The organism is Paraburkholderia sp. C35 (genome assembly GCF_003121405.1).
Lineage (GTDB): Bacteria > Pseudomonadota > Gammaproteobacteria > Burkholderiales > Burkholderiaceae > Paraburkholderia.
Genome location: NZ_QBUY01000007.1, coordinates 57,672 through 115,342, shown reverse-complemented (window position 1 = coordinate 115,342; position 57,671 = coordinate 57,672). Strand labels below are relative to the sequence as shown.

Annotated in this window: 48 protein-coding genes and 2 pseudogenes (2 of these 50 cut by a window edge); 36 read left to right on the top strand and 14 right to left on the bottom strand. The window is 58.2% G+C overall.

Features of this window, described 5'->3' with window-relative positions:
- A protein-coding gene (locus tag DK391_RS07020) for an ATP-binding sensor histidine kinase (RefSeq protein ID WP_109477274.1) crosses the window boundary here: on the top strand, positions 1 to 3,272 show its 3' portion. 2,221 nt of this gene lie to the left of the window's left edge; 3,272 of the gene's 5,493 nt are visible here — the last part of the coding sequence; the start codon falls outside the window, past its left edge; it ends in the stop codon at positions 3,270 to 3,272.
- A gap of 85 nt (positions 3,273 to 3,357) precedes the next feature.
- Here DK391_RS07020 and DK391_RS45225 read toward each other — a convergent pair.
- The 5 genes and pseudogenes from DK391_RS45225 to DK391_RS06995 all read right to left on the bottom strand — a co-directional run.
- Positions 3,358 to 3,541 (bottom strand): annotated as a pseudogene (locus tag DK391_RS45225) (short-chain dehydrogenase/reductase); the annotation flags it as partial.
- 1 nt (position 3,542) lies between these two features.
- Complete coding sequence (locus DK391_RS07010; protein ID WP_239482733.1) at positions 3,543 to 4,385, bottom strand: haloacid dehalogenase type II; 843 nt, start codon at positions 4,383 to 4,385, stop codon at positions 3,543 to 3,545.
- 23 nt (positions 4,386 to 4,408) lie between these two features.
- A complete protein-coding gene (locus tag DK391_RS07005; RefSeq protein WP_109477273.1) occupies positions 4,409 to 5,212 on the bottom strand; it encodes an SDR family oxidoreductase in 804 nt (267 codons plus the stop codon).
- Between the two features lie 42 nt (positions 5,213 to 5,254).
- Positions 5,255 to 6,256 carry an AEC family transporter gene (locus DK391_RS07000; protein WP_162600719.1) on the bottom strand — a complete coding sequence of 334 codons (1,002 nt, stop codon included), beginning with the start codon at positions 6,254 to 6,256 and terminating at the stop codon, positions 5,255 to 5,257.
- A gap of 35 nt (positions 6,257 to 6,291) precedes the next feature.
- Complete coding sequence (locus DK391_RS06995; protein ID WP_162600718.1) at positions 6,292 to 7,185, bottom strand: alpha/beta hydrolase; 894 nt, start codon at positions 7,183 to 7,185, stop codon at positions 6,292 to 6,294.
- A gap of 337 nt (positions 7,186 to 7,522) precedes the next feature.
- Between DK391_RS06995 and DK391_RS06990 the strand changes: the two genes are divergently transcribed.
- The 7 genes from DK391_RS06990 (at position 7,523) to DK391_RS06960 (ending at position 14,467) form a co-directional block, all read left to right on the top strand.
- The gene (locus tag DK391_RS06990; RefSeq protein WP_109477270.1) at positions 7,523 to 8,668 is read left to right on the top strand and encodes a porin; all 1,146 of its coding nucleotides are present in this window, start codon (positions 7,523 to 7,525) and stop codon (positions 8,666 to 8,668) included.
- A gap of 128 nt (positions 8,669 to 8,796) precedes the next feature.
- Positions 8,797 to 10,005 carry an MFS transporter gene (locus tag DK391_RS06985; RefSeq protein WP_162600717.1) on the top strand — a complete coding sequence of 403 codons (1,209 nt, stop codon included), beginning with the start codon at positions 8,797 to 8,799 and terminating at the stop codon, positions 10,003 to 10,005.
- 152 nt (positions 10,006 to 10,157) lie between these two features.
- Positions 10,158 to 11,084 (top strand): alpha/beta hydrolase, encoded by a 927-nt coding sequence (locus DK391_RS06980; RefSeq protein ID WP_204117304.1) that lies wholly within the window; start codon positions 10,158 to 10,160, stop codon positions 11,082 to 11,084.
- A 151-nt stretch (positions 11,085 to 11,235) separates the two neighbouring features.
- The gene (locus DK391_RS06975; RefSeq protein WP_109477268.1) at positions 11,236 to 11,526 is read left to right on the top strand and encodes a putative quinol monooxygenase; all 291 of its coding nucleotides are present in this window, start codon (positions 11,236 to 11,238) and stop codon (positions 11,524 to 11,526) included.
- Between the two features lie 93 nt (positions 11,527 to 11,619).
- A complete protein-coding gene (locus DK391_RS06970) occupies positions 11,620 to 12,648 on the top strand; it encodes a hypothetical protein (RefSeq protein ID WP_162600716.1) in 1,029 nt (342 codons plus the stop codon).
- Positions 12,649 to 12,671: 23 nt separating this feature from the next.
- A complete protein-coding gene (locus tag DK391_RS06965; RefSeq protein ID WP_109477266.1) occupies positions 12,672 to 13,121 on the top strand; it encodes a DUF2231 domain-containing protein in 450 nt (149 codons plus the stop codon).
- A gap of 59 nt (positions 13,122 to 13,180) precedes the next feature.
- Complete coding sequence (locus DK391_RS06960; protein ID WP_239482740.1) at positions 13,181 to 14,467, top strand: sorbosone dehydrogenase family protein; 1,287 nt, start codon at positions 13,181 to 13,183, stop codon at positions 14,465 to 14,467.
- 16 nt (positions 14,468 to 14,483) lie between these two features.
- On the opposite strand, the gene DK391_RS06955 is transcribed toward DK391_RS06960, so the two are convergent.
- Positions 14,484 to 15,395 (bottom strand): LysR family transcriptional regulator, encoded by a 912-nt coding sequence (locus DK391_RS06955; protein ID WP_109477264.1) that lies wholly within the window; start codon positions 15,393 to 15,395, stop codon positions 14,484 to 14,486.
- A 112-nt stretch (positions 15,396 to 15,507) separates the two neighbouring features.
- Between DK391_RS06955 and DK391_RS06950 the strand changes: the two genes are divergently transcribed.
- From DK391_RS06950 to DK391_RS06925, 6 genes are all read left to right on the top strand, one after another.
- Entirely contained in the window at positions 15,508 to 16,239 is a 732-nt protein-coding gene (locus DK391_RS06950) for an SDR family oxidoreductase (protein ID WP_109477263.1), read from the top strand.
- Positions 16,240 to 16,322: 83 nt separating this feature from the next.
- A complete protein-coding gene (locus tag DK391_RS06945; protein ID WP_109477262.1) occupies positions 16,323 to 17,180 on the top strand; it encodes an oxidoreductase in 858 nt (285 codons plus the stop codon).
- Between the two features lie 177 nt (positions 17,181 to 17,357).
- Complete coding sequence (locus DK391_RS06940; protein ID WP_109477261.1) at positions 17,358 to 18,380, top strand: LLM class flavin-dependent oxidoreductase; 1,023 nt, start codon at positions 17,358 to 17,360, stop codon at positions 18,378 to 18,380.
- 641 nt (positions 18,381 to 19,021) lie between these two features.
- A complete protein-coding gene (locus tag DK391_RS06935) occupies positions 19,022 to 19,924 on the top strand; it encodes a LysR family transcriptional regulator (RefSeq protein WP_109477260.1) in 903 nt (300 codons plus the stop codon).
- Positions 19,925 to 19,945: 21 nt separating this feature from the next.
- Positions 19,946 to 20,230 (top strand): hypothetical protein, encoded by a 285-nt coding sequence (locus DK391_RS06930; protein WP_109477259.1) that lies wholly within the window; start codon positions 19,946 to 19,948, stop codon positions 20,228 to 20,230.
- Between the two features lie 18 nt (positions 20,231 to 20,248).
- A complete protein-coding gene (locus DK391_RS06925; RefSeq protein ID WP_109477258.1) occupies positions 20,249 to 21,574 on the top strand; it encodes an epoxide hydrolase in 1,326 nt (441 codons plus the stop codon).
- Between the two features lie 52 nt (positions 21,575 to 21,626).
- Here DK391_RS06925 and DK391_RS06920 read toward each other — a convergent pair whose 3' ends face one another.
- The 3 genes from DK391_RS06920 to DK391_RS06910 all read right to left on the bottom strand — a co-directional run bounded on the left by DK391_RS06920 (position 21,627) and on the right by DK391_RS06910 (position 23,852).
- Entirely contained in the window at positions 21,627 to 21,935 is a 309-nt protein-coding gene (locus tag DK391_RS06920; protein ID WP_109477257.1) for a winged helix-turn-helix domain-containing protein, read from the bottom strand.
- A gap of 78 nt (positions 21,936 to 22,013) precedes the next feature.
- Complete coding sequence (locus DK391_RS06915; protein ID WP_109477256.1) at positions 22,014 to 22,973, bottom strand: catalase family peroxidase; 960 nt, start codon at positions 22,971 to 22,973, stop codon at positions 22,014 to 22,016.
- A 201-nt stretch (positions 22,974 to 23,174) separates the two neighbouring features.
- Positions 23,175 to 23,852 (bottom strand): type 1 glutamine amidotransferase domain-containing protein, encoded by a 678-nt coding sequence (locus DK391_RS06910; protein WP_109477255.1) that lies wholly within the window; start codon positions 23,850 to 23,852, stop codon positions 23,175 to 23,177.
- A 483-nt stretch (positions 23,853 to 24,335) separates the two neighbouring features.
- Here DK391_RS06910 and DK391_RS06905 point away from each other — a divergent pair, with 483 nt between their 5' ends.
- Together DK391_RS06905 and DK391_RS06900 are read left to right on the top strand one after the other, a co-directional pair.
- Positions 24,336 to 24,902: a VOC family protein gene (locus tag DK391_RS06905; RefSeq protein WP_239482732.1), complete on the top strand. Its 567-nt coding sequence runs from the start codon at positions 24,336 to 24,338 to the stop codon at positions 24,900 to 24,902.
- A gap of 171 nt (positions 24,903 to 25,073) precedes the next feature.
- Positions 25,074 to 25,913: an enoyl-CoA hydratase/isomerase family protein gene (locus tag DK391_RS06900; RefSeq protein WP_109477254.1), complete on the top strand. Its 840-nt coding sequence runs from the start codon at positions 25,074 to 25,076 to the stop codon at positions 25,911 to 25,913.
- 350 nt (positions 25,914 to 26,263) lie between these two features.
- Here the strand turns inward: DK391_RS06900 and DK391_RS06895 are convergent, their stop codons facing one another.
- On the bottom strand, positions 26,264 to 26,995 hold the full coding sequence (locus DK391_RS06895; RefSeq protein WP_109477253.1) for a FadR/GntR family transcriptional regulator: 732 nt from the start codon (positions 26,993 to 26,995) through the stop codon (positions 26,264 to 26,266).
- Between the two features lie 233 nt (positions 26,996 to 27,228).
- Here DK391_RS06895 and DK391_RS06890 point away from each other — a divergent pair, with 233 nt between their 5' ends.
- The 15 genes and pseudogenes from DK391_RS06890 to DK391_RS06820 all read left to right on the top strand — a co-directional run bounded on the left by DK391_RS06890 (position 27,229) and on the right by DK391_RS06820 (position 46,287).
- A complete protein-coding gene (locus DK391_RS06890; RefSeq protein WP_109477252.1) occupies positions 27,229 to 28,332 on the top strand; it encodes a mandelate racemase/muconate lactonizing enzyme family protein in 1,104 nt (367 codons plus the stop codon).
- A 99-nt stretch (positions 28,333 to 28,431) separates the two neighbouring features.
- Complete coding sequence (locus DK391_RS06885) at positions 28,432 to 29,373, top strand: AEC family transporter (RefSeq protein WP_109477251.1); 942 nt, start codon at positions 28,432 to 28,434, stop codon at positions 29,371 to 29,373.
- Positions 29,374 to 29,510: 137 nt separating this feature from the next.
- Positions 29,511 to 29,987, top strand: coding sequence for a heme-binding protein (locus DK391_RS06880; protein ID WP_239482731.1), 477 nt, complete (start codon positions 29,511 to 29,513; stop codon positions 29,985 to 29,987).
- 855 nt (positions 29,988 to 30,842) lie between these two features.
- A complete protein-coding gene (locus tag DK391_RS06875; protein ID WP_239482730.1) occupies positions 30,843 to 36,416 on the top strand; it encodes a discoidin domain-containing protein in 5,574 nt (1,857 codons plus the stop codon).
- Between the two features lie 113 nt (positions 36,417 to 36,529).
- A complete protein-coding gene (gene gspG, locus DK391_RS06870; RefSeq protein WP_239482739.1) occupies positions 36,530 to 36,952 on the top strand; it encodes a type II secretion system major pseudopilin GspG in 423 nt (140 codons plus the stop codon).
- Positions 36,953 to 37,036: 84 nt separating this feature from the next.
- On the top strand, positions 37,037 to 38,224 hold the full coding sequence (locus DK391_RS06865) for a type II secretion system F family protein (protein WP_109477248.1): 1,188 nt from the start codon (positions 37,037 to 37,039) through the stop codon (positions 38,222 to 38,224).
- Positions 38,221 to 39,909, top strand: a pseudogene (locus DK391_RS06860) (GspE/PulE family protein). The gene DK391_RS06865 and the pseudogene DK391_RS06860 overlap by 4 nt, the downstream one beginning before the upstream one ends.
- Positions 39,902 to 40,702 (top strand): hypothetical protein, encoded by an 801-nt coding sequence (locus tag DK391_RS06855; RefSeq protein WP_109477247.1) that lies wholly within the window; start codon positions 39,902 to 39,904, stop codon positions 40,700 to 40,702. The pseudogene DK391_RS06860 and the gene DK391_RS06855 overlap by 8 nt, the downstream one beginning before the upstream one ends.
- Complete coding sequence (locus tag DK391_RS06850) at positions 40,699 to 41,250, top strand: PilN domain-containing protein (protein ID WP_109477246.1); 552 nt, start codon at positions 40,699 to 40,701, stop codon at positions 41,248 to 41,250. The genes DK391_RS06855 and DK391_RS06850 overlap by 4 nt, the downstream gene beginning before the upstream one ends.
- Positions 41,247 to 41,834, top strand: a complete 588-nt coding sequence (locus DK391_RS06845) for a GspMb/PilO family protein (RefSeq protein ID WP_109477333.1) — start codon at positions 41,247 to 41,249, stop codon at positions 41,832 to 41,834. Before DK391_RS06850 ends, DK391_RS06845 begins: the two co-directional genes overlap by 4 nt.
- On the top strand, positions 41,831 to 42,355 hold the full coding sequence (locus DK391_RS06840) for a hypothetical protein (protein ID WP_109477245.1): 525 nt from the start codon (positions 41,831 to 41,833) through the stop codon (positions 42,353 to 42,355). Before DK391_RS06845 ends, DK391_RS06840 begins: the two co-directional genes overlap by 4 nt.
- Positions 42,356 to 42,381: 26 nt before the next feature.
- The gene (locus DK391_RS06835) at positions 42,382 to 44,877 is read left to right on the top strand and encodes a secretin N-terminal domain-containing protein (RefSeq protein ID WP_239482729.1); all 2,496 of its coding nucleotides are present in this window, start codon (positions 42,382 to 42,384) and stop codon (positions 44,875 to 44,877) included.
- Positions 44,874 to 45,377 (top strand): type II secretion system protein, encoded by a 504-nt coding sequence (locus DK391_RS06830; RefSeq protein WP_109477243.1) that lies wholly within the window; start codon positions 44,874 to 44,876, stop codon positions 45,375 to 45,377. The genes DK391_RS06835 and DK391_RS06830 overlap by 4 nt, the downstream gene beginning before the upstream one ends.
- A gap of 5 nt (positions 45,378 to 45,382) precedes the next feature.
- A complete protein-coding gene (locus DK391_RS06825; RefSeq protein WP_204117303.1) occupies positions 45,383 to 45,769 on the top strand; it encodes a type II secretion system protein in 387 nt (128 codons plus the stop codon).
- 2 nt (positions 45,770 to 45,771) lie between these two features.
- Positions 45,772 to 46,287, top strand: coding sequence for a type II secretion system protein (locus DK391_RS06820; RefSeq protein ID WP_109477241.1), 516 nt, complete (start codon positions 45,772 to 45,774; stop codon positions 46,285 to 46,287).
- A 16-nt stretch (positions 46,288 to 46,303) separates the two neighbouring features.
- On the opposite strand, the gene DK391_RS44180 is transcribed toward DK391_RS06820, so the two are convergent.
- The 3 genes from DK391_RS44180 to DK391_RS06805 all read right to left on the bottom strand — a co-directional run bounded on the left by DK391_RS44180 (position 46,304) and on the right by DK391_RS06805 (position 50,093).
- Entirely contained in the window at positions 46,304 to 48,076 is a 1,773-nt protein-coding gene (locus tag DK391_RS44180; protein WP_162600715.1) for a hypothetical protein, read from the bottom strand.
- Between the two features lie 187 nt (positions 48,077 to 48,263).
- Complete coding sequence (gene flgE, locus DK391_RS06810) at positions 48,264 to 49,502, bottom strand: flagellar hook protein FlgE (protein ID WP_109477239.1); 1,239 nt, start codon at positions 49,500 to 49,502, stop codon at positions 48,264 to 48,266.
- A 66-nt stretch (positions 49,503 to 49,568) separates the two neighbouring features.
- Entirely contained in the window at positions 49,569 to 50,093 is a 525-nt protein-coding gene (locus DK391_RS06805) for a hypothetical protein (protein ID WP_109477238.1), read from the bottom strand.
- A 916-nt stretch (positions 50,094 to 51,009) separates the two neighbouring features.
- On the opposite strand from DK391_RS06805, the gene DK391_RS06800 reads away from it, so the two are divergent.
- Positions 51,010 to 51,669: a VOC family protein gene (locus tag DK391_RS06800; protein ID WP_109477237.1), complete on the top strand. Its 660-nt coding sequence runs from the start codon at positions 51,010 to 51,012 to the stop codon at positions 51,667 to 51,669.
- A gap of 270 nt (positions 51,670 to 51,939) precedes the next feature.
- Here DK391_RS06800 and DK391_RS44175 read toward each other — a convergent pair whose 3' ends face one another.
- Positions 51,940 to 52,113 (bottom strand): hypothetical protein, encoded by a 174-nt coding sequence (locus DK391_RS44175; protein WP_162600714.1) that lies wholly within the window; start codon positions 52,111 to 52,113, stop codon positions 51,940 to 51,942.
- 707 nt (positions 52,114 to 52,820) lie between these two features.
- Here DK391_RS44175 and DK391_RS06790 point away from each other — a divergent pair.
- The 4 genes from DK391_RS06790 to DK391_RS06770 all read left to right on the top strand — a co-directional run.
- Entirely contained in the window at positions 52,821 to 53,810 is a 990-nt protein-coding gene (locus DK391_RS06790; protein WP_109477235.1) for a hypothetical protein, read from the top strand.
- A 410-nt stretch (positions 53,811 to 54,220) separates the two neighbouring features.
- On the top strand, positions 54,221 to 55,198 hold the full coding sequence (locus DK391_RS06780; protein WP_162600713.1) for a GH25 family lysozyme: 978 nt from the start codon (positions 54,221 to 54,223) through the stop codon (positions 55,196 to 55,198).
- A gap of 5 nt (positions 55,199 to 55,203) precedes the next feature.
- Complete coding sequence (locus tag DK391_RS06775) at positions 55,204 to 57,030, top strand: GH25 family lysozyme (protein WP_162600712.1); 1,827 nt, start codon at positions 55,204 to 55,206, stop codon at positions 57,028 to 57,030.
- A 265-nt stretch (positions 57,031 to 57,295) separates the two neighbouring features.
- Positions 57,296 to 57,671 carry the beginning of a hypothetical protein gene (locus DK391_RS06770; RefSeq protein WP_109477231.1) on the top strand. The gene runs 749 nt beyond the window's last position, so the window shows 376 of its 1,125 coding nt (coding positions 1-376); its start codon is at positions 57,296 to 57,298; its stop codon lies off the right edge, out of view.

The window sequence follows — 57,671 nt, the reverse complement described above, 5'->3', positions numbered from 1 at the left end:
GTGCGAGGATGTCGACCACATATGGATCGGCGATCGGATACCTCAAAGCAGGGCGCGAACTATTGACGGACGAAACGTGGAGCCGAAACGACGGGGTTATCTTTGCAATCGAAAGTCTTCTTGCGGAGTGTGATGTACAGAAGGCCGATCTGGCATCAGCTGAAGCGCGGCTCTCGATGCTTGCAGGACGGGCAAGGAGTACACGCGACATAGCGCTAATCACGCGTTTGCGCCTGACGCTCTACAACCTCCTGGATCGCAGTCATAGCGGCGTCGACGTATTCATTGGCTATCTGCGACGTCGCGGTGAGCAATGGTCACCGCATCCATCTGGCGACGAGGTGTCAGCGGAGTTCAACCGGATCTGGGCGTTGGTGAATGCAAGGCGGATCGAAAACCTGGTCGACTTACCCCTGGTGGACAACGCGGATTTGCTCGACATTCTGGATGTGTTCACCGAAGCAGTCACAACGGCGCAGTTCACGGATGAGAACCTGCACGCCCTCATCCTTTGCCGGATGGTTGGAATGAGTCTGGACTACGGCAACAGTGACGCGTCGTCGTTCGCGTACGTCACGTTAGGTCATCTCGCTGGTCCCCGGTTTGGCAACTATGAGGCGGGGTTCCAGCTCGGGAAACTCAGTTATGAGCTGGTCGAAAAATACAACCTGCGCAGGTTTCGAGCGCGCGTTTACATGCGGCTCGGAAATCTGATCATGCCTTGGCGATGCCATATGAAGGCAGGACGGGAGCTGATTCGTCGCGCATTTGACGCCGCGATCGAATCGGGCGATCTGACGTTTGCAGCATATAGCTGCAATAACCTGTATACCAATATGCTTGCAGCGGGAGACGCCTTGTCCGAGGTTCAGCGGGAAGCGGAAACGGGCCTGGCATTCGCGGAAAAGCTGAAGTTTGGTCGTGTCGTCAGCATGATCACGACACAGATCATGTTTATCCGCACACTTCGCGGCCTTACCAGCAGGTTTGGAACCTTTAACACCGGTAGTTTTGATGAACTTCGATTCGAGCGTCATTTGTCTGGAAACGCGACGTTAGCGAGACCCGAGTGCTGGTATTGGATTCGCAAGTCGCAAGCGCGCTTCTTTGCCGGCGACTATGTAGGTGCAATCAATGCATCCGACAATGCGGCGCGACTCTTTGAAAAGTCTCATTCTTACTTTGAGGTGGTGGAATATCACTTTTATGGCGCGCTAGCGAGAGCCTGTGCCATCGACGACGCGACCGAAGATTTGCAACAGGAGCACGCGAAGGCACTCGCCCGACATCATCGTCAGCTCGAGATATGGGAAAGGAATTGCCCCGAGAATTTCGAGAACTGCACGGAACTGGTGAAGGCGGAAATTGCCCGTATCGAGGGGCGTTTTCTCGATGCCGAGCACGCTTATGAAAAAGCCATTCGCTCGGCCGGTGCGAATGGTTTTGTGCATAACGAGGCAACAGCGAACGAGCTTGCAGGGCGCTTCTATGCGGCACGGGGATTTGACAAGATTGCACGTACGTATCTACGCGATGCTCGCCGATGCTATCTGAGTTGGGGCGCGACTGGCAAGGTCGAGCAACTGGAAAAGTTATACCCGTGGATCAATGACGACGTGACGACTCCCGCCTTCAGTGGCAGGATCATGGCGCCTTACTCGCTTCTCGATCTGGCCACGGTCATCAAGGTTTCGCAAACACTGTCGAGCGAAATGGTTCTACCGAGCCTGATCGAAAAACTGGTCCGGCTCGCGGTGGAAAATGCGGGCGCAGCGCGCGGCTTGCTCATCTTGCTTCGTAGCGCCGGGCAGGGCAGTGAGCCGCGGATCGAGGCCGAAGCGACGAGTCAGGCGGGAGGTATTGATGTGGTGGTGCGTCAAGCCATCGTCACGTCGTCAGATCTGCCGCAATCAGCGCTGGACTATGTCATTCGCACTCAGCAGCGTGTTCTGCTCGATGATGCGTCAAGCGACATTTACTACTCAGAAAACGACTATGTGCGGCAGAGGCGCTCGCGATCCGTATTGTGCTTGCCGATTGTGAAGCAGGGGAAACTGATCGGCGCTCTCTACCTGGAAAACAGCCTGGCGGCGGGCGTTTTCACATCGGACCGTGTCGAACTATTGCAACTGCTTGCGTCTCAAGCGGCGATTTCATTGGAGAACGCGACACTTTATTCTGACCTGCAACGTAGTGAAGCCTTTCTGGCGCAAGGACAGAAGATCAGTCACACAGGAAGCTTTGGCTGGAATGTGACAGGTGGCGAGTATTACTGGTCCGAAGAGGGCTATAACATCATCGAGTACGATCGACACGTTCAACCTTCCGTCGAACTCGTATTGCAGCGCGTTCATCCTGAAGATCGGGATGCGGTTCGTCTTGCGCTCGAAGCTTCAAGGACGGAAAAGAAGAACTTCGACAGCGAACATCGCTTTCTGATGCCGGATGGACGAATCAAATATATCCCCGCATCGGGTCAGGCGGTGAGCATTGGCAACCTCGAGTTTGTCGGCGCAGTTCGTGATGTGACGGAACGCAAGCGGGCAGAAGAAAGCTTACGCCAGGCGATGGTGGATCTCGCGCGCATCAATCGCGCGACGACCATGGGAGAAATGGCTGCGTCGTTAGCCCATGATGTCAGTCAACCGATTTCGGGCGCGGTTGCCTACGCGAGCGCCTGTTTGCGTTGGCTTTCGCGAGACAGGCCGCATACGAAAGAGGCGCGTGCGGCAGCCGCCAATATGGTGGAAGACGCACGTAGGGCCGCGGATATTGTCATCAGGATCCGCAAACAGTTCGAAAAGGGGGCTTTGAATCGTGAAGTCTTCGAAGTCGGTGAGATCATTTACGACACCGTTGGCTTGTTACGCGGTGAGATTCAGCGCTACGACATCACGGTGCGAGTCGATCTGGAGTCGGGTCTCCCTCGCGTAGTCGGCGATCGCGTGCAGTTGCAGCAGGTTGCGATGAATCTGATCCTCAACGGCATAGAAGCGATGAAGGATATCGATGGCTCAAGAGAGATCGCTGTCACAGCCGAGCGTACCGGCGAAGACATCCTCGTATCAGTCAGGGACACCGGAACGGGCGTGCCGCCTCAACTGGCGGAACAGATTTTCGACCCATTTTTCACGACGAAGCCGCATGGCACGGGTATGGGCCTTCGGATCAGTCGTTCGATCGTCGAGTCACATGGCGGGCGGTTGTGGATTTCCACCGATGCCGGAGCAGGGGCGACGTTTCAATTCACTTTGCCCGTCCACGAGGATTGATAGCTCGACCTCAAAACAACAACAGCGCCGTTGCTCTTGCAGCGACGCTGTCGCATTCTTCGAAGATATCCAACGAAAGCTCTGTTCAGGCGGGAAAGTCGGTGGAAGCCGACAGCGTTTCCCACGTCTTCGTTTCGGTCACCACGCAGGTGTTCTTCTCCTCGATAGCTTTCAGCGTGTCTGTGCCGAGCGGTAACCGCAACGGCCGCGTCAGCGCATCAACGATGCTTCACGGCCGCTGTTGCCAGTCTTTCCGGGTCGCCCGACTGTCTAGCTTCCGAGCTTGTTGGCCAGATCGACGAGGTCGTCGGCGATGATGTCGATGAAGTTCTCCGGTTTTCGGTCCGCCGCATGGCCAGGTCCCAGTTCGAGTGGTCGTGGCACATACGCCGTGTGAAAGCCGGCCTGTTTCGATGCATGGAGATCCCACTTGTGCGCGGAAACCATCAACAGCTGATCGGGCTGGAAGCCGGTGTAGTCGACGGCCGATTGATAGACCTTGGGGTCAGGTTTGAAAGCGTGGCTCAGTTCTCCCGTCAGAACCTCATCAAAGGGGAGCTTGCTGTCTTTGACCAGCGCGGTCATTTGCGACATCGACGCGTTAGTCAGCGTGGACAGCGTGTATTTGCGGCGAAGCTGGGTAATACCCGCCACAGAGTCTGGCCACGGGACCATCTTTCCCCATTCGCCGAGTAGCTGATCCCGGTCTGTGTCCGATAGACGATCACCGACGCCGCGCTTCGCGAGCAGCGGCAGCAACGCTTCCCGGTAGACCTCGGTGTTCGAGGTCCAGGGACGCCGGCCGGCCGAGATGTCGACGATGATGTCGTGCGCGCCACCGCTCCAGTCGCCGGGCAACGTTGCCGCCCAGTCGTCGGGGAGTCCGTACTTGCGGCCAATTGCCTGCGCTCTTTGCACCACGGGATCATAGAAATCGAACACGGTCCCCTGCATGTCGAAGGTCAGTGCCTTGATCCCCGCCAGACTGGCATTGGAGGCTGCCCAGGTCCGCATTGGCGCCATCGCAAGCAGTGCAGTCCCTGCCAGCGCGCCGAACAATAGCGTGCGTCGGGTTGAGTTCACCTTGTCGGTGTGGATTGGATGTACGCTCATATCGCACCTCGTCTGCCTGGACCTCAGATCGTTCGTGTCAACATCGCCTGCTCTGCGGCGACGGCCCAGTCGGCCGTGTCTTTCGGGTAGATCGTCCGGAACGGGCCCGTGTCGGCGGGGATCAGTTCGACCATCTTGCCGATCATGTCGTCGGGGTCGAGGCGCATCTCCGGTTTGTCGAGCAGTGCGTCTGTTTGTGCCTTGTACGAAGCGCGACTCGTGAAGTTGATGTCGTCATCGAGCCAACGATAAGCCGCCTCCACGCCTCGCTCATTGAAGCCAGTAAAGAACGGACCAGGGTTGATGGTCTGCACCTGAATGCCGAATTCCTTCAGCTCGTCCTGCATCGATTCGGCGATCGACTGAACTGCGTGCTTGGTCGCGGAGTAGGTGCCGATCATGCCGGGGCTGACGAGCCCGACAATCGACGAGATGAACACGACTTTGCCCTTGACCTGAGATCGGACCCATCGACGCACCACACGCTGAGTCAGATCCAGTAGAGCAAACACGTTCACTTCGAAATTCTGTTTGACGAGCGGCATGGGAATTTCCGCAACCGGACCACCTTCAGCAATGCCGGCGTTGTTCACCAGGACATCGAATTCGAGCTTCGCCGCGTGCCCGATGTCATACGGATCGAGCATGTTGAGCTTGGTGACCGTCAGGTTCGGCAGGTCCATCGCGGCAGCCTTGTCGCGAAGCGCCGTGACTTGCGGCCAGGACTCTGCAGTCGCGATGACGGTATGCCCGTTTTTCGCGAGCCCAATGGCTGCGCCTTCGCCGAGACCCGAACCTGCGCCCGTGATAAGAATGGTTTTACTCACTTGAATCGCTCCTTTCTGGAAGACGGGAAAAAAGGTGGCCCGTCAGCCACCGTAGGTGTAGGACCATGCGATCGCTACCGCCAAAGTGAGCGCGGAAAACAGGGTACTGGCGATGATGGTCGAGTTCGCTTCGCCCGAGATACGGTCGTAGCTATTACCGAAAAGAATGCCGAAGAAGCCGGAAGGAAGGGCCGCCATAATGACCGCGAGGCGCGTGATGTCGGCAGATGCGTTGACGGCACGGCAGATCAGGAAGGCGAGCAGTGCCTGCGCGATGTTCGAAACGCCGACCCCGAAGGCTGTATTGAGCGTCAGCCTGAATCTGCTTTGCGACAGCACGACGCCTGTGACCAGCAGCCCCATGCCGCCCGCCGCAACACCGATCTCTCGCAACGATGCAGCCGCGACGTCGGGCAAGTGCCATCCGCTCAGCGATACGAGCATGCCGAACACAGGGGCGAGCACGATCGGCTTGGAAAGCGCGTGGCGGGCGGCTGTGACGATCTGTGTCAGCGCGGCCGCCCTGGGGCTGGCGCCGACAACGTACTTCTCAGCTGTCGCGTTGATGCCGTGCGGCTTTTCCGGAGGTCTGTCCAGTTCGAGCAGCGCCAGCGTCAAAGGTGACGGCAACAACGATCCGACAGCGATGCCGACTGCTACCGTAGAAAGATGCTCTGCGCCGAACAAGGCAGTAATGACGGGAAACGCCGCGGCGGCATAGTTTGGCTGTCCGACGGCCAATGCCTGAAGCGCTGCTTCGCTCGAGTTCTGTCGACGTGCCCAGCGCTGATAAACGTACCAGAGAAGATAGACCCCCATCATGGTGATGCTCAGCGACAGCAGGATCGGCCACTGCGAAATCAGGTCCGACCACTTCGACGTTGCAGTTGCGACGAACAAAGAGGCCGGGAGGCAATAGCTCATCACCACGGTGTTGAGTTCCTTCACGTGTGAGTTATTGATGTGACCGGTTTTACCGGCGCCATAACCCAATGCCATGACGAAGAACGTCGGTGCAAGGGCGAGGGCGAGGACTGAAAACATGGGGTTCACTGAAGCGCAGATCTTGTCGCGACAATTCATCGGCGCGCGGTGTCGGCGCGCCATTCGCCGGACAGATGCGCAAAGATTTCTGCTGCGAACAGTTGGGGTGCCTCTGTCGGCGAAAAATGCCCGACACCCGGCATGAACTTGAGCGAGAAATTGCTCATGAACCGGTCGATCTGATCAGACCATGCAACGGGGAAAAGCGGATCACATTCAGGCCACAGAATCGATACGGGTTTGTCGAAGCGATCGCCGATGTCCGGCACGATTTCGGCTGCGTAGCCCGAGACGGGATTGCTTTCCAGGTGACGGAACCAGGACACGCTCGCGGTGAAAGCGCCTGGCGCTGAGCAGCCTTTCACCATGTTGTCGAGCAGTTCGTCGGTGACCGTCGAACCGGGACCCGACCAGCCGTCGAGGTGAATCTTCAGCAGAGCGCGGATAGCGTCCGGGTTGCCATCGAAGACCTGTTCGACAAGCGTGGTCCGAAAGAACGTCGCGTGCCAGAATTCATTCACGGGCGATACTTCGAGGATGCGTCTTCCAACGCCCGGAATCGGCGGGGCGAGCACGAGCGCCGCAACCAGATCAGGCCGCTTATGTGCGACGCCCTGCACAGTGAAGCCGCCGATGTCATAGCCGACGAGGATAGCGTCGGTGAGTTCGAGTTCATCCATCAACGCGATGACGGCTTTGACCTGGCCGTCTCGCGAGAAGACATCGCTGCCGTTATCGAGTTGTTTGTCGGACAGTCCAAAGCCACGCAGATCGGGGACGATCGTCATCGCGCGGGCGGACACCAGCGCAGCGAGCCTGTCATATTCATGGCTGTCGCCCGGTGACCCGTGGATCATGACGACTGGCCTGCCTGAGCCATTCTTGTGATATGCGAGGCGATAGCCGTCGGTGGGGTTGGTGTAGAACATCGAAACCTCCGGGCGTGGGGATGTGTGCACAGAGCATCTACCCATGCGAAGTCGCGCTCAATGACGCGATGGGTTCGGTATCGCATACCTTGGTGTTACACCTGCCCGGCAGCGCCAACCTCAACTTCCCCGAACGGTTCACATCCGTCCTGCGATCACACCAACGTATGACAGCCAATACGAAGGCGTGATCGACCGCGCGCGGCAATTCGGCTGTCATGCGGATTGAAAAGAAGATGTCTCATTCGCCGCGACCTGGTGACGTACCTCATGGCCACGCTTCGCTGGACCTGACGCGCGATAGATAAAGCCATCACACCGCAACGTGAGGTTCCAAATGAAACGAATAGCTGTTCTCGCACTATCTGCGGTTGCAACGACTGTGGCCTATGGGCAAAGCGCTGTCACGCTTTACGGCCTGATAGACGCCGGTTTCATGTACACCAACAACGTGACGAAGGGCACATCGCACGGCTCCTTATTTCAGGCGACCAGCGGTGAGATTAGCGGAAGCCGCTTCGGGCTTCGCGGATCCGAAGACCTTGGTGGTGGCTTGCACGCCATCTTCGTGCTGGAAAACGGCTTCAACCTGCAGAATGGCAAGTTGTCACAGAACAGCAGGTTATTCGGCCGGCAAGCGTTTGTGGGTATCAAGAGCGACATGTTCGGCACCTTGACGGTAGGACGCCAGTACGACTTCATCACCGACTTTATCGAACCGCTGTCTGGCGTATCGGGTACCTTGGGTGACGTGGGTTTCGCGCATCCGTTTGATAACGACAACTTCGATCACTCGGTTCGCATCAACAACGCCGTGAAATACACCAGCGACGACTTTCGCGGCTTCCGGTTTGGCGGCATGTACGCCTTCTCTAACAACCAGAGCTTCGCCAACAACCGTGCTTACAGCCTGGGTGCTTTCTACAGCAAAGGGCCGGTGAACATCGCAGCCGCTTACCTGCAGATAAACGGAGCCAATTCGACCAGTGCCTCTGCGGGCGCAATAGACGTAGCGGAATCTGGCTCAAACGGAGTCGGCGGATTTCCACTCGGATCGGATGTGCAACGCACGGCGTCTGCAGCCGTCAACTACGCGTATGGGCCAGTCATTGCGGGCTTCACGTATTCGCACAGTCAGTTTCAGAACACGCTCTCGTTTGGCTCCAGGAACGGCATGGTTCGCTTCGACAACTATGAGATAAACGTCAAATACGCGCTCACGCATTCGGTCTCGCTGGGCGGGTCTTACACCTACACGGCCGGACACGTAACTCAAAGTACAACGTTCGACGCCGATCCGAAATGGAATCAGGTCAATGTGCAGGCAGATTATTCGTTCTCGAAGCGTACCGACGTTTACGTAGAAGCGATGTATCAGCATGTATCAGGGCATGGTTTCCTCGCGTATATCAACGGTTCTGGCGGCGCGTCGTCCAGCAGCAATCAGGTGGTGGGGACGGTCGGCATGCGTACGAGATTCTGATCGTTCTTTATCCCGTTGTCCGTTTCATTCCGTTCTGAATGTTCCCGTTCAAAATTTCCTGTGTGTCGTCTGATTGGATCATCCGGTTGCGTTTCCGGCCAGATCGGCACCGTGCACGAGGTTTGATCATGAAATTCGCCGTTCCTCTTCTGGCTGCCGCAGCCTTCGCGATGCTGACCAACGAGTTCAATATCATCGGCGTCCTTCCGCTTATTGCTCACGACCTCAACGTGCCCGTTTCGCAAGTCGGGTTGCTGGTCAGCGCATTCGCTTTCACGGTCGCGATCACGGGCCCCTTTCTCACGCTCGCATTACGGCACGTCGAACGGCGACTGCTGTTCACGAGCGTATTGGGGGTTACTGTGGTTGGCGCGGCTATCGCTGCTCTTGCGCCCAACTATGCTTTTCTTGCCGTTGGGCGAGTGCTCTCTGCATTGGCGCTGCCAGTGTACTGGAGCATGGCTACATCGACTGCGGCGAAAATTGCTGGTCCCGCCAAGGCGGGGAGCGCAATTGCGACGGTGTTTTCAGGCGTCGCCGTGGCGAGCGTAGTGGGCTCGCCAATCACCACGATACTGGCGGACGAGTTCGGATGGCGAATGGCATTCGCTGCAGGAGGCGCAGTCTGTGCATGCATAGCGTTGCTGATCTGGTTTTTCTTTCCCCGGATAACCGTCGATCCTGACGAGACGCGAGTCTCCGCACTCAAGATCCTGACCTGTCCGCTTATTTTGACCAATCTTGCGATGTCCCTGCTCGCATTGACGGCGATGTTCACGTCTTACACCTATCTCGCCGATATGCTGACCAGGCTTGGACACTTCACAGTCACATCGACCGGCTGGATTCTGATGGGGTTCGGCGTCGCAGGTATCGTCGGGAACGCGATTGCAGGGCGGTTTGTCGATTCCAACCCTTTGCGTTCGGCGGTCGTTGCTATCGTCGTCGCGGCTGTTTCCATGGCCGCCTTTCCAGGCCTGCTCACTCACCGCGTCGTAGCGATGGTGACGCTTGCCATCTGGGGCGCAGCGCACGCGGCTGGCTTTGTGACGAATCACGTTCGAACGATTCGCTCAGCCCCCACGGCATTGCAGGACCTGACGGCATCACTCAATGTCTCGATCTTCAACGCCGGTATTGGTTTGGGGGCTGTCGTCGGCGGCAAGGTGATCGATGGGGCAGGGTTGCGCGAGGTTGGCGTTGCGGGAGCATTGAGCGGAGTGCTGGCGCTTGTTGTCGCGGGATTTATTGTGTTGTCGGCTAAACGCTTTGAGGCTGCTTATCCGGCACAAGGTGATCAACGGAATCGCCCGACCCCTAAGGGGTGCGGTCTCTGAGTACGCCACGCTGCCGATGATAAGCATTGGCGTCCGTTGGCTTTGATGTAGAAGCGTTGAGAGTCGCGGTACGTAGTACCTTCGTATGCCGCATCGAGTCCATGGCGTTATTGAGTATGTGATCCGATGGGCGGACTATGAAGACTCAGGTTATGGATTCCGTCGAGGAGCATGGAATGCAAAGAGTCCACCACAGCATGTTCGAGCGCGAAGATGTTCGAATCCACTATGTCACCGCAGGCTTACCTCCGGGCAACAGCGACAGCCATCGCACGATGGTGTTGCTTCACGGATGGCCTCAGACATGGTGGGAATGGCGTCACGTCATGGAGCCTTTGTGTAACGATGGCTGGTTCGTCGTTGCTCCGGACTATCGCGGAGCGGGAGGGTCTTCGAAACCCGCAAGCGGTTATGACAAGCAGACGATGGCGGCAGACATCCGTGCGTTGCTCCTTCATCTCGGCGTAACGAATCCGATCACCCTCGTCAGTCACGATCTGGGAATGCTGGTCGGATACGCGTTCGCAACCCTCTATCCAGAGGATGTCGAGCGCCTTGTACTGATGGAAGCGCCGATCCCCGGCACCAAAGCATTTCAGAGCGTCGCAACGACCCGTTTCAGCGAGGCAAAGCTCTGGCATTTTCATCTTCACGGCGCTGCAGACAACGTCGCTGAATTGCTGATCTCAGGCAGCGAGTTTCCCTATCTTCGCTCGTTCTATGTTCGGCTGAGTTCAAATCCCGATGCCATTTCACTAGCCGACGCACAGAGATATGTTGCCGACTACACCGCGCCGGGTGCAATGCGAGCGGGACTCGAACTCTATCGCGCGTTCGGGAAGGACGAGGATGACAACCGGCGGATGCTGTCGGCGAAGGGGAAACTGAAGATGCCGGTACTCGGTCTGGGTGGGACGGCAAGTTTCTTCCTGCCACTCGCGGAAGAGATGCTGTTGGAAGTTGCCGAAAATGTGACGGTTAGAGCCATCCAGGACTCTGGCCACTGGATCGCAGAAGAACAGCCGGACACATTCTTACGCGAGCTACGCAGATTCATCCAGGAAACTGACGGGAAATAACCGACCTCGGGCTCACGCCTGGGGCCACGCGGCGGCGTCCCGTCGATGTCGGTTTGCCGGGAACGTGTTCACCGATGTAATTCGCCGCCGATTCTTATCGAAAGGCATTCAGCCTTGCTTCATTCACCATGCTTCATGAAAGGAGTCTGACATGATCATCCTCAACGTGTTCTTCAAGGTAAAAGAAGATTCAAAGCGGAATTTTCTAGGTCTGCTCGAAAATATGGTTGTCGAATCGAATAAAGAAGATGGGTGCATCTACTACGAGCTCTGGATCGACGCGAAAAATCCAAATCATTATTCCCTGATCGAACACTGGAGAGATCAGGCGACGCTGACCGCTCACGGAAAAACATCGCATTGGATCCATTTTAACGATACGGTGAATAACTATCTGGAAGAAAAATACGATGAACATCACTACACGGAAATCCCCTTCTGAGTATGCCGTTCTGGCGTGAGCTACCACCGGGGCACGGCCAGTCAACGAACGGTTTTCATGTAACCGCACCTTCCGTGTTTCTGGTGAACTGTCATGCAAAGTCCCGCCTCCGAGCCATTAAGTCCCAAGGCGTTGGTGTGTCTGCACATGGTTCCCGCGTTGATGGCGGTGGGTTATCCGTGGTACCTCGCGATGTTTTATCAATTCCGGCAATCGGAGCGTATCGCGGAGGCACTGCTGTCGTTGGGACTGGTCTTTGCAGTTCCTTGCAGTGCCTTCGTCAGTCTCTATGCGCTTGGACGCACGCCAGCGATGACTTCAGAAGGAGTCGTCCTTCGCAGGGTGGCATATCTCTCTTTCGTTTCGCCTTCGCTATTCGTGATTGTTGGCGTGTTTCTGTACCTGATGAAGATTGACGGGAAGGACGATCAGGTCTGGGTCGGCTTATGGCTGGCGATTCTATGCGCGGCGTCACTGGTCTTGCTGGGCCGTCGGGGTTCCGTTTCGCCCGCGCCATCGTCCACGCATATGAGGACTGTACGTGCAATGCATGGCATAGCGGCGCTTGTCATTCTGCTAGTTTTTCTTGTTGCGCATCTGATCAACCACACGGTTGGTGTGCTGGGGGCGGACGCGCATCGGCAAGTGATGCTGGTACTAAGAACTGTCTACCGATCACCAATGATCGAGCCCGTCCTTCTGACACTGTTGTGCTTTCAGGTCGTCAGCGGACTCGTTCTCGCTGAATCGAAGATCAGATCGGAGCAAGGCATTCTGGACATTCTCCAGACTGCGTCAGGCGCTTATCTGGCCGTATTCATCGCGTCGCATATCAACGCGGTCTTCGTGCTCGCCCGTTACTTTGGTACAGAGACGGATTACACCTGGGCGACCGCGTTACCTAAAGGTCTGCTTGCCGACCCATGGAATGTGCGGCTAATTCCGCACTACATGCTTGGTGTATGGCTGGTACTCGCTCATATCGCCTGTGGATTGCGTGTGGTCCTGGTCGCTCATCATGTGGAGCGTCGCAGGGCGAGTGCGGTTTGTTGGGCGCTCATTGTCGCATCGACGCTGTGGGCGGCTGTAATTGTCGCGGGAATTGTCGGCGTTCGTGTTTAACGGTCACATGCGGAGATTCAAAAATGGCAGAAGACAACCCCAAAGCCCTTGCCAGCGTGCGCGGTCATCCTGTTCACGCATTGCTGGTTCCATTTCCCTACGTATGTTTCGTGGGGACGCTGCTGACTGACCTTGCTTACTGGAAAACAGCCGACGTGCAGTGGGAAATTTTCTCGGACTGGCTGTTGTTAGCCGGCCTTGTGATGGCCGCATTCGCAGTGCTTGCGGGACTGATTGACTTTCTCGGCAATCGGCGGGTTCGGACCGTGAACGTCGCCTGGCTGCACGTTATCGGAAATGTTCTCGCGATCGTTCTGGCAATCGTCAACGCGTTCGTGCACAGCCGGGACGGATATACGGCCATCGTTCCCGCCGGCTTGACGCTTTCGCTCATCGTCGTGTGTCTGCTGTCGTTTACCGGATGGATCGGAAAGACGATGATTTATCGTCATCGAGTGGGAGTATCCAACTGATGAAAACAACTCAATCACTGACCCGACGCGCGGCGGTTATGTCGCTGTCGAGTGTTGCCATGGCACTCACGCTTGCGCTTTCGTTAGCGGGTTGCGACGACTACACGGCAGCCGACCCAAAATTGCAGATTGGTGCCAATCCCGTGTTGCCAGCATTGCGGCAATATCTGTTTCCACCAATGCGGATCGCGACCCCGAGAACCTGGAAGCAGGACGAGACGCCCACGGTCCCAGAAGGACTGCAAGTCAGTGCACTGGCAAAGGGGCTGAAGCGACCGAGATCGCTTTACGTGCTGCCGAACGGGGATGTGCTGGTGATCGAATCGAGTGGGCCTGATGCGCCTGTGATGCGTCCCAAAGATCTTATCGTCGGCGTTGTGCTGGGCGCAGCGGGCGAGTTCAATCAGGCGGGGAACCGCATTACGCTCCTGCGTGGCGGCACGAACGGCCAACCGCTGTCGCAGACGGTGTTCCTCGATCATCTGACTTCGCCTTTTGGCGTGGCGCTCGTCGGACACGATCTGTACGTCGCCAACACGGATGCGATCGTCCGCTACCCCTATCACGACGGCGACACACGAATCAGTGCGCCCGGCACGAAGCTCACCGACTTGCCGGCGGGACCCATCAATCACCATTGGACCAAGAGTCTGATTGCAAGTGCCGATGGATCGAAACTGTACGTAGGCATTGGGTCGAATAGCAACATCGCCGAGAACGGCATGCAGGCGGAGATCGATCGTGCGGACATCTGGGAGGTCGATCGGGCCACGGGCGCGCATCGCATCTTCGCAAGCGGCCTGCGCAATCCCAATGGTTTCCAATGGGAGCCGCAGACGGGCAAGTTATGGACGGTGGTCAACGAGCGGGACGAACTCGGCCCGGATCTTGTCCCGGACTACATGACGTCCGTCAAAGACGGCGGGTTCTATGGGTGGCCGTATAGCTACTACGGGAACCACGTGGACCCGCGCGTCATGCCGCAGCGACCAGACCTCGTTGCGAGAGCGATTGCGCCCGACTATGCACTGAGTTCGCACGTTGCCCCGCTCGGAATGGCCTTTTACCAGGGGACGAATCTTCCCGCGGCATACCGTGGCGGCGCTTTCGTCGGAGAGCACGGGAGTTGGGATCGAAGCCCGTTGAACGGCTATAAGGTCGTCTACATTCCCTTCCAGGACGGGATGCCGAGCGGTCCGGCGCAAGACGTCGTGACAGGTTTCCTGAGTCCCGACAACCACGCTCGGGGTCGGCCCGTGGGGCTTGCGGTTGACAGGAGCGGAGCGCTGCTGATCGCCGACGATCTTGGGAATACGGTGTGGCGGGTCGCCGCCAGCGGCAAATGAACGGTGTTGCAGCGCTCTACCGCATCGGAAGCCACAGCGGTCCTTCCCACGCCTTGAGCGCTTCAAGGAATGCGCTGAGCTTTGAAGGCATGAAGCGACGCGTCGGATAAACAGCGTGAACGAAGATCTCCGGTGATGACCATTCAGGCAGCACGCGACGAAGTTTCCCGCGAGCAATCTGTGCATCGGAATAGCTCGACGGAAGAAGGGCGATGCCATGCCCGCGAAGCGCGAACGCGCTGACGATGTGAAAGTCGCGCGCGGCAACTGGCCCCGTTACGCGGACCTTGGCTGATTTTCTTCCATTGACCAGATGCCATTCTGCCTCGTTGTTTCTCGCGTTGCTCAGCACGCAAAGATGCTCGGTGAGTTCTTCGGGGCGGGAAGGGAGCGGGTGATTCTTCAGATATTCAGGAGAAGCGGCGAGATGGCGAACACTTTTGCCGATCCGTTGGGCGACCAGACTTGAGTCCTGCAAATCGCCAAAGCGGATCGCCAGGTCGACGTTTTCTGCAATCAGGTCCACGAACACGTTGGTGAAGTACAGGTCCACCTGGATGTGCGGGTAACGCTTCAGGAACGAGGACAGGAAGTCGTAAAACGCCTCCTGTTGCAGCATGACGGGCCCCGATACACGTAACAGACCGTCAGGCTTCTTCTGCGTGTGCGTGATCTCGCGCTCCGCATCATACAGATGATTCAGCGGCTCACTGCATTCGTCGAAGTAGGCGCGCCCTTGCGTGGTCAAGCTGAGCTTGCGGGTCGTGCGCTGCAGAAGCGTTACACCAAGCCGTTCCTCGAGCGCAGACACCTTGCGGCTCACCGTGGAGACGGGCATCCCGAGTGCTCGCGCTGCGCGGCTGAAACTCTCGAACTGCGCCACGCGGACAAAGACGGCAATGTCGTTCAGATCAGCGGGTTCGGTCATGGATAATTTTTGCATGGATGGAAAAGTGATTCCATGAATTCCAGTCTAATCAAAAATCCTTTGAAGGGCGAGACTTGATTCCACGCAATTCAACAGCCCTCGGAGAGATACCATGGCTAACCAGGTAGTCGTTGTTACAGGTGCTTCCAGCGGAATCGGAGAAGCCACCGCCAAACTTCTCGCGTCGAAAGGCGCCACAGTGGCCCTCGCCGCGCGCCGGCTCGACAAGCTGGAACGCATCGCCGCTGAAATCGCCGCGAAGGGCGGGAAGGCGTCCGTTCACCCGCTCGACGTGACGGATCAGGCGCAGGTCAATCGCCTGATCGACGACGTCGTATCGCAACACGGCCGGATTGATGTGATGGTCAATAACGCTGGCCTGATGGCGATCGCGCCGCTCTCGCTGCGCAAGACCGACGAGTGGGATCGCATGATCGACATCAACATCAAAGGTCTGCTCTACGGCGTCGCGGCAGCATTGCCCGTGTTTGAAAAGCAGCAGTCGGGGCATTTCATCAACATTGCGTCCGTGGGGGGCCTGAAAGTGTTTAGCCCCGGCGGCACGGTGTATTCGGGTACCAAGTTCGCTGTTGGCGCCATTTCGGAAGGCCTGCGTCACGAAGTGGGCGGCAAGATCCGCACGACAGTGATCTCACCGGGTGCGGTCGATACCGAACTCAAATTCGGGTCGGGCCACGAGGACAGCCGCAACTTCGTCGTTGATTTCTACAAGATGGCCATTCCGGCCGATGCCATCGCGCAGGCTATCGCCTATGCGATCGAGCAGCCTCATTCGGTTGATGTAAACGAGATCGTGATCCGCCCGACCGTGCAGGATTTTTAAGGATCGCGGCAGGCTTGACGGGCCGCGAGTGATCAATGGCGATTGCTCGCGGCGTACTTCAAAGACATGTGTAGGAGCAGGACATGAGCAACGTAACGAAGCAGCAGTTCAAACGCGTCTGGTTTATCACGGGCGCAACGCGCGGTCTCGGCGCACTGATCGCACAGGCAGCACTTGCTGATGGCAACGCCGTCGTCGCCACGGGGCGCAATACGGCAGCGATCGTCGAGCGTCTCGGCGAATCCCCCGCGTTGCTGGCTATCGAACTCGATGTGACCAGCGAGGCGCAAGCGAAAGCCGCCGTTGAAGCAGCCGTCGAGAAGTTCGGCCGCATCGATGTGCTGATCAACAACGCGGGCTTTGGCCTGCTGGCCGCCGTCGAGGAATCGAGCGACGCGGACGTGCGGCGCATGTACGACACCAACGTCTTCGGCCTGTTGAACGTGACGCGCGCCGTGCTGCCCGTCATGCGCAGCCAGCGCTCGGGGCATGTGATCAACACATCGTCGATCGTCGGCTATCGCGCAGCTGCCGGGGTAGGCGTGTACAGTTCCACGAAGTTCGCCGTCGAAGGCATCACAGAAGCCTTGCATGACGAACTGAAGCCGCTCGGCATCCACGCGACGACGATTGAACCGGGCTTCTTTCGCACGGATTTTCTCGACACATCGTCGCTGCTCGTGGGCAAGGAGATCATCGACGACTACGCGCACACGTCAGGCAAGCTGCGCGAACTCGCCGGCAGCATCAACCACAATCAGCCGGGCGATCCGGAAAGACTGGCAACGGCGCTCGTGAAGCTCGTCGACGCGCCGGCACCGCCCCTGCGGCTACCGCTCGGCACGGACACGCTGAAGGCCATCGAGGAAAAGAACACCTACGTGGTGACCGAAACGAAGACGTGGGAAACTCTGTCGGCTTCCACCGATTTCCCGGTCTGAACGCAGCGCCGTTGCATGTGTGCAGCGGAATGCAACGGCGTTACTGAGAAAGAAACGGACGCTGTTGCAACCTGGATGAACGCTGTGCGCTGCTCTCGATGAGGCGTTGGGGTACCTGACTCTTGCGAATGGCCGTGTCGGGAACTTGCATCTATATCTGCAAATGGGGTGTATTAAGTGAAGAAGATCGGTTTTCTGTCATTCGGTCATTGGGCGACTTCTCCATATTCGCAAGCCCGATCGGCATCTGATGTTCTTCTGCAATCGATCGAACTCGCAGTCGCGGCAGAGCAGCTCGGTGCCGATGGTGCATTTTTTCGCGTTCATCATTTTGCGCGACAACTCGCATCGCCTTTCCCACTTCTTGCTGCTGTCGGCGCTAAAACCAGCAGGATCGAAATAGGAACTGGCGTTATCGATATGCGATATGAAAACCCGCTATACATGGCGGAGGATGCCGGTGCAGCAGATTTGATCGCGGGTGGACGGTTGCAGCTTGGCATCAGTCGAGGCTCCGGGGAACAGGTTATCGATGGCTGGCGTTACTTTGGTTACGCACCGGGCGAAGGCGAGAGTCACGTCGATCTGGCACGACGCCATACCGAAGTGTTTTACGAGGTGCTTCGCGGTGAGGGCGTCGCGCAACCGAATCCGCGCCCGATGTTTCCGATCCCACCCGGGCTGCTTCGCGTCGAGCCTCACTCCGAAGGCCTTCGCGACCGGATCTGGTGGGGTTCAGGCTCCGATGCGACTGCGATCTGGGCGGCGGGGATGGGAATGAATCTTCAGTGTTCAACCCTCAAGAACGATGAGTCCGGGCGTCCGCTTCACGTCCAGCAGGCGGAGCAGATTCGGGCGTATCGGCAGGCATGGAAAGAGGCCGGGCACACGCGGGAACCGCGCGTATCGGTGAGCCGGAGTATTTTTGCGTTGGTGAACGATCGCGACCGGTTGTACTTCGGGGGTGACAGGCAGAGTGCGGATACAGTCGGCATGCTCGAAGATAGTATTCGGACCATCTTCGGGCGCAATTACGCGGCTGAGCCTGATGTGTTGGTGGCGCAACTTGCCGCGGACGAAGCAATCGCCGAGGCTGATACTTTACTTCTGACGGTGCCGAATCAATTGGGCGTGGAGTATTGCGCGCATGTGATCGAATCGATTTTGACTCATGTCGCGCCGGGGCTTGGCTGGCGATAGAAGCTCATTGGAAACGCACACAGACCCACGAGGATGGTGCATAGGCGGACTTTTGCCAAAAATACGCTGTTGGTAGAGATCCTTCACGGTCGATTGCAGTGTGTGGTCGGAAGACTTCGCGACTTAAGCTACCTCACAAGCTTCATTTTTGTCGCGGGAGCGGTGGTACAAATTTCCCTCAATTCTTGCCTGATCTTGAATGCCATCGAGCCGACATGGTTATCACGAGATGGGCTGTCTCAAGTTGCAGTGCGAAAAAATGGGCAGTGACAAGCTCAAACAATCCGGGCGAACAATCAAATCTCAAATCTGGTCAAGCGCCACCACGCTAAACACTTTTCTCACGCCCGATTCTCCCTTGTGGACAGAGGCTCCGCGCCTCGCACAATCACCTGATGCGCGCCCTGCGCTTCGTTAACTATCACAGTCATCCACTAGTTCCGCTTCTCGTAGGCGAGTTGAGTTCTTGCCGCATCGTCTGGTGGCCCGCAAGGCGAGAGCATACGAATGTATTAGGCGATGACGCATTGGTGTGAAGCGCGTCACGCAATCGTACGCTGGCATGTCGGATGTTCAGTCGCTACGCTTTTATCAAATGACGATGTGCACCTCGGTTCATCTTGTTTCACAGGATGTGAGATATGGACGTTACAGACCTCAGGATATTTGATGCGGTGGCTCGACTCGGAAGTATGAGTCGCGCGGCAATTGAACTTCACACGGTTCAGTCGAATGTCACGGGACGCATTCGTACGCTCGAACGTGAGGTGGGTATCGCGCTTTTCCAGAGGCACGTACGCGGTGTGAGCATAACGCCTGCAGGCCAGCGTATGCTCCCGTTTGCAGCTCGCATCGCCAGCCTCATTACTGATGCACGGCAGGCAGCGCTTGATGAAGGACCTCCCAAAGGCGCGCTTTCGATTGGTGCTCTCTGGTCGACCGGGACGCATCATCTTCCCGGGATAGTCAGTGACTTTTCACGACAGTATCCGCAAGTCACGTTATCGATGACGGCTGGAACATGCGCTGCTCTCATGGATGCAGTCGCCAGTGACGAGCTGGACGGCGCGTTCGTGTCTGCACCAGGAGCACATCCGGATATCGATGCGATCGCTGCCTTCAGTGAGGAGCTGGTGCTCGTCACACCTGCTTCAATTCGCTCGCTAGAAGAAGTTCAAGCTGCCACTCACCTCAAAGCAGTCGTGTTCGCTCAGGGATGTACTTACCGTCAACGGCTGGAATCTCTCCTGATGGATCTGGATGTGAAATCGACCGCGCTTCTGGAACTGGAGTCGGTAGAAACGATTATCTCGTGCGTTTCGTCTGGCGTTGGCATATCGCTCCTGCCGAGAAGCGTCGTTGCCAGAGCAGCATTGGAAAAACGGGTGATCGTTCACGCCGTTCCTTCAAGCATCTCGAGCATGGAAGTGTCATTTATTCGGCGTCGCGATTCCTATTTTTCAAGTGCTATGCGAGCGTTTGTCGAACTGGCCTGTTTGAGGGATGGTGGCTCATCCCATCTTTGTTTCGATCGCGCGGCATAGCAAAACCAGGAGGTGGTTGTCATGAAGTCTTTCGTTTGCACACTTGCAGTGGGCATGACGTTTTCGTTTCCGGCAATAGTTGTTGCACAGCAAAGTGGCGGGCCAGATCAAGGGAAGGTCGATGTGCAGCAACAATCCGCAGGTGAAGCGAATGCTTCAAGCTACGGTGGTGCGCCGAATGCGACAAGTTCCGGTGAGCCACAGCATCGCATGTTCGGATTCCTGCAGCATAAAGGTGCCAACGCGTCGCGCAGCGACAACTGCGTCGGCCCTGTGAGTTATTGCAATATTTTCTTTGGCAGCTGATTGCGTTCAGGAGTTGACATGCGAGACGAAAACCGTCCACCCGATCGCCCCCGACGTCGTTTTATCGAATCGGCGATCTTGACAACGATGGTGGGATCATTGAGTCGAGTAGCATTTGCAGAGACGGACACGCTCGGCATACAGATTGTGCAAAGTGAGACTACCGACAAAACTGCAATCCGTACGCTTCGTGTGCACGCATCCGACGCGCAGCTGGCGGATATGCGACGACGAATCAATGTGAGTAACTGGCCCGAGCGGGAAACTGTGCGAGACGCATCCCAGGGCGTCCAGCTCGCAACCATGCGAAACCTCGCGCAGTACTGGGGGAGGGGATACGATTGGCGCAAGATGGAAGCCCGACTGAATGCGTTGCCGCAATTCATCACAGAGATCGACGGACTGGATATTCATTTCATTCACGTCCGTTCGAAGGAGGCCAATGCATTGCCGATCATCATTACACATGGATGGCCCGGTTCGATCATCGAGCAACTGAAGATCATCGAACCTCTGACCAATCCAGTCGCATATGGGGCGAGTGCAGCCGATGCTTTCGATGTGGTGATCCCATCTTTGCCTGGCTATGGCTTCTCAGGAAAGCCGACTACGACGGGTTGGGATCCTATGCGTATCGCTCGTGCGTGGACGGTGCTGATGGCACGCCTGGGCTATAAGCGATACGCAGCACAAGGAGGCGATTGGGGAAATGCTGTGACAGAACAGATGGCGCTCCTCGCGCCTCCGGAGTTAGTCGGCATTCACACCAATATGCCTGCGACGGTGCCCGAGGAAATCGGGAATCTACTCAAATATGGCGAACCCGCTCCGCCAGGGCTGTCTGCCGACGAAAAGCACGCGTATGACCAACTCGATTTCTTCTATAAGCATGGCCTGGGCTATGCTCAAGAGATGGCAAACCGTCCACAAACGCTCTATGGAGTCGTCGACTCGCCAATAGGCCTTGCGGCGTGGATGCTCGATCACGACGCGGCCAGTCAAGCACTTATTGCGCGTGTTTTCGACGGTGCATCAGAGGGCTTGACGAGAAATGATGTTCTCGACAATGTCAGTTTGTACTGGCTGACTAAAACGGGGATTTCGTCGGCGCGTCTGTATTGGGAAAACAAACTCAACTTTTTTGCGCCAAAGCATGTTGCGATTCCGGTCGCCGTCAGCGTATTTCCCGACGAAATATATGCTGCACCGAGGAGTTGGGCGGAAAATGCCTATCCCAAGCTGATTCACTATAACCGGCTGGCGAAAGGAGGGCATTTCGCGGCGTGGGAACAGCCCGATACGTTCGCTGAAGAAGTGCGGATCAGTTTTCGGACATTGCGCTGAATCGGCAGGAAAATTACATCATGCGAAGTTGGCAATTCGTCTCACGATCAGGTCAAAAAAGATCATCCGAAAGATGACTTGGTGTGAGACGATAGCCGCGCCCAGGGATTGTCTGGATCATCCTGCGTTCATCATCACCTAGAGCTTTGCGCAACGCGCAAACGTGTACACGAATATTAGATTCTTCGACAACCGTATCGGGCCACACCTGACGGAGAATGTCCGCGATGGACACGACCTTTCCGCCAGCGCCCATCAGCAGAACCAGGATGTCGAACGCGCGGCTTCCCACCGGAATATACCTTCCGCTCACAAGTATTTGTCTGGTTGACTGATCGACGTCGATGTTGGTGATGCTCATCGTTATGGTCTGTAGTGTTGAAATGCGCGGCCTGATGAGCTGGCTGCAGTCAGGATTGCCACTGACGCTCCCGCCTGTTCAATCGCTGCGTCGTGCAAATGCCACTCCATAAACTGCGCTTCGGATGAGGGGCATCCTGTCGTCTGAGAGCTCGATTCCATCGGTCAGGTTTGTCGGCAGAAACAGCAAGTTCTTTTGAACTGCATGGCTATCGACGAGAACCTTGCTGACTGTGAGCACGCCGAGGTCGACCACGCGACGATCGTCAGGCCACGACTGGCTAGGGTCCTTGGTCTGATCGCCAGACTCAGCAATCTGTGCCCTGAGATGAAATACAACCGGCTCCTTTGCGACGCGCTGCGGAAGATCGTCGATTAGAAAGTCAAGCGGCTTTCGCGCAGCCTCGTCGGCATCCAGATATACGATCTTCTCAGGCGTCGTGATGTAACGCACGGCCTGCCGGTGTCCTGCCTTGTTGACAAAAATAAACGCGTTGAGCCCACGGTACTCCTCGTGTGCAAAACTGTCTGGCGTGCCAGCGGTGTTAAAGGACGCGGGAACTGTCGGATTGCTGGCTGCGAACTCATCGAGCGCGGTTGGTTTCGCCGCGCTATCAGGACTGTTGCTTATGGCCATCAGCAGGTCGCGGAATCCCTCCCCAGTCGGCATCGGGAAGGTCTTTACCGCCAGCATCGGGATGTCCACTTCGGAGCCGTCGTGCATGTGGAATTTGATTGCCATGCCCTTGATGTTGCCAGGAGCGCCATCCGGAATAGCGGGAAATCCGCCATCGTTAGAAAATCGCACAGTGAAAGGGATGCTGCTGCCGTCGAAGAGCGCAGCGCGACTCAATGTCGCTGCTTCGGATGAGGCAACGAAACTGCCTTGCGCGACGATGCCTTTCGCGTGGTTGACGCGGAATCCGGCATGAGTCCCATAGATCTTATAAAAAATGTCGACGATTTCGTTCGCAAGCGCGGTGTAACTGTCGTCAGGTTCTATCGGGGTTGAAAGATTTTGCGCCGGTGCATCGCTCATGTCTAACCTCCAGATCACATTAACGGCTGCCGCCGCATACAGGCGGCACCAAGACATCGATGGGAAATCTATCAATGTGACGCACCAATAGATCGGGGATCTTCGGGAACTTCTGGTCCGAGCCAGAGTTGGGGTTACGTCATTCGCGCTTTCTGGCAAAGATAACCTGTAGGCGGACTTAGCACGGCGTGCAAAAGAGAGTCAGGTCTGGATTAGCTTAAGCAGTTCTTTGGCGGTCGGTCCGGAGGAGGCGGGATTTTGGCCGGTGATCAGGCATCCATCAGCAATGGTGAGCACGGCCCAGTTTTCTACTTTTTCAAAGTGGCCGCCCAATCGCCTGATTTCATCTTCGAGTAGGAAGGGCATGACCCTGGTTAGTCCGACGGCTTCTTCTTCATCGTTGGTGAAGCTGGTGACACGCTTTCCCTTGACGAGAGGCTGTCCCTGGTAGGTTGCCTTTAGAAGCACACATGGACCATGACAGACGGCCGCAACGGGCTTGCCTGCGTTGTAAAAGCTCTCGATTAACGCGATCGAATTCTTGTCATCGGTGAGATCCCACATTGGACCATGACCACCGGCATAGAAGATCGCATCAATGTCTTCTTGCTTCATGTCAGCGAGCTTGACGCTATTTGCAAGTACCTTTTGTGTGGCGGCATCTTCCTTGAAGCGCAGAATTGAATCGGTCTGATTGTCGGGATTGTCGCTTTTGGGATCGATGGGTGGGTGATTGCCCTTGGGCGAGGCCACAGTGACCTCTACACCAGCATCGATGAATGCATAGTAGGGCGCGGTGAACTCTTCGAGCCAGAAGCCCGTCGGCCTCCCGGTTTCACCGAGCACATCGTGCGAAGTCAGAACCAGCAGGACTTTCATATCTAATCTCCGTTAATCGAGAGAAAACCGTCAATGCAGCAGTTTGAGTAGTTTCGAAGTGGATCGGGCAAGTTCGTGTGTCCATGCATAGATGAACATTCAACGAACATCTGCATTCAAGTCCCGCTTCTCTGTCGGCACCATAGACCGATGGTATTGCCTCCCTACCTCCTCGTATGACCGGGGATCCTTCAGTCACTCCGCAACCTCCCCAGAATAATCGTCCCGGTCGGTAACTTGCTTTCGGCGGACCTTACCGTGGGGCGACGCGGTTGCCGGTCTTCGATTGCACGTGAATTGAGAGGTGAATCAAAAGAGCGAGCTTGATGCTGTGCAGAGGATCGCGACGTATTCTGGCTGGCATCAATGCAATCGATTGTGTCGCCGTTTTCCGTTTTGTTTCGTTGCGCTTTCTCCTATCTTTTTCACATGCACGAAGCGATATCTGAGAAATCAGTCATGCAAGCATGAGAGGAGTGGGAAATGGAAAATGCATTGATGCAACAGGGTCACGAAGCCGACATTCCGGCTGCCGGCGTTTTCGACATGAAGATCGAGATTGTGGTGATTCCCGTCACGGACGCCGATCGCGCCAAGCGTTTTTATAGCGCGTTGGGATGGCAGCTCGATCTCGACTACAGCGCAGGGGACGACTACCGGGTTATTCAGTTCACGCCACCTGGTTCTGGATGCTCAGTCATGTTCGGCAAGAACATGACTGTGGCAGCACCAGGTTCGCTCCAGGCGGTTCATCTCGTTGTGTCGGACATCGAGGTTGCGCGCAATGAACTCACTCGACGCGGCATCGTGATCAGCGAGCCATTTCATGACACGGGCGGCGTATTCCATCATTCAGATGGAAAGGAAGTCGTAGATGGGTTGAACCCGCATCGACAAAGCTATGCGTCGTATGCATCGTTCACCGATCCGGATGGTAACGGATGGGTGCTGCAGGAAGTTGGTGCGCGCTTGTCCGCAGACATTGAAATGAATGATCCCAGATTCACCCGTGAGATTGTGAAGGCCATCCATGCGTCATTGCCGGTATGACTATGGTCTGGGCGGCAAGTTCGATGATGGCAAGCTGGAGGCGTTTCCGCCTAGGAGCGTCATTGTGTTACTGCGGGATAAGGACGGCCCCGTAGCGACTGGTGTCAAGCGGAAAAGGTCTCTCATCGGTTTCAAAACATTGACGTTTCGATAACTGAGTCAGGAGTCTAAATGAATTCGAGCAGCGAGCATCAGCAAATCAGGGTTGAACGCCACACGCCGGCTTACTGGAAAGTATTGCTCGAAAATCCACCCTTTAATATTTTCGGACCGGACACGATTCCTCAACTAGAGGCGGTCATCGCTGCGCTTGAGACGGAGCCAGCGTTGAAAGTAGTGGTATTCGAGAGCGCGGTGCCGGGATTCTTTCTGAACCACTATGACTTCACGCACCCCCTGGAAGAGAGTACGAGCCTTCCATCCGGCCCAACGGGCATGCATCCTCTGCCTGACATGCTGGTACGCCTGACCCGCGCACCAGTTGTGTCGATAGCAGCAATACGAGGGCGCGCTACCGGGGTCGGCAGCGAACTCGCGCTTGCGTGCGATATGCGCTTCGCGAGTCAAGAGCAGGCATTCCTGTCGCAATGGGAAGTGGGGGCAGCGCTGGTCACGGGTGGCGGGCCGTTGGCGAGACTTTCCCGTCTCGTTGGGCGGGGACGCACGATGGAAATTGCGCTTGGCGGCACTGACATCGACGCCAAAACAGCCGAGCTATACGGATACGTGAATCGCGCGCTTCCGGATTCAGAATTGGACAGGTTCGTTGACCAACTGGCGTCGCGAATCGCGACCTTCGACAAGTCGGTATTGACGGCCTACAAGCGACTCATCAATCATGCGACGCTGCCCAGTGATACGGATGTAAATGCCGAGTGGACCGCGTTTATTGACTCACTGCAGCGGCCCGAGGCGCAGCGGAGAATCAAACAACTCATGGATATGGGCTTACAAAGTTCGCCTGACGTCGAGCGACGTCTAAACGACTTCACGGGAACGCTTGGAAGCTGAATCGTAAGCAAATAAGGCATCGATATAGTCGTTAGGCGAGGTCGGGCTGTCTGCTAGTGTTGTGATCGATCTGATACTAAGCGTAGTGACTACGAGACATCCGGCATCAGGTAAGTTGCAGCGCTGTATCGCTCGAAACGTCTGATGTTGGTTTGCGCTCAAATGTGATTAGCGTTGCGCATCGATCGGCGGGGCTTTCAGTTAACTGCTGGGGCGGAGGAAGGCTGTGAATCTCCCGGTGAATGTGAATCCGTACCGTACGAGGTCGATCTTCGGGATCCCGATCCGTGGTTGCAGTCGGTCAAATTTTTCGTCGCCGATTCGCGCTCCGTCATTAACGTCAAATACCTTCAAAAGAACGAGATGTCGTAGCCGAATCGGGAAGCCGCAGCCACGATATGTTGTCCCATCACGGCGCGCGCGGCGACCGGGTCTTTGTCTTTCAACGCCTGCAATAGCGTTTCATGTTCGCCACGCGCCGCGTTCGGAATATTTCCGAACAAAGGTCCCTGTCTGGCGAAGTTGGCGGCGATCAGTGTTCGCAGGGGCTCGAGTACCAGACGGATCATGGCTTCGAGGTAATCGTTGCCCGCAGCAGATGCTATCGCGCGATGGAACTCGAGATCTGCGTTGACGGTGACTGCACTTGGCTTGTCTTTGAAGCGCATCCGTTCGATGGCCTCTTCGATTGGCTGCAGTCGCCTGGCCGTCATGCGTGTGGCCGCCAACGCGGCAGCCTGACTCTCGAGGACGGCTCGGACCTCAAACATATTGCGGATCGTGTCGTCGCCTTCCAGGAGCGTGGTGTTCATGTTCGGAAGCGGCTCAACGGCTTCATGCGTTGAAGCGACGAATGCCCCAATGCCTTGCCGCGTTTCAATCAGCCCCTGCGTCCGCAGGCTCGCGATGGCCTCTCGCACCACGTTGCGGCTGACGCCGAAGTTCTGTGAAAGAAACTGCTCTGTAGGCAGGCGGTCGCCCGGGCGTAACCGGCCGGACTGGATTTCCTCGCTCAGCGAGCGGGTGATGTGTTCCGCGAGGTGGGGGCGACGCTCGACACGTTGGACATTGAGCTCTTTCATGGTCAATCGTATGTGGTCACTTGTACTCATATTCTACATCTAGTCGAACCGGTCACCCAGCCAGTTCGCGCACGTGTAAGCCAGCCTGGACGGGGTTCTCATACTTCATATGATAAAAAGAACAAGTATGTTCTGTTGCAGGACAACGAGATGTGAACTATTATTCATTCCGTTGTAGGACAAGTTGTTGCGTCGATCAGGTACCACCCCGTCCAACGGAGGAACGTTCACAAATGAAAATTGCAAGCATCGAAACCATTCCCCTGCGCATTCCGTTTACGACGGGCGGGCCGTCGGCAGGCGGGGTATGGGGGCCGAAAGACCTGCAGGTGGTCGATTCGCTCGTCGTGAAGGTCACGACTGACGATGGCACCGTTGGCTGGGGTGAAACCTTCGGCTTCACTGCGATTCCAGCCGTCAGGCTAGTGATCGACAACATCCTCGCGCCTGAACTGATCGGCCGCGATGTCGCGCTGCGCGAAAAGTCGATGTTCGAATTGCAGAAGAAATTTCATGTGTTCGGCCGCAGCGGAGCGTTTATCTACGGCTTGTCGGCGATCGATATCGCGCTATGGGACATCGCAGGCAAGGCGGCGAATCAACCGGTTCATACGTTGCTCGGCGGCGCGGAGGCGACCTCGCTCGCGTGCTATGCGAGCCTGATCCGCTATGCCGACCCGGAACTGGTCGCACGCAATGTGCGGCGGGCGGTGGAGAGCGGCTATCGGCATCTGAAGCTGCATGAGGTCACGTTGGAAACCGTGCGCGCCGCGCGCGAAGCGGCCGGCCCCGACATCGAAATCACGCTCGACGTCAATTGCCCGTGGACGGTCCGCGAAGCGCTCGATATGACGGAGCAGTTTCGACCTTTTAATCTGCGCTGGATCGAAGAGCCCGTGTGGCCGCCAGAAAACTACGCGGGCCTCGCGACAGTGCGCAAACAAGGCGGCATCCCTGTCGCAGCTGGCGAAAACGCGTCGACCTTGATGGACTTCCAGCATCTGCTGGAGGCTGGTTCCGTCGATTTCATCCAGCCGAGCCCCGCCAAGATGGGCGGCATCACGGAACTGCAGAAGGTCTTCGCGCTGGCGAACGCACACAACGTGACGGTTATGGTTCACACGTTCTACGACGGCCCCGGCCTGCTTGCCAGTGTGCACGCCAGCGCGGCGCTCGGCGGTCCGAAGTCGCTGATCGAATGGCGCTACTTCGATCTCGAAGCGCAGCTCTACGGCGACGCGATCATTCCGCGCAACGGACGGATAACGGTGCCGCAAGGTGCAGGCCTGGGCATCGAGCCAGATCCAGACGTGATACGCGACTACCGCATCAAGTAGCCACGGCTTACCAGGTCGGTGCAGGACGTCCTGAACCCGGTGCCGCGCTGGCGTCGAATCATTCACAAACCATAAAACAATGAAGGAGCAAGGAGAATCATGCTGGACAGGATCGTTGGACCTTTAGTACCTGTTGCTATCGTCATCGCGCTTGGCTACATCGCGGGAAAGCGTGGGCGCCTGAATCACTCGGACAGTCTGCTCATCAGCCGGCTGGTATTAGGCTGGATATTTCCCGCACTCCTGCTCGTGGGAATGGCGAGCACGCCTCGCTCGCAACTGTTCGACTTCAGGTTCGTATTGGCGACCTTCATCGGCATCATGGGTATGTACCTGATCGCGTTGCTGATTGGATGGTGGCGTCTGCGTGAGCTAAAGGCCGCGACGCTCAAAGGCTTCGTGGTGGGCTATCCCGATGCTGCATTCATGGGGATTCCAATTCTTCAGGCAATGTATGGCACAGGCAGTATCTACTCGGTGCTGGTTCTTAACCTCATCGCCAGTCTTGTCATGATTCCGCTGACTGCCACCTTGCTGACCGTGGCAAGCGGACAGGGCAGTGGTGCTCAAGCTTTTCTTTCCAGCGTGAAGGGCGCTGTGCGCCGCCCGCTGCTGTGGGCGCCTGCGATTGGCATCGTCTGCTCGCTGCTTCAGATCAAACTTCCGCCGCTTCTCGCCGATGGGTTCAATCTTCTCGGCAAGGCGACGCCAGGTGTTTCGCTGTTGTGCCTGGGGCTGATCATGTCGTCTCACAAGCTCAAGCTCTCGAATGAAGTTTGGGGAAATCTCGGATTGAAGCTCCTCGTCCATCCCGTCTTGATGTTCGCCGCAACGATACTTCTTGGCGTGCGCGGGCTGTACGCACAGCAAATGATTCTGCTATGCGCGTTACCTTCCGCGACGATTCCCGCCATGTTTGCCAATGAGGCCGGTACTTACCAAAGCGAGGCGGCCACTTCGATTCTGGTCAGCACAGTACTGTCGATCGTTACGTTTGCCGCTGCGATCTACCTCATCGACAACGGGCTTGCAGCTGCCTGAAGCCGGGTAACGACTCCTCGAAAGCATCCGGTCTCTCCTATCAACTGAAGCATTTGCGTGGTGCAACGCATGCGCCACACGGAGTCAACATGAAAATGAAACTTCTGGGTCTGCTCGCTGCGTCCTGCATGGCATCGATGTCTGGCGGCACCGCTCATGCTGAAACACCAGCACCTCAGATCGGCTACCGCATACCGCTGGATCTCGCCTATGACGCGGCCAGAGAAGCAATGCGCGTGTGTGAAGCGAAGCACTATTGGGTTACTGCAACCGTCGTCGATATGGATGGCGTGCCGCAATTGCAGTTACGTGGAGACAAGGCAACGGTTCATACGGGTGAGTCGAGCTTCCGCAAGGCTTTTACTGTCGTAACGTTGGGGCCGGAATTCAATTTCGATCGGTCGAGTGGCTTTTTCGAGCTGATGAAAACGAGTCCCTATGCGCCTCAACTGGCGACGGTCCACAACGTCATGGCGTTGCCTGGCGCAGTGGCAATCAAGGTGAACGGTGAAATCGTGGGTGCGCTCGGAATCGGTGGCGCGCCGGGCGGCGACAAGGATGAAGTTTGCGCCGCAGCCGGCGTCATGGCGATTGCAGACCGTCTGCCGCACTGAACATTGAAGAGTCGAGTCGCCATCTCGACAGTCCCATCGCTTCCCATGCCTCACTTCCGCTCGATTCTTCAGAGACAGTGTTCGATGTCAAGGCTGATCAGCACGGCGCTGCTTTTCATCGAACCGTCGATTCCAGTTTCTGACCGGCTAGTACACAGCACCGACGACGCATTGCTGCGATCAGATACTGTTTCCCAATATGCAACGCCGCGTTGACCGAAACGTTATTGCGTTAAAGGTTGGATAAATGTCTAATCCTCGACCGTAAGACGCAGTGTGGGCTCATTGAAAGATTGCGCTAAATGGCATTTGACGAGAGGAAATGTCCTCTAAAGAAAGTCTTAAACGGCGGCTTAAAATTTGAAATAGTTCGTAACATCGCCGTCACATAAGTAAAGAAGAATGCTGCGCCAACGACCAGATTCAGGCGTTGTGTAGAACGGTAAGCGGGCCGAAACCAGGCACGAGTCAGAGAAGAAATACAAGGTATTCCGCACGCAATCGGCTATTGGGTGCAGGGATACATCAATACATAAAGGCCATGAAAATTTAAATAGTGGGATTGGGGCGTCTTTAAGCAAGCGTATTCAAATTGAAGAGCAAACGTTTGCTTATCATTTGGGATGTTCTGTAATCAGAAAAGTGGCGGAGTCGTACTCTCCGATGCAAAAGGTGCGCGTGTTGCGCCTCAGCGTCGGCGAGCGTGTCTGCTCGTGCATCTGATCGCGCGGGCGGCGTGAACATCGAGCCACATCGATTCAAAGAAAGACCGGAAAGAACGACAAGGAAACCATAATGCGCTTCAGCGTACGGTTGTTTACGGGGCAGCTCATAAGCTGTTTAGTTGTACTTTGGATGATGTTGCTTTGCATTGCGACTCACGCTGTCGCCAGCGAAGCGCTTCCGCCCTCCAATCACATCAGGATCAATCTCGGCGCGACGCCGTGGAAGTACATCAAAGACTCAGACGATCCCAACTCGATGCAGCCGGGCTTCAACGACTCTGCATGGCAGCAGGTTGGTGTTCCACAGACACCATCCGAAAACGATACCTTCCTTAACTGGCATTCGGGTGGCGATCAGGCATATCTGACGGGCAATATCAACTGGTACAGAAAACACTTCACGCTCGATCCGTCCTTTGCGACGCGCAAGATCTATATCGAGTTCGAAGGCGCACACACGGGCGCGCAGGTCTTTATCAACGGGACATTCATTCCCGGCAACAGCCAGATCAATCCAAACGCGACGCACGTGCTCGGCTTTATACCGTTCATCGTCGACATCACGAACTATGTGAAATTCGACGGCACGGATAACGTGCTGGCCGTGAAGGTTGCCCGCGGCGACAAGTTCTTCGAATCGCCGAATTTCGCAGGCGCATTCCGTTTTGGTCAGGACGACACCGGGCTGTTCCGTCCCGTGTGGATGCACATCACGGATCGTGTGCACATTCCCGAGAACATCTATGCCGTGCTCAACACATGGGGCACGTATGTCGCAACGGTGGCCGCGAGCCCGTCGTCCGCGACAGTACGCGTGCAGACCAACGTCCTAAACGAGTACTCGACGGACCAGAAGGTGACGCTGACGACTCAGATCGTCGACGCGGGCGGCACCGTCGTGGCTACCGCACAGGACACGCGCAACGTGGCCGCCAACGCGCAACCCGGCTTGCAGCCCACGCTGTTCGATCAGGTAATGACGGTGAGCAATCCGACACTCTGGTACCCGAATAACAGCATTTACGGCAAGCCATACCTGTATCGTGTGATCCACTCCGTCAGTATCGACGGCGTCGTGGTCGATACGGCCGAAACCCCGCTCGGCATCCGCACGATCACGTGGGACCAGAACTTTCCGATCATCAACGGGCACCCGCACTATCTGTGGGGTGCGTCGGGGCGCTACGACTATCCGGCGCTCGGTTCGGCCGTGCCGCCGGAGTTGCAGTGGAAAGACCTGAGCCTGCTCACGCAGGCGGGCGGCAGTCTCTACCGCCCGGGTCATTCGAGCCAGGGCCGGGAATTCCTCGATGCCGCCGATGCCTATGGCGTGATGACGGTGCAGCCAAGCGGCGAGGGCGAAGGTGGGTTCGCCGTGATCTGTACGGACAAGACCGTTGCAGGCGATCAATGCATGACGCAGAACAACATCACGCTGAAGACGGAACTGCATCGCGACATGATCGTGCACGATCGCAATCACCCTTCCGTGCTCGCCTGGGAAGCCGATAACGGCGCAACGGATACGGCGTTCGCGCAATCGCTAAAGGCGCTTTCGCAGGTGTGGGATCCGATCAATACGCGCGCGCAGGCCGATCGCACACCCAACCCTAACAACGGCGATATTCTCGGCTGCAGTGGCGACGGCTGCGACATCAACATAAAGAAGACTTTCCCGAATTCACCCGTTTGGGGCTCGGAGTACTGGGGCGATGGAATCGGCCGATGGAAGTACGATTTCGAACTGGCGTTCGCCGCGCCGTATCTGAAGAACTGGGTGGAGAGCGTGGCTGGCAAGTCGTTCGGCATTGCGCACTGGTATCTCGCCGATACGCCGGGTGAAATAACCACACAGACAGATGGCGTCCCGAATGACTCTGTGCGTAGTAATGGCGCGTCGATGATGGACGCAAACCGTCTGCCGCGCCTGATCTACTACATCTATCAGGCCGCGTGGACGCCGTTCGAGATCAAGCCTGTCGTGAAGCTCGCGCATACGTGGAATCGCGCGGGTTCGGTGACGGTCAATGCATTCAGCAACTGTCCCGCCGTGCGGCTGCGCCTCAATGGCGAACTGATCGGCGCGGACCAGACGCCGAATTCGCCGTCGACTGAACCGACGGATATCACGCAGAACACGACGATGCTGCCCACGCAGGTTCACTGGGACAACATCCAGTGGGCACCGGGCACGCTGACGGCGGAATGTCTCGACAACAACCGCCAGGTCGCCGCGTACGATACGCTGGCGACGGCCGGCCCTGCCGATCATATCCAGTTGACCGTCGAGCCGGAGCTGGTCAAGCCGAACGGCGAATCCTTCGCGGTCACTGCCAATGGCACGGATGCCGCGGTCATCACGGCAACCGTGGTCGACGCAAACAATGTGCGCGTGCCGGATGCCTCGCAAACCCTGACGTTCAGCGTCAGCGGCCCCGGCACGTATCGCGGGGGCTCGGATCATGACGTGACGCCGAATCAACCGCTGTCGTACCACGCGCCGGGCGACCCGAATCTGTCGGTCGAAGGCGGCATGACGCGTATCGCGGTGAAGTCGCAGTTCACGCCGGGAGCGGTCACGGTGACGGCAACCGCTCCCGGTCTCGGCAGCGGCACGGCCACGTTCAACGTAGTACCGACGAACGCGCAGCAAGCCTTCAACGGCAACGCGCTGGTGGTCGGCCCGCAGCAGCCGAGCCCGCTGCGCATCATCACGCAACCGGCCGATCAGACCGTTACGCAAGGGCAGAGCGGGCAATATTCTGTGCTATCGGCAGGCACTGCGCCCATCGGCTATCAATGGATGAAGAACGGCGCGCCGATTCCCGGTGCGACCGGCTACACGTACACGACGCCTGCCGTTCAGACGGGAGACGACGGCACGACGTACAGCGTCGCGGTGCACAACGCGAACAGCAGCGTGACCTCGCGTGTCGCAGGCATGAGGGTGGTGCAGCCCGCTGCGCCCGTCATCGATACTCAACCGGTGCCGCTCAGCATCACGGCCGGGCAGAGCGCGGAGTTCATCGTCGCGGCACACGGCTCGCCCGTGCTGTCGTATCAGTGGCGCAAAAACGGCAACCCCATTCCCGGCGCGAACCAGCCCGTGTATGACACGCCTGCCCCGCAGCCCTCGGATAGCGGTTCGGTGTTTAGTGCCGTGGTGACGAACAGCGCCGGTACGGCCACCTCGTCGGATGCAACACTAACAGTGAGCGTCGCGACGCCGCCCGTCATCGTGTCGCAACCGCGCAGCGTCAGCGTGCCGTTTGGCCAGAGCGTGAGCTTCAACGTGCTCGCCAGCGGTTCCGCGCCGTTGAAGTATCAATGGACCAAGGACGGCAAGCCGTACGGCACGAACTCGGCGAGCATCGCGATTGCGTCGGCACAAGGCGGCGACGGCGGCAACTACGCTGTCACGGTCACGAACAGCGCAGGCAGCGCGCAGAGCGACCTCGCCACGTTGACGGTGAGCGGCGCGGACAACAGCAACCTCGCACTCAACGCGAAGGCGATGTCGAGCAGCGACCAGAACGGCGGTCTTGCCGCGCAGTACGCAGTGGACGGTTCGGTTGCATCGCGCTGGTCGTCGGCGCCGGAGATCGATCCTTCGTGGATCACGGTCGATCTCGGCTCGATCCAGACCTTCAACAAGGTTGTGCTGATGTGGGAGAACGCGGCAGCATCGGCGTACAAGATCCAGGTGTCGAACGACAACAGCGCGTGGACCAACGTATTGCCGAACGATCAGATCATCGCAGGTCACGGCGGCACGGAAACGACGATCTTCCCGAGCACGTCGGCACGCTATGTACGCATGCTCGGCCTGCAACGCATGACGCAGTATGGTTACTCGCTGTTCGAGTTTCAGGTGTTCGACTCGCCGCAATGCGGCGGCGCGACCGAGCGCTTCACCTTGCTGGGCGCGAAGCCGGGCACGTGGAATTCGACCATTGCCGGTCTGCCGTCGGGCCCGTATGTGCCGAACGTGAAGGACAACGTCAGCGGTCTGGTGTGGCAGCAGTACTACACGACGTTCCCGAATCAGGGTGCGCAATTCACGCAGACGGTCGCGAAGCAGTATTGCGCGGCAGTCGGCATGCGTCTGCCGACGCAGAACGAAGCGTTGACGGTGGCGCGCGCGAACTTTGCAACCTGCGCGTTCCCGGCACCGTGGGGCACATGGACGTCGACAGGCGTGCAGGATGCGCCGACGCAGGCTTATCTCGTGTTCTCGTCGGGACAGTCGACGCCTGGCATCATCGACAACACGCCGGGCTGGTCGCTGTGCGTGCAGGGTAATGCGGCGGATGCGCCTGTGATTTCGACGAAACTGGCGGACGTGGCGGTCAGCGAAGGGCAGGCCGCGCAGTTCTCGGTGGGCGTCACGGGTACGGGGCCGTTCTCGTTCCAGTGGCTGCGCAACGGCGCAGTGGTGGCGATCACGAGCAATCCGGGCTACACGACGCCGCCCACCACGATCGCAGCCGACAACGGTGCGACGTACAGCGTCGTCGTGACCAACGGTGGCGGCAGCGCGACGAGCGGGACAGCAAAGTTGATCGTGACGGCCGCAACGGGCGGTAACGACGGCAACAACGGCGGTAATGGCGACAACGGTGGCAATGGTGGTGACGGTGGCAACGGAGGCGTGCCGAGCGCCAACCTCGCACGCGGCAAGGTCGTGACATCGAGCGGTGCGCAGGACGACGGCTATGCGGCCAGCAACGCAGTCGACGGCGACCTTGGCTCGCGCTGGTCGTCGGACTTCAACGACAACGCGTGGATCACGGTGGATCTCGGTCAGTCGACGCAGTTCGACCGCGTCGTGCTGAACTGGGAGAACGCATACGGCAAGGCGTATCTGCTGCAGGCGTCGAACGACAACCAGAAGTGGACCAACATCATCCCGCAACGCACGGGCGCAGGCGGCGTCGAGGACATCTCGCTGCCCGTCACGAACGCACGCTATGTGCGCATGCAAGGTGTTCAGCGCGCGACGCAGTACGGTTACTCGTTGTTCGAGTTCGAAGTCTATAACTCGGCGGCGACGCCGAAGCTGATCGTCACGGCGACAGCGGGCGCGAACGGCGCAATCAACCCGTCGGGTGAGGTGAACGTGATTCAGGGCGGCTCGCAGACGTTCACGGCGCAGCCGGCGGCGGGTTACGGCGTGGGTTCGATGACGGTCGATGGTCAGAACCTCGGCGTGCAGTCCACGTACACGTTCACCAACGTCATCGCGACGCACAGCATCAGCGTGAGCTTTGTGCCGTTGTCGGCGAGCGTGAATCTGGCGCTGAACCGGCCGGCCACATCGAGCGGTGACGAGAACGGCAACACGCCGCCCACGGCAGCCGTAGACGGCAACACGGGCACGCGCTGGTCGTCGCAGTTCGTCGATCCGTCGTGGATCGCCATCGATCTCGGCTCGGAGCAGACCTTCAACCGTGTGGTGCTGAACTGGGAGAACGCGCACGCGATTGCGTACCAGATCCAGACGTCGCATGACAACGTGGACTGGTCGAACACCGTCTACACGGCGACGGACAGCAAGGGTGGGGTCGAAGACGTGTCGTTCCCGAACACGACGGCGCGCTATGTGCGCCTGTACGGCACGAAGCGTTCGACGGCCTACGGCTACTCGCTGTTCGAGTTCGGTGTGTACAACAACGTGACGTCGACGCAGCAGGCGCGTCAGTGATGCTGTCCTAACGTCGTATGGACGTCCGCCTTGCGGGCGTCCAACTTTTGAAGGAAGTACCGATGCAGTCCGTAACACATAACTACGCGAGCGGTGTCTCGCACACGCGGCGCATGCGGCGTGCGCGCATATCGAAACAGGGCGGATTTACGCTGCTCGAACTGCTGGTGGTGCTGGTGATCATCGGCATGCTGGCGGCGCTCGTCGGGCCGCGCTATTTCGCGCAGCTCGGCAAGTCGCAGGCAACCATCGCGCGTGCGCAGATCGATGTCTTCACGAAGTCCATCGATAACTTCCGGCTCGATGTCGGCCGCTATCCCACCGCCGACGAAAACCTCTCCGCGCTCGTCGTCAAGCCCGCCAACGCGGACAAATGGGCAGGACCTTATCTGAAGAAGGAAGTGCCGCTCGATCCGTGGGGCCATCCGTACGTGTATCAGGTGCCGGGCGCGAAGGGCGACTATGCGGTGATCTCGTACGGACGCGACGGCCAGCCGGGCGGGTCGGGCGAAGACGCCGACATCAGCAGCGAGTGACGCAATACAGGTAGTGCGACACGTGCCGACATGGCACGCGTCGCAACGGGGAAGCAGACCATAACAGGCCAGTAGCACAGCACCATGCCGTATGAAGTCAGGGCGCTCTCGCCCGATAACCAGATTGTCGCGCTCGTCATCGATGCGCAGAACGAAGACGATGCGCGACGCCAGGTTGAGGCGCGCGGGCTGCACGCGACGCAATTGCGCGCATTGCGCACATTGCGTTCAGCAAAGGCTTCGCGCGGTGGCATCTCGCTCGTGCTGTTCAGCCAGGAACTGCTTGCGCTGCTGACGGCGGGTTTATCGATTGTCGAAGGTCTGGAAGCGCTGGTGGAGCGCGAAGGCAACGCAAGGCTGCGCGGCATTCTGCAGCGGCTCCTTGCGGGTCTGCGCGAAGGCAAGCGCTTTTCGAGTCTGCTTGCCGAGCAGCCGGACGTGTTTCCGCCGCTGTACGTCGGCATCGTGCGCGCGGCCGAGGGCACCAGCGACTTGCCACGTTCGCTCCAGCGCTATGTCGACTATCAGGCGCGTATCGATACAGTGCGCAACAAGCTGATCAGTTCCGCGATCTACCCGAGCATCCTGTTCGTGGTGGGTGGCGGCGTATCGACGTTTCTGATCGCCTTCGTGGTGCCACGTTTCGCGACGATCTATGAAGGCACGGGCAGAAGTTTGCCGTGGATGTCGCAGATGTTGCTCGATTGGGGCAAGTTCGCGTCGGCGCATGGACTGCCGTTGCTTGCCGCAGCCGTGGCGATCGCCACGGCTGGCGGGGCGGCCGTGCGGGTCACGATTGCGCGAATTGGGCTCGTCAGTCTGTTGGGCCGCATTCCGCTGCTTGGTCCGCATCTGCGCATCTATCAGCTGTCGCGGCTCTATCTGACGCTTGGCATGCTGCTCGAAGGCGGTATTCCGATCGTGACAGCCATGGAAACGGCGGGCGGAACGATATCGCCCGCACTGCGCGAAGGAGTGCTGCGCGCGCGGGCCGCCGTTCAGGCAGGCGCGCCGTTGTCCAGTTCCTTCCATGCGGAAGACCTCACCACACCGATTTCGTTGCGCATGCTGCGCGTCGGCGCGCGTTCGGGTGAACTCGGCACCATGCTTACGCGATCGGCGGCGTTTTACGACGGTGAAATCAGCCGCTGGATCGACCGTTTCACGCGCATGTTCGAACCGCTGCTGATGTCGGCGATCGGACTCGTGGTCGGCACCATCGTCGTGCTGCTCTATATGCCGATCTTCGATCTCGCGGAAGGTTTGTCATGACCGCGCGCGACCACATCGAGCCGTTGTTGGACGCCGCCCTGCTGGCGCGCGCACGCGCCGCAGCCGCCGCGACGCAGCGGCATCTCGTCGTCGAACTGGAAGCGCTCACGGGCATCGAGCCGCGTCAATTGTTGCAGGCGCTCGCACAACTGCTCGACATGCGCGTGATCGAGACGGCCGACATGCTGACGTTGCAACCCGCATTCGACCGCGTGCCTTTGTCGCGTGCGATGCAACGCCGCTGAGTGTTGCTGCGCGACGCGGGTGAATCGTACGTCGGCGTCGTAACGAGCCCGTTCGATCTCGATCTGCAAACCTGGCTTGCCGCGCAAGCGGGTACTGCAATCGATATCCGGCTCGCGCTGCCATCCGAGCTTCAGGCTTATCACGCGCGCATGGAGGAATCGACGCGGGCGATCGACAGCCTGGTGACTCATGGCGATGCAGCACAGGCCGAAGGCCGCACGGCGCAGGTGCTGTCATTCGAGACGGTCAGCGCGGCTGCCAGCCCCGCCGTGAAGCTGGTGAATTCGACGCTTTACGACGCATTGAAAGCAGGCGCATCCGACATCCACCTCGAAAGCACCGCCAGCGGCCTTGCGCTGAAGTATCGCGTGGACGGTGTGCTCGACGCGGCGGCAACGCTGAACGGCGTCGAAACTGCCGAGCAGGTTATCTCGCGGCTCAAGGTTCTGGCGGAACTCGATATTGCCGAGCGGCGCGTGCCACAGGACGGCAGCTTCCGTGTGGCGGCGGGCGGGCGCGACATCGATTTGCGCGTGTCGATCATGCCGAGCATTCATGGCGAAGACGCCGTGATCCGGATTCTCGACAAGCGCGCAATGATCGAAGCGTATGGTTCGCTGACACTTGAAGCGCTGGGGTACGACAGTGAATCGCTGGTGGCGCTGCGTGCGCTGGCCGAAGAACCATACGGCATGCTGCTCGTCACAGGGCCGACCGGCTCGGGCAAGACCACGACGCTCTACGCCGCGCTCACGGAGATCCACAACGGGCGCGACAAGATCATCACGATCGAAGACCCCGTCGAATACCAGTTGCCGGGCATTTTGCAGATTCCCGTCAACGAGAAAAAAGGGCTGACGTTCGCACGCGGTCTGCGTTCGATCCTGCGTCACGATCCGGATAAGATCATGGTCGGCGAGATTCGCGATCGCGAGACGGCGGAAATCGCCGTCCAGTCCGCGCTGACGGGTCACCTTGTGCTGACGACCGTTCACGCGAACAACGTGTTCGACGTGTTCGGCCGCTTCAGCCATATGGGCATCGATCCGTATGCGTTCGTGTCGGCGCTCAACGGCATCTGGGCGCAGCGTCTGATGCGCGTGAACTGCACGCACTGTGCCGCGCCGTACGTGCAGACCGATGCCGAACTCGCGCGCCTTTCGCTGAGCCGCGCGGATGTCGCGGGTTTCGATTTTCGCCAGGGGATCGGATGCGGCGACTGTCGAGGCACCGGTTATCGCGGGCGCCGCGCGATTGCGGAAATCCTGATTCTCGACGACGAGATCCGCGACATGGTGGTCGAAAAGCAGCCGATCCGCGCGATCAAGGACGTGGCGCGCAAGAACGGCACGCGGCGCTTGCGCGATGTCGCGTTGAATCTGGTGAGACGTGGCGAGACCACGCTCGCGGAAGTCAAACGGGTGACGCTCAATGCGTGATCGACTGAAACGATTCTGGCCGCGCGGACATTGCTGTCTGCGACTGTCGCGCGACGCAGTGTCGGTGCTGCGCGTGAGCGGCTCGCGAAATTCGACGCCCGTGCGCGTCGCTCATCCGATGCCAGCGTTGGTGGATGCAACGCCCGATGTGCTGGCCGTGCCAATCACTGCGGTGCTGGATACGGCGGGCGTCGCTCGCTCGCCCATTCACGTAACGATCGACGACGATCTGGCGCGCTATTTCATCGTTACGCCTCCCGCCAACAGTACACGCATGCAAGACTTGCGAGCCGCCGCGGGTGTGCGTTTCCAGCTGCTTTACGGCGAGTCGCTCGCGCACTGGCAACTGGCAGCCGACTGGCATGCGGTGTCGCCGTTTCTGGCCTGCGCCGTTCCGCAGCGACTGCACGCAGCGTTGCAACTGGCAGTCGATGCGCAGCGCAGCTGTCTCGCTTCCGTCATGCCGGACTTCGTGACTGCGTGGAATCGCTTGCGGCGTCGGCTCGGTGCCGATGCGTGGGTCGCGACACTCGGCGACAACGCGCTGACACTGGGTCTTGTCGCCGGCACGAAGACCGCTCGTCTCGCCGCAGTACGCACGATCACGCTTCCCGAAAGCACTGCGACTGCTACCTGGCTACGCGATCAACTGACGCGCGCGGCGCTGCTCGACAACGTGTCGCCGCCTTCCGCGCTCCATATCCATGGTGTTCCACGCGATGGCTGGCAGGCAGATGCGGTAGGCCTGAATGTGCAATGGCATCACGCCGGTAAGCGCGACCCGAAACAATGAAACGTCTCCATATCGATCTCGCGCCGTTCGGCTGGCGTCGTGCGCTGTACCGTCCGCATCCTGCCGCGCGTCTGCTGACGGTGATGGCGCTGCTGATGTGCGTGATGGCGGGACATCGCGCGTACCGGCTGTTTCTCCACCTCGATTCACTTCAGTTCGAAGCGGCGCGCCTGGCGTCACGTGCGGACCGCTCGGCCCACGCTGCGCATGGCGCCAGCAACATGCCCATCGACGCGAAGCAGGCAGCTGCCGTCAATGCCGCAGTGGCAAGGCTCAACCTGCCGTGGGGCCGCATTCTCGATGCTGTCGAAGCCGCGACGCCCGCACCCATCGCATTGCTGTCGATCGCGCCCGAACCGGCGCGCGCGCTGCTGAAGATCGAAGCGGAATGCGCCAGCAGCAAGGACATGATCGACTATCTGACGCAACTGGAGCAGCAACCGCTGTTCGAACGCGTGACGCTGGTCCGGCACGAACGGATGCGCGATGGCATGGACAGCGTGATCCGTTTTCAGGTCGAAGCGCAGTGGCGAAGGGTGGAATCGTGAGCTTGCCGAATCTTGCGCGCGTGCTGTTGCAGCTGCGTCTCACGTTTCGCCGATGCGGCGTGGACGCGCTGCTGGCGGGCGTGCTCTTACTCGCGGCGGCCTCGCTATGGCTCGCGCTGTTGCCGTCGCTCGCGGCGCGGATCGAGCAGCAGACGCGTGCAGTGACGCTCGCTCGCACTGCGCCGCCGCCGAAGCCGGTCGTGACCGCACCTGCGATGGCCGCAGCGCGTCTGGCGGCGTTCTACTCGGCATTGGGCGACGCGGCGCACAGCGAGCAGATCGTCGAGCGCCTGTTCGACGCTGCCGAAGAATCGGGCGTCACACTGGACAAAGCCGAATACAAACCGGCGCGTGATACGGCGGGGCGCTTCGAGACCTACACGATCGTCTTGCCGGTGAAGGGCGACTATGCACGTCTGCGGCGCTTTTGCGAACGGGTATTGCTAAGTGTGCCGTATGCCGCGCTCGACGACATGCGTTTCAAGCGTAGTTCCGCCAATGACGCCACCGTCGAAGCAAGTCTGCGCCTGACGGTTTTTCTGCGTCCCGTTGCATCACCGGATACAGGCGAGGTGCGACGATGAAACGCAAGCACCTGATGCTCGCCTTGGCGTTTTTGCTCTGCGCAGGACTGCTCGCATTCGGCCAAAGGAATCCGGCGGAACAGGTTGTCGAGGCGATGCCGCGCACTGGCGCGCATGCCGCGACGCCTCCCTCGCGCGCTGCGAGTAACGATGTGGTTGGCATCGCGGCGTTGCGCGCGCGTGCCGAACTGATCGGCGCGACGAATGGGGAAACACATGCGCTGTTCGGCAGTCGCGCGATGGCGTCGCCGTTGCCGTCCGCCGCACCCGCCGGCGCGGAGATTCCACCGTTGCCGCCCGAGCCCGCCGTCCCCAGCATGCCGTTTACGTATCTCGGCAAACAGGGCGCCGAGGGCAACTGGGAGGTGTATCTGACGCGCGGCGACGAAACGCTGATCGTGCACGACCAGACGGTGATCGACGGAACGTATCGCGTTGATGCCATCCGGCCGCCGACCATGACGCTCGTCTACTTGCCCCTGAAACTGGTTCAGACCATGGATATCGGCAGTGCCGACTGATGAACGCAACCAAAGGAAGTGAATCGTTGGCTACGCCATTTGCAATATCGATTGCTATACGGAACTCGCGTAACACGCTGCGCGCGCTTGCGCTGCTGGTCGCCGTGCCTGTCTTGTTGACCGGTTGCGCGGCGGAACGCGCGTATCGCGACGGCAAGGATCTTGTCGCCCAGGGCAAGGTCGATGAAGGTCTGGCGAAGCTGCAACAGGCCGTCACACAAGATCCGCGCGACGCGCATTACCGCGCGGCATGGCTCGCGGAACGCGAGAACGCCGTCGCGCATCTCGATGAAGAAGGCGACCGTCTTGCCGCGAGCGGTGCGCGTGGGGCGGCGCGTAAATCGTACCAGCATGCGCTGACCATCGATCCCGCCAACGAACGCGCGCAGGCAGGCATCGCATCGCTCGACAACGCGGCGCGTATCGACGGTCTCGTCGAGCGCGCTGAGGCACTGGCCGCGAAGCAGGACACCGACAATGCGCGCGGTCTCGTCGCCAGGGTGTTGACGGAAGCGCCCGCGCATCCGCGCGCGCTCGCGTTGCAACGCAGGCTCGCCGCCGATACGGGCTTTCTGCGCGTCGAAGCCGCGCTGGCGAGCGCATATCGCAAGCCAGTGCGGATCGACTTCAAGGACGCACCGCTACGGCAGGTGTTCGACGTGATCTCGCGCAGCGCCGGGCTGAACTTCCTGTTCGACAAGGACGTGAAGACCGATCAGCGCACCTCGATCTATCTGCGCAACAGCACGATCGAAGCCGCCGTGCGCTATGTGCTCGCCACCAATCAGCTCGCGCAACAGGTGCTCGACGAGAACACGGTGCTGATCTATCCGAACACGCCAGCCAAGCTGAAGGACTATCAGGAACTGGCAGTGCGCACCTTCTTTCTGTCGAATGCCGATGCGAAGACGGTCGCCAATACGTTGAAGACGATCGTCAAATCACACGATGTCGTTGCCGACGAAAAGCTCAACCTCGTGATCGTGCGCGACACGCCCGCCGCGATAAGCATGGCCGAAAAGCTCGTCGCGCTCGAAGATGTGCCCGAGCCGGAAGTGATGCTCGAAGTCGAAGTGCTGGAAGTGCAGCGCAACAGCCTGCAGGATCTCGGCATTGCGTGGCCGTCGTCGGTCACCTTTACGCCAACGGCTGCGGGCAGCGCATTGGGCGCGATCGGATCGGGCAGTGGCGCGTCGGGTGCGTCGTACGGGTCGTCGTATTCGTCCGGCAGTTCGGGCGCGTCCCCCGCGCTATCGCTGCATGATCTGCTGCATCAGACATCGCGCAGCTTGGGTGTCTCGTCGATACAGGCGACCGTCAATGCGAACCGTCAGGATTCGAACGCGAAGCTGCTGACCAATCCGCGTATCCGCGTGCGCAATCACGAGAAGGCGAAGATCCTGATAGGCGAGCGCGTGCCGAACATCACCTCGACGGCGACTTCCACTGGCTTTGTTTCGCAGTCGATCAACTATCTCGACATCGGTCTGACGCTGAACGTCGAGCCGACCATCTATCTCGACGACACCGTCGGCATCAAGGTATCGCTTGAAGTCAGCAGCCTGCTGAACCAGATCACAGGTTCATCGGGCACGACTGCGTACGAGATCGGTACGCGCACGGCCAGCACGGTGCTGCAGCTGAAGAACGGCGAAACGGACGTGCTGGCGGGATTGATCGACAGCCAGGAGCGCACGTCGGGCAACAAGCTGCCGGGCCTCGGCCAGTTGCCCGTGCTCGGCCGCCTGTTCGGCGCGACGACCGACGACGACAAGAACACGGAGATCGTTCTGTCGATCACGCCGCATCTGGTGCGCAATATCCGCCATCCGGAAGCATCGCTCGCGTACTTCACGTCAGGCACCGAGACGAACATGCAGAGCATGATCAAGTCGAATGGGATCGTGGCGCCTGTGCCAGTCAACGGCTCGCCCGCGACGATGCAGGCTGCGGACTTCGGCGCGTCCGGGCCGCGTAACGGCTCGAGCATATCGCCGACGGGCGCGAACGGCGCGAGCACGGGTTCGTATGGCGCTGGTGCGGGAACCGGCGCCTATCTGGGCGGCGACGCGACACCGCTGGTCGGAGGAGGCGGCGTGCCGGGCACAGCGGAAATGTCGATTCAGGGGCCGCCACAGGTGAAGACGGGCGACTCCGTCACCGTCGCATTGCTGATGCAGGCGGACCAGCCTGTCACGAGCGCATCCGCGACCGTGAGCTACGACGTGTCGAAACTGCAATTCACCGGCGCGACAGAAGGCGATTTTCTCAAGCAGGGTGGCGCACCGACGAGCTTCTCGAACCGCGTGGCGCAGGGCGGCCAGTTGATTCTCGCCGACTCTGCGCCTGGAGGCTCCGGCGGATACGCGCAAGCGACGTTTGCCGTCCTGAGCTTCAAGGCGCTCGCGCCTGCCGCGCAAACGTCGATCCAGGTCCAGCCCGGTTCGGTGCTCGGCGCGGGTGGCATGTCGGTGACGATGCCGCCGCCGTCGGCGTACACCTTGAGCGTGGGCGCGCGATGATGGCCGCCATTGTGCGATCCCCCGCCGGGCGCGGGGCGGCCGGCTTCACGCTGATCGAACTGCTCGTCACGCTGGCGATTCTCGGCGTGCTTGCCTGCATGACCGTGCCCGTCGCGCAGGTCATGCGGCAACGCGAACGCGAGCAGGAACTGCGCAACGCGTTGCACGAGATCCGCGGCGCGATCGATGCCTACAAGGCCGCGAGCAAGGACGGACGCATTGCGAAAGAAGCGGGCGCGACGGGCTATCCGCCCGCGCTCGAAGTGCTGGTCGACGGCGTGAAGGACCAGACCGATCCGAAAGGGCACAAGCTGTATTTTCTGCGGCGTATTCCGCGCGATCCAATGAACCCTGACTCGCAGTCAGGCGATGCGACGACCTGGGGCAAGCGCAGCTACGCCAGCGAACCCGACGATCCGCAGGAAGGCGATGACGTATACGACGTATATTCGACGTCCACGGGCATCGGACTCAATGGCATTGCCTACCGCAGATGGTGAACCCGATGATGCGGCGCACGCGTGTTGCAAAAGGCTTTACGCTGATCGAACTGCTGATCGTGTTGTCGGTGATCGCGCTGATGCTCACGATCGCTTTGCCGAACTACTTCCATTCGATCGATACATCGAAGGAAAAGGTACTTGCGGAGAATCTGCTCGCAACGCGCGATGCAATCGACAGGTTTTTCGGCGATGCGGGCCGTTATCCGGACTCACTCGATGAACTCGTCGAGAAGCGCTATCTGCGCACGCTGCCAGTCGATCCCATCACCGAGAGCACGACGACATGGCATATCGTGCCACCCGACGAACCACTGCCCGGCAAGGTCTACGACATCCGAAGCGGCGCGCAGGGCGTGGACGGCAACGGTAAGCCTTACGAGGCACTGTAGCCATGCGCAAAACAAAAGCACGCGGGACGCAACGGGGCTACGCGTATCTCGCGCTGCTGATCCTGATTTCGATCATCGGCGTGGCGGCTGCCGCGACGGTACAGCTTGGCGCCGTCTATCAGCGGCGCGCGGCCGAACGGGAACTACTGTTCATCGGCGGCGAGTTTCAGCGCGCATTGCTCAGTTATGCGCTGGCGACGCCCGTCGGTCAGCCGAATCAGCCACCCACGCTTGAAGAACTCGTCCGTGATCCACGTTATCCGAATGTCATGCGGCATTTGCGCAAGCTCTATGCTGACCCGATGACGGGCAAGGCGGATTGGGAATTCGTTCGCTCGCCCGATGGACAGACGATCGTCGGCGTGCACAGCGCATCGCATGCACGCCCCATTCAGATCGCACATTTTTCTGGCGAATTTCGCGGCTTTGATGATGCAAAAAGATATAGCGACTGGGTGTTTGTCGCCCGGCCTTCTGAAGGGGTGCGAGGCAGCGTGCAATCAGTGGGGCCGCCATAGCGGTTCGCACCCGAATTCAGTCGGAAAATTTGACGCGAGCCTGATTGGCAATTGAGTCAAATGTCGCATTACGCCGTAGATTGTCGAAGCGGGCGTCGAAGTGCAGTGTGAGCACGATCGGGCTACGTTTTTTTCGCGCAAGACTCAGCGCAGCGACGCTCATTGGATAATCCCCGATCGCCACTGTGAGAAACGCGCGAGCGGCGCACGAAATCTGTTGGCTCTTTAGCACGAGCGTCGCATCGGCGGGGCGCCCTAACCACGCTGCTAACTCGGCAGTAACGATCCGATGCGCCTCGGACCCGGGCACGTGATTCAATATGTGCGTTTCGAGAAGTTCGGCCTTATCTAGTGCTCCGGAGAATACATATGCAAGGCCAAGATATCTGAGAACGTCAAGATTCGACTCGCGTTCCAGATCACTTTCGACCATCGCCGTCAAAGCATCATATTTGCGCGCGAGAAACAGCGTGCGGGCAATGTCTGCCTTGACAGACTGGGAGAAGGAGTCGAGGGAATATGCCTGATATAACTGACCGAGCGCTTCTTCGAAGCGTCCGTCGTATGAAAGCAGAAGGCCATGCAGATGGTGTGCACGCGCTATGTCTGCCGTGCCGAGTGCGATGCGAAGATGTGTCGACGCCTTCGTCCAGTTCCAGCGCAGCCAGCCATGAACGCCTGCGGCGGCGCAGTGGCCTTCGGAAGAAAGGGGATCAAGCGCCAGCACACGGTCAACGATGGGTTTGCCGACATCCCAAGCGGGTTCGTGCTCGAGCGCGTCAAGTCTGAAAAGCTCGATATGGCCATCCGCAATCGTCGACCAGAGCCGCGTGCAAGTTTGCACCTTGACGGCGGATGCCGTCATTAAGCGTATCGCGTCGCCTATTGCCGCTGGTCCCTGCCCGTCGATAGCTTGTCGTCCGCGCATAGAGAGGCCGAGGGAGCGCACCGCCGTTCGGCTGGGCGATACGTGCATTGCGCGTAGTGGCGAGTAGTCGAGTCGCAAACGTGCCGCAATACTGGTCGCGATCCGCTCTTGCTCAGATTCGACGTTTTCAGCGTCAACGTCGAATCGGGTTGACCAGACGACGAAGCCAGTGGAATCATGCATTTCGGCGGTAACCCGGTAACGCTCGCGAGAGCGACGTACGGCACCATGAAGGAAAACGTGAATGCCGCGTTCGCGCGCAATTGACGTGGACCAGGTCGCATCGTTACATGCGCGGGGAACGGCGTCGTGACCAAGGACACGAAATCCACGCGAAATACTTATCAGATATGCGAGTTCGTCAGTAAGCCCAGCAGCGAATTCAGCGGTTTGCGCACACGTCGTCACGCACCTGAAAGGAAGCACTGCGACTCCTGTACCTTCGCCATCGGTATAAAGATCTGTTGGCCTCTGTTGCGAACGCGATTCGGGGTGTCGCGATACTTGATCTGTGTTGTCGATGGAAACGAATGTCGGGGCGTACGATCCCGTCTGAAACATGATGCGAAAATTCGACGCAACGCCAGCCGTTTCATAATATTGCTTGAGTTTCGAACGCAAACGACGGGCTTCTACGCGAACGACAGAGTCAATACGAGGATCGTAACCGTGCGGTCGGTCGTAGACTTTTGTACCGATCAAGTATTCCTTGAGAAGATGCCCCCGTTCATTCAGTGCTTCATCAACAGCGAATCGAAGGAAACGCACTAGACGGGCGGAATTCGTGAAAAGCCTGTTTTGGGCAATCCGTTCGAGTTCTTCGGTGATGTATTGTGCTTTTTCTTCTGTTGCTAAACTCATCGAGCTACCTGTGGGGCACGGTGACTGTCCCAATATGTGCATATGCAGTCGCACGGGCTTCTGTCTGATGGATGTGCGTTGCGGACTTCCATGTTCGCTGGGGATTGCGGGCTACAAAGCACACAAGTGCATGTAACCCGCACGCGATCACGATTGCGCATCGATCGGTATCATCAGCCATTTCGGCTTACAGATTAATAAGCGTTTGGTCAACAGTCTGCTGAGTCTTGATCGATTGGGAATTAGCCTGATAATCGCGTTGCGCCGTAATGAGGTTGACCAGTTCACTTGTCAGGTCGACATTCGAGTTTTCTACGGCGCCACCCTGCAGTTGACCGTGATCGGTCGTACCTGGTGCAGCAACGGCGGGATTGCCAGATGCTGCCGTCTGTCCATAGATGTTACCGCCCAGATTTACCAGCCCGTTGGGGTTGGTGAAGTTCGCGAGCACTACTTGCCCAAGCGCCCGATTTTGTCCATTCGTGTACGTCCCGGTAATAACACCGTCTGATCCAATCGAGTAACGGCTAAGTTCTCCAGCAGCCCAACCATCATTCGTTGGCGGACTCGTCGGCCCCGATGCCTGGCCGAACTGTGTAGTACCGGTAAGGTCGAGAGTCAAAGGCTGCGTTGTCGCACCACCGTCCGCGCCGTTGGGAATGCTGAGTGAAAAGCTCGCCGGGCTGGGCGATGTGATATTGCCGCTATTGTCGAAGGTGACTGTGCCGAGATTGCCGTTGGCATTCGGGCCGACGGGAGCGGGCGGTGAACCCGTCGTGCCATACGCGGTCCACGAACCGACCGAGTTCTTGACGAAGTAAAGGTTGACGTCGTGATCTCCGCCGAGCGAATCGTAGACAGGCACAGTAGTCGTGGTCGTCCAGCTCGTTCCGTCGGTGGCAGAGAAGGGCGCGGTTGTCGGCACGGACGCTTGCGAGTTGAGATTGAATTGCACGCCGATTTTGGTCGTCGCCGCTGGCGGCATATCGCTTGTTGGAATAAAGAGCGGGACGACACTGCCCGTGTTGATCGTACCGTTAGCGTTTGCCGCGTAGCCCATCAGTTGGAGGCCGTCAGCGTTTGTGATCGCACCGTTCTTCGCCATAAAGAACTGGCCGTTGCGCGAATACACAGTTGTTCCGTTTTGCGACAGTTCGAAGAAGCCATTGCCGTTGATCGCAACGTCCAGATCCCGATCTGTCGAGGTGATCGTTCCTTGACTAAAATCCTGAGCGACTGTCGATACGCGTACACCGATACCCACCTGGTTCGTCACCGCCGTGGTCAGCGCGTTTGCATACATGTCGGCGAATTGCGCCTGACCTGATTTGAATCCGACCGTGCTGGCATTGGCTATGTTGTTGGAAACAACATCCAGATCTTTGGATGCACCCGCCAATCCGCTTAATGCCGTTGCGTAACTCATTGTTTTATCCTTTGGGGTGAGGTAAAGGGAACGCGTCCGCGCAATGGCGCCGATTCGTCGTGGCCTTCACTGGTTGCATACTTCTATGAAGACGCTGCTGATAAGAGGGGGAAAAGGAACTGTTGGCGAACCGCCGCCACCGACCTGGAAGCGCACCTGAATCGTGGTCGACATTGGTAAAGCAAAATGTTCGACGTCGAAATCCATTGTCTTCGCCATGCGTTCGCTGAAATACCTGAATTCGATCAACCCGATGAAATTCAGTCGCTTGTCGAAGAGATATCCGGTTGCCTGGATCGGACGTTTTGCTCTATCCGTACAGGTTACGCCTACGGTTATTCGTTTGATCAGGCTTAGCTCCTCTCCAGCGATACCTTTGAACGTTGGTCCTGGGTAATCGTGGTTCCAATCCACGATCGACACACTGCACGTAGCGAAGGACTTCCAGCCGTGTTCGAACGTGTGTGCATGAACGAGGTTATTGGGTGAAGGCAGCGTGTCCCGCTTCCCTTGACGCGAGGGATGAATGCAGTCCCAGTAAATGGCAGCGGGAAAGAAAAGTGGCTTGTAGCCGCGTCGGACCTCTTCCATGTAGCTCTCGTCGAACTTGATCGTGATTTCGGTTCGTTAATTATTGTTCTAGGAACATGGCTCGTATTTGGTCGAGGTCTACGCGCTTTATTGGCTATTTCCAGGCTTGTTGGATTTGGTGGCCATGCTTGCGGGAAGTGCGCCGCGTTTATCTCACGGTTAGTCGAAAGTGGCTAACGTTAGTCACGGTAGCGAAAACGGTTATTTGATGACGGTGGCCGATCTTCGGATCTAATGCGTTTCTGCTGCCGTCCGCTATGGCGTTTCCATTGTCTGTCGGACCCGCGCGAATATGCGACGAGGGCTGTGAGAATTAGATAACGGTTATATGTTTTATGCGGCGTGTCGCACGTGTCATTATGTTAAACATGACACGCGTGTCGCGTGCGGGCGTTATTAGACATTTTCTCGAAAGTTTCGCGAATCCGCGGGCACTATAGAAAACTTGGTGTTTCTGCAGCAGATTGATCCTGCCAGACCTAATTTTTCGATTGCATGGATCGTGATTGCGTCGGGGTTGAGAGCTAGGAGATGTGCGACGGATCAAGTACGACGCGCTTGGTCGCACAGCGGTGTAACAAGTGCTTGTGCGCTGATGAAGACGCCAAGTATCACCACCCTCGACTTTGTTGCTTGCCAAGCAAATCAACGTGAGCATTGTTGCCCAAAAGTTACGCCGTTCCCGATCAGACCCGATGCGGATAAAACAATGTCCACAACAAGGCTACTGGTCCTTTCCTCCGCGAAACAGTCAAACTGCGTAACCTTCGGAGACACGATTCGGCCGTCGCGATAAAGTTCGAAAGAAGCTTCGGAAAATTGGAAAAGACCGCTCAAGCACTTTGCTTCGGGTGCGGAGCCATATCTGCAGTTGCTTAATATTTTCATTTGATCGTTCAACCGTGAGGGAAGCATCATGAGCAATCAACAATCGCCCGGCGAAGCGGAGATCGGGGCCGAAGGCGGGCGCAAGTTCGACATGCGGCTCGAAGTGATCGTCATTCCTGTGTCGGACGTCGATAGAGCCAAGGAGTTTTACCAGAGCTTAGGCTGGAGGATGGATGTCGATATTGCGAAAGATGAGCAGTTCAGGGTTGTGCACTTCACCCCTCCAGGCTCGCACTGCTCGTTGCTCTTTGGCACAGGGGTAACCACAGCAGTGCCGGGCTCGGTACAGGGTCTCCATCTCATCGTGTCCGATGTGCAAGTCGCCCGTGCGTCGCTCGTGGATCGCGGCATCAATGTAAGCGAAGTCTTCCACGATGCTGGTGGTTTATTCCATCATGCAGGTGAGTATGGGCGCGTTCTGGGTCCGCAACCGGCGCGCAAGAGCTATGGGTCTTTTGCCGCGTTTAAAGATCCGGACGGAAATGAGTGGGTTTTCCAGGAGGTGACCACGCGGCTTCCTGGTAGAGTCGAGTCTGGGCCAGCGTTCTCGTCGGCAAGCGAACTCGAGGGTGCGCTTCGCCGGGCAGCGGCGGCGCACGGTGAGCACGAGAAAAAGACCGGCAAACACGACGAAAACTGGCCCGAGTGGTACGCAGAATTTATTTTCAAAGAGCAGACTGGGGTCTGAGACGTGCGGTATGGCGTTGCTCCGACGCGCAGCATGCATGCCTATACGCCGATCGCACGTTGACATCACGAGAATGCCTAGAGGCGCCCCCTGCGGCGAGCGCCTGTCCCGCTTACCGGATTGGAGTGTCTCCGCGTTTGCACCACGGATCTTACTGTCGAAAAGTGTTTGCTTGTTACGCTATTAAGATAACGTGAACTATCAAAGTGCGCCTGTCGACGTGATTTCCGATCTCACAGGGTCGTGGTCGGGTACGCTATACAGGCGGACTTACAAACGCGGAATAGCTGGCCTTATCTGTTCCTTACGCGGCATCAGTTCCTGATCAGACCGAGCACGACGCTTCGCGCTCTTTTCACACAGCTTGCCGATGACCAGTGGTATGCGGTCATTGCCAACGTTGTCGGCTTGCTGAATGCAGATGAAGCTGGCCACAAGATCCATTTATTGCTCAGCGAGACGAAGCGCGATACAGACGTTTATTGACTTGCTCGCTCGCCCACTGCTCAGGATGCGATACCAAACAACCCGTGCATCGACAGAAAACCCTCGGGGTCGGCTCGCTGGAATACTGCCTGCAGCGAGCCTTGCTCGCCGCTTGGCAGCACTTGCTTTCTGCCGCTCCCGCATTTGCCTGGTCCATCTGCCGTAATCGCTCTGGTGATTTGGCGTTTTGCATCTAGCGAATGTGGCCTCCCTCACACATGGGCCTACGACGCACGGGACCAGATACCTTGCGCTTTATAAAATACCCTTTGGCGGCCCCGTGTTTCTGACCGGCATGATCCCGTGGTCTGTTCGAGGGGCTCCCGCATTCCGGCCGTGAATGCGTTACGCTAAGAAGAGGTTAAAAAATGTCGCGAGCTCACATCGCCCGGACGGGCACACTACTGCCCTTAAGCGGACGTCTCACAATCGCGGCAATCTGTGTCAGTGCGCTACTCGTAGCCTGCGGGATTCCAACCGGCCCGAAACCAATCGTCACTGCTGACTGGACACCCGCGGTCTTATCTGCGGCCGCTGCGTCGGACCCGCCCACGAATCCTGGTCAACCTACAACGCCAGCAGCTGTATCAGCGAGTGCGACGGCTTCAGCACCGGCAACTGCTTCGGCAGCAGAAGCTGCCTCGACGCCCCTAGCGGTAGAAGGCATGGGCGTGCTCGCCGCCCGGTTCAACAGAATGGCTGCCATTTCGCTCCGCAACCCCAAAGATGGCGAAGCAGCAGCGGATATGCTTGACGCGGGATTCGCCCTGATTTACGCGTCGTGCTGGGACTATTTCCGCAATGCCGGGCAAAGACAGCATTGGATCATCGTTGCGAACGACTACGTCACCGCGGCTGGAACCTTGGCGACGTCCATACTGGCGCTAACGCACGCGGGTCCGGCAGCGGTTACCGCGACGGCGCTCGTAACGTCGACGTTTGTAGCCGGCACAAGTATTTACACGAAAGACTTTCTCTTTGCTGCGGAGAATATCGATTCGGTACGCACATTAACGCTCAACGCCATCGTCACGCACCAGAGCAGGGTGAAAACCGACCCGGGGGCGCTAACGGGATATTCCGCGCTCGTGGCCATTATGGATCACCAGGAAATCTGCACGATTCCGCAGATTACGACGTTGGTCAGAAAAGCAATCATCGTTGCGAGGCCCGACGCTACCGACAAGAGCGGCAACCAGGTAAGTACGATCGGTTCCACGCTGAATCTGAATTCAGCCGTCGACAAGGGTGCTCTCGCGGCGGTGAGCAGCGTGGTTAGCCCCGCTCAGGCCTTGACGGACACTCAGATCGTGGCGTTGTACTGGTACCTGTTCGGCAACCCTGTGCAGCAGGAGAAAGACGGTCTCCTATGCCAGCAACTCGGAACCTTGCCCAGAAACTTTGGCCCCGTACAGGCAGTGAATACCACGCCGGCCGGGTGTACTTACAGCAAGCCGTGGCCGCAGGAAACAGTTGTCCGTCAACTGTTTAATAATCTGAGTCCCGCCGCGATTGCTAACATCAACCAGGCGATAGCGAAACTTAAACAGGGCCGGCCGGCGACGGTCGAGCTACCCGACGCTCACGCACCCCTCAATGCTCTGGGTGCGACCACGGCGCCGCTCAAACACATCAATATTGATATTCTGAAATAGCGGACGCCATCGTTCTGTCTGTCAGCGATGCAACGCGCGTCGCATGCTCGATGACGCAGGGAGACAGCGCCCTCAATACAAGATAAGCGGAATGTGCAGCGACACGCTTGTGATGGTTACCGCACACAGCATTTCAATGAGCTCTTTGAGTCGGCAGTGCGAAGACCGATACTCAACTAGCGCCAGGCAAGATGCAAAGCATATCCTTGGCCTCATCCGGATTGCCATCGACATCTTCTAGCAGACAGTCTCGCAGAGGCGGATCCTCTGGCGTCACGTCTTGACCGATTTATTCAAGGCAGTGGTATCTAGTCGTACCCAACAAACACAATTCCATTTCGGGCCCAGTCCATCAGTTTCTCCGTCGCCTCGTCACCTGGGCAGTTATGGCTCGGACCGTAGGAGGTCGTGTGAACTACTCGACATCACGCTTGATCGCCCTGTTGCTGCCACTGTGTCCGCTCGTGCTGCCAATGGCCAGCGCTGCGCCAACGGTATGGAAAAACACGATAGACGATTACTCTCGCGGCGCTCTCTTTGAAGCCTTCATCGTCAAGCCAGGGCCTGCAGCAGGTACTGAGGGAAAATCAAAGGCACTCAACGGTCCTTTCGTATTTCCCACCAATGCTGCCATTGATGGAGGAAAGATACGGGAGAACTCTATATTCGGCATTGATCTCAGCCACTGGTCATCGGCCGATCCGCAGTGCAAAAGACCCATGAATCCTGCTAAAGAGATCGACTTCACGACGATGGCGGGACAAAAGGTACGTTTCGTATACGTGAAGGCAACGCAGGATGTGAACTATCGGGATTGCAGGTTTGCGGAGTACTGGAAGATGCTAGGCGAGCTCAAATCCCCATCGGCACCAAGCCGGGGCGCCTATCATTTCCTCACCGCTACCTCGCCTGGCCTCCAGCAGGCGCAGAGCTATGTCCGGCTCCGGACCCAGACGGGCGGCTTTGTCAAAAATGAGTTGCCGTCGGTACTCGACCTTGAGTGGGATAAGACGTCCACGTCGCGCGATCGCTGGGTCGGTACGTCGCCGGATGTAATCATCGACAGTGCGATCGCATGGCTGGACCATGTGGCGAAAGCTTCGGGCAAATTACCGATCCTCTACACATCCAATGCCTGGCTCCACGAGCACAAGTTCACGTCACATCAGTTGGAGCGCCTGAAACCGTATCCCCTCTGGATCGCTGACTATTCTCAGACTCGCCGCGCGATAGAGCAGCCGTCACAACCAGCGAGCTTTACCTGGACGCTCTGGCAGTTCACCGCCGGCTCGCAACTATCGATCGGTCCGCAAAAGCCGCTAGATGCCACGATTTTCAAGGGAACGGAAGCCGAGTTTGCGAAGGTGATGCAACTGCCTGGGGAATGACGACCATGAGAGTCCATCAAGGAAAATTTCGGGTAACCCGTTCGCTTCACCGTGCTCTTGTTCTCGCGATGGCGCTCGCATTCCCCGCAGTCGCGGTCTATGCGAACCCGTCCGTAAAGTGCGATAAAGGAGTGAAAGGCGCTTACGTGGATAAGGTCGAGCGCTGCGCGTTCTTCAGGAAGTTTGCGCCGAGAGACGGGCAGGTGACCGACCCGCGAATTCTCTCCGCGTATGGCGACGACACGCAGCCGGTTCGCAGCATCGCGATCGTCGCTGGCGTTAGCAAGTATAGAAGCACATTCGTCGACGGCGATTTGCCGGCCGCGCATGCTGATGTTGATCGACTCCAAAAATTCCTCACTGGGAACCAGGGTTTTGATGAAGTCATCGTGCTCGAAAACGATGCCGCGACGCAGGAAGCAATCCATTATTTCCTGACTGGTTATGTCGTCTCGGAGGCGAATGCATACAGCGGAAGGGTTCGCGTCCTCTTCGCATTTTCTGGTCACGGTGTCCAGGACACTGCCGGCAGCGCGCTTGCGCTCGCCAGTGCGACGACGGCCAGCGACGAGAGCGGTCTGTACCGCCTCACGAATCTCCAGAGCGATCTGCAGATTGCCGCCGGGGCTAGCTGGCAAATTCTCGGATTGGTCGATGCGTGCTATGGCGGAGACATATTTGGCACTGGGTACGAGGGAGGCAATCCGGACGCGTATTGGGAGCCGGGTGCGCACGTTGTTACCGCCGGTAGCGCGGGCAGTCTGACATGGACCGTCGGAGACAAGCAAGGCAGCGTGTTTTTCAAGGCGTTGATGGACGGCATTGAGAACGGATCTGCCAATTCATTTCCCGTTCAGGCGCGTGACCCGACAAATCCGGCTGTCGTACACGACTATGGCAGTGTTATTACCCAGAATCAGGCTGTCGGCGAGGCGACGCGAGTCATCCACAACGTACAACTCGGTCTGATCCCTACCAACTTCGATAAAACGAAAATATCCGCGCCTTGGGTCGGATCGATATACCCGCACAAGGCGTCGCCCGGGGCCTTCTTCTTCCTTGGAAAGGCCGCGGCACCCAGTCCGACCCGGCTGGCCGCCACCACGCCAACCAGAGAATTCGCGGCTGTGTTGTCATCATCGAATAGCACCGCGCGATCCTTGAATGAGTTCCCGGTGCGAGGGATCGATGTCAGCCATAACAACGGGGAAATTGACTGGAAGAAGGTGAAGGGCAGCGGGATCGGATTTGCTTATGTTAAGGCAGTCCAAGGTGCGACGCTGGCCGATCCGCGGTTACGAGCGAACCTGGAGGAGTTGCATCTCATGGAGATACCCCACGGAGTCTATCTTACCTATGATTTTTGCAAAAAACCCGATGAGCAGGTCGATAACCTGCTCCGCGTATTGCCGTCGGGCGAAGACATTCTACCCACCGCCCTTGATCTTGAATGGTACGAAGGCGGGGGTTCATCCTGGATTGGCACCCAGTCGGCGTGCGCGACCACCAATCTGGCGATCACGCAGGACAAGATACTGAGAGTCCTGCAACGACTGACGGCGGCATACGGCAAGCCTCCCGTCATCTACCTGCCGTCGCGCGCACAGAAGTATCTGGATAAGCGCTTCGACACCTACCCGAAATGGGTTTCCGACGTTTCTCCCGCATCTAGGAAGGGCGCGAAGCCCAATGCAGGGAACTGGACGATCTGGCAGTACGATTACCAGGGCAAGGTCGACGGCATTCGTGGCCCCGTCGATCTGAATGTGTTTTCTGGCGACGCGAAGGCTTTTGCCATCTTCAAGGCAGGTGGGTTGGACAAGAGCAATTGAGATCGTGCGTCGTTGAGTATAGCTGCGGCGCCTCTGACGATGTCCCGGCGACAGGCAACGAGAGATCCATTGCAGGTCCGGACACGACAGGAGAAGTCGTCCGGTGGGGAACCGGGGGAATTTCCCAGATCACGCCCGAATAACCGTCGGGCGAAGACCATTCCTGTTCAACGGGAGGAATTCGGTGCCAATCCCCGCAACTATCCAGGAGCTGGCTAGGACGGTGGCCAGGCGCTTTCCGACCCATCGACCGCTGATTCTTACGATGGGCGCGCGTGTGGCCGGCTGGCTGACGTCTCTTGCCGTTCTGTCCGCCGCCGTGTCATACGCGATCAACGGAACGGAATTCTTCACCGAGAAATTTCCACGCGCCATTTCCTTCGTAGCAAAGACAGTTTTGCTTGGCGCGACGCTCAGACCGATCTTGATCAGGCATGTCATCGAAAACGATCTTGGCTATTCCGACATGTGCGTCGATCAGAGCGGCACCCTCGACCTCGACAATGACGGCGACGCCTCGGAGCTGATCCTGTCACTCTATCCGAAAGCCAAAGACGGCAGTTGCGCCGATCCGATGTCGCTCGGCTCGATCTACGTAATTCTCAAGCTCGGCACCTGGGACCGGGTCTGGCCGAAATACC

Excerpts from the sequence above, each read along its gene's own strand:
- DK391_RS06900 (WP_109477254.1), top strand. The coding sequence starts at position 25,074 with ATGAATTCGAGCAGCGAGCATCAGCAAATCAGGGTTGAACGCCACACG.
- DK391_RS06970 (WP_162600716.1), top strand. The coding sequence starts at position 11,620 with ATGCAAAGTCCCGCCTCCGAGCCATTAAGTCCCAAGGCGTTGGTGTGT.
- DK391_RS06990 (WP_109477270.1), top strand. The coding sequence starts at position 7,523 with ATGAAACGAATAGCTGTTCTCGCACTATCTGCGGTTGCAACGACTGTG.
- gspG (WP_239482739.1), top strand. The coding sequence starts at position 36,530 with ATGCGGCGTGCGCGCATATCGAAACAGGGCGGATTTACGCTGCTCGAA.
- DK391_RS06855 (WP_109477247.1), top strand. The coding sequence starts at position 39,902 with ATGCGTGATCGACTGAAACGATTCTGGCCGCGCGGACATTGCTGTCTG.
- DK391_RS06915 (WP_109477256.1), bottom strand. The coding sequence starts at position 22,973 with ATGAGCGATGCACCGGCGCAAAATCTTTCAACCCCGATAGAACCTGAC.
- DK391_RS06935 (WP_109477260.1), top strand. The coding sequence starts at position 19,022 with ATGGACGTTACAGACCTCAGGATATTTGATGCGGTGGCTCGACTCGGA.
- DK391_RS06805 (WP_109477238.1), bottom strand. The coding sequence starts at position 50,093 with ATGGAAGAGGTCCGACGCGGCTACAAGCCACTTTTCTTTCCCGCTGCC.
- DK391_RS06910 (WP_109477255.1), bottom strand. The coding sequence starts at position 23,852 with ATGAAAGTCCTGCTGGTTCTGACTTCGCACGATGTGCTCGGTGAAACC.
- DK391_RS06800 (WP_109477237.1), top strand. The coding sequence starts at position 51,010 with ATGAGCAATCAACAATCGCCCGGCGAAGCGGAGATCGGGGCCGAAGGC.
- DK391_RS06955 (WP_109477264.1), bottom strand. The coding sequence starts at position 15,395 with ATGACCGAACCCGCTGATCTGAACGACATTGCCGTCTTTGTCCGCGTG.
- DK391_RS06865 (WP_109477248.1), top strand. The coding sequence starts at position 37,037 with ATGCCGTATGAAGTCAGGGCGCTCTCGCCCGATAACCAGATTGTCGCG.
- DK391_RS06880 (WP_239482731.1), top strand. The coding sequence starts at position 29,511 with ATGTCTGGCGGCACCGCTCATGCTGAAACACCAGCACCTCAGATCGGC.
- DK391_RS44175 (WP_162600714.1), bottom strand. The coding sequence starts at position 52,113 with ATGGATCTTGTGGCCAGCTTCATCTGCATTCAGCAAGCCGACAACGTT.
- DK391_RS06890 (WP_109477252.1), top strand. The coding sequence starts at position 27,229 with ATGAAAATTGCAAGCATCGAAACCATTCCCCTGCGCATTCCGTTTACG.
- DK391_RS06840 (WP_109477245.1), top strand. The coding sequence starts at position 41,831 with ATGAAACGCAAGCACCTGATGCTCGCCTTGGCGTTTTTGCTCTGCGCA.
- DK391_RS06950 (WP_109477263.1), top strand. The coding sequence starts at position 15,508 with ATGGCTAACCAGGTAGTCGTTGTTACAGGTGCTTCCAGCGGAATCGGA.
- DK391_RS06905 (WP_239482732.1), top strand. The coding sequence starts at position 24,336 with ATGGAAAATGCATTGATGCAACAGGGTCACGAAGCCGACATTCCGGCT.
- DK391_RS06830 (WP_109477243.1), top strand. The coding sequence starts at position 44,874 with ATGATGGCCGCCATTGTGCGATCCCCCGCCGGGCGCGGGGCGGCCGGC.
- DK391_RS06775 (WP_162600712.1), top strand. The coding sequence starts at position 55,204 with ATGAGAGTCCATCAAGGAAAATTTCGGGTAACCCGTTCGCTTCACCGT.
- DK391_RS06995 (WP_162600718.1), bottom strand. The coding sequence starts at position 7,185 with ATGTTCTACACCAACCCCACCGACGGCTATCGCCTCGCATATCACAAG.
- DK391_RS06875 (WP_239482730.1), top strand. The coding sequence starts at position 30,843 with ATGATGTTGCTTTGCATTGCGACTCACGCTGTCGCCAGCGAAGCGCTT.
- DK391_RS06975 (WP_109477268.1), top strand. The coding sequence starts at position 11,236 with ATGATCATCCTCAACGTGTTCTTCAAGGTAAAAGAAGATTCAAAGCGG.
- DK391_RS06960 (WP_239482740.1), top strand. The coding sequence starts at position 13,181 with ATGGCACTCACGCTTGCGCTTTCGTTAGCGGGTTGCGACGACTACACG.
- DK391_RS06945 (WP_109477262.1), top strand. The coding sequence starts at position 16,323 with ATGAGCAACGTAACGAAGCAGCAGTTCAAACGCGTCTGGTTTATCACG.
- DK391_RS06985 (WP_162600717.1), top strand. The coding sequence starts at position 8,797 with ATGAAATTCGCCGTTCCTCTTCTGGCTGCCGCAGCCTTCGCGATGCTG.
- DK391_RS06980 (WP_204117304.1), top strand. The coding sequence starts at position 10,158 with ATGGATTCCGTCGAGGAGCATGGAATGCAAAGAGTCCACCACAGCATG.
- DK391_RS07010 (WP_239482733.1), bottom strand. The coding sequence starts at position 4,385 with ATGAGCGTACATCCAATCCACACCGACAAGGTGAACTCAACCCGACGC.
- DK391_RS06850 (WP_109477246.1), top strand. The coding sequence starts at position 40,699 with ATGAAACGTCTCCATATCGATCTCGCGCCGTTCGGCTGGCGTCGTGCG.
- DK391_RS06895 (WP_109477253.1), bottom strand. The coding sequence starts at position 26,995 with ATGAAAGAGCTCAATGTCCAACGTGTCGAGCGTCGCCCCCACCTCGCG.
- DK391_RS06930 (WP_109477259.1), top strand. The coding sequence starts at position 19,946 with ATGAAGTCTTTCGTTTGCACACTTGCAGTGGGCATGACGTTTTCGTTT.
- DK391_RS44180 (WP_162600715.1), bottom strand. The coding sequence starts at position 48,076 with ATGAGTTTAGCAACAGAAGAAAAAGCACAATACATCACCGAAGAACTC.
- DK391_RS06825 (WP_204117303.1), top strand. The coding sequence starts at position 45,383 with ATGATGCGGCGCACGCGTGTTGCAAAAGGCTTTACGCTGATCGAACTG.
- DK391_RS06820 (WP_109477241.1), top strand. The coding sequence starts at position 45,772 with ATGCGCAAAACAAAAGCACGCGGGACGCAACGGGGCTACGCGTATCTC.
- DK391_RS06965 (WP_109477266.1), top strand. The coding sequence starts at position 12,672 with ATGGCAGAAGACAACCCCAAAGCCCTTGCCAGCGTGCGCGGTCATCCT.
- DK391_RS06920 (WP_109477257.1), bottom strand. The coding sequence starts at position 21,935 with ATGAGCATCACCAACATCGACGTCGATCAGTCAACCAGACAAATACTT.
- DK391_RS06925 (WP_109477258.1), top strand. The coding sequence starts at position 20,249 with ATGCGAGACGAAAACCGTCCACCCGATCGCCCCCGACGTCGTTTTATC.
- DK391_RS07000 (WP_162600719.1), bottom strand. The coding sequence starts at position 6,256 with ATGTTTTCAGTCCTCGCCCTCGCCCTTGCACCGACGTTCTTCGTCATG.
- DK391_RS06790 (WP_109477235.1), top strand. The coding sequence starts at position 52,821 with ATGGGCGTGCTCGCCGCCCGGTTCAACAGAATGGCTGCCATTTCGCTC.
- DK391_RS06885 (WP_109477251.1), top strand. The coding sequence starts at position 28,432 with ATGCTGGACAGGATCGTTGGACCTTTAGTACCTGTTGCTATCGTCATC.
- flgE (WP_109477239.1), bottom strand. The coding sequence starts at position 49,502 with ATGAGTTACGCAACGGCATTAAGCGGATTGGCGGGTGCATCCAAAGAT.